The organism is Pseudomonas sp. EA_65y_Pfl2_P78, from assembly GCF_963970495.1.
In the GTDB taxonomy this organism is placed as follows: Bacteria; Pseudomonadota; Gammaproteobacteria; order Pseudomonadales; family Pseudomonadaceae; genus Aquipseudomonas; species Aquipseudomonas baetica_A.
In genome coordinates this window covers 1-56,921 of the sequence record NZ_CAXAON010000012.1, presented here as the reverse complement: position 1 = coordinate 56,921, position 56,921 = coordinate 1, and the positions used below count along the sequence as shown (strand labels likewise).

The window sequence follows — 56,921 nt, the reverse complement described above, 5'->3', positions numbered from 1 at the left end:
CAAGACCAAATAGGGTCCCAAGGCGTGGCCCGCGCTGGGACCGGGTAGGTTGCTAAAGATGTCCAGTGATGGCCATCGTAGACGAATGACTGTTCAAGACAGAACCCGGCTTACAGATCGACTCTCCACCTTTTTCTTTCCCTGCTTGAATCAATGGCATCAGGGCTGTGTATTATCAGCAGGCCCTGGCTGAACGTTCGGCAGCGGCAAATGCAGTAATAGCCATTTCCCACCTTGCTTCAATCAACAGCAGAAGCGCATTTGTAATACCGAAAAAATCTTACTCTTAACAAATTACTTTAACTTTCGATCGCAGCTTTCAGTGCGGCTTCAAGTTATGGGTCAAAAGTAGTCGCCAGATTCTCGTTGCACCTCCTTTTATGCTCCTAAATCTCCGTTCTGTAAGGGTTTTCCTTTAATCCGCGCCTTGACGGTGTGGTGGGCGCATTCCTATAGTGTGCGCAAGTGGCGGAAAGTGGCATGAAGTGGGTTTTTTGAGCTCAAAACGATAAAAATTGGAGAAACGCAGACGTGTTTCGCGGAGCTAACGCTATCAGTCTCGACGCAAAGGGCCGTCTCGCTATGCCGAGCCGGTACCGTGACGAGCTCGAATCGCGTAGTTCCGGCCAGTTGATTGTCACGATCGATGCCGTTGATCCATGTCTGTGTGTTTACCCGCTCGATGAGTGGGAAATCATTGAAACCAAGTTGCGCGCGCTCCCTTCGCTTCGCGAAGAGAACCGTCGCCTGCAGCGTTTATTGATTGGTAATGCCGTCGACCTCGAGCTCGATGGCAGTGGTCGTTTTCTGGTTCCGCCGCGTCTGCGCGAATACGCCAAATTGGATAAGCGCGCAATGCTGGTAGGCCAACTGAACAAGTTCCAATTGTGGGACGAGGATGCATGGAACGCGGTATCTGCCGCCGACCTTGCTGCCATTCAACAACCGGGCGCGATGCCTGATGAACTGCGTGATTTGATCCTGTGACTATTGATAGCGGCTTTAACCACATCACCGTACTGCTTGACGAAGCCGTCGAGGCTCTCGCCGTACGTCCTGATGGCTGCTATCTGGACGGCACGTTCGGGCGCGGCGGGCACAGTCGGTTGATCCTCAGTCAGCTCGGGCGGGACGGTCGACTCATCGGGTTCGACAAGGATCCCCAAGCGATTGCCACCGGGCAAGCGCTAGCGGCCGAAGACGGCCGCTTTGTCGTTGTGCAGCGCAGCTTTGCCGAGCTCGGTTCAGTCGTCGCCGAACGGGGGCTGGACGGTAAGGTCAGCGGTATTCTGCTCGATCTGGGCGTGTCGTCGCCGCAACTCGACGACGCAGAACGCGGCTTCAGCTTTCTCAATGACGGCCCGCTGGACATGCGCATGGATCCGTCCCGAGGCATCAGCGCCGCCGAGTTCGTCAATACCGCACCGGTTGAAGAAATCGCCCGAGTGTTCAAGGAGTACGGCGAAGAGCGTTTCTCCGGGCGCATGGCCCGTGCCGTCGCCGAGCGTCGCGATATCAAACCGTTCGAGCGCACCGCTGATCTGGCCGAAGTGTTGAAAGTCGCCAACCCGGCATGGGAGAAGGGCAAGAACCCGGCTACCCGTGCATTCCAGGGTTTGCGCATTCACGTCAACAACGAATTGGGTGACCTGGAAGCTGGCCTCGAAGCGGCACTGCAAGCTCTGGAAGTGGGCGGCCGTCTGGTCGTGATCAGTTTTCATTCGCTCGAAGACCGTATCGTCAAGCTGTTCATGCGCAAACTGGTGAAAGGCGAAGCCGACAACCTGCCGCGCAACCTGCCGGTTCGCCACGTTGCGTTCGAACCGAAAATCAAAATCCATGGCAAAGCGCAGACGGCCTCCGACGCCGAACTCAAAGCCAACCCTCGTTCCCGTAGCGCCGTCATGCGTGTCGCGGAGAAGTTGCGGTGAGCAAGCTTTTCGCCAAGCCACTGCCTGGCGGCAGCTTTTTCATGCTGCTGCTGTTTGTCGGCGTGCTCGTGTCGGCCATCGGCGTGTCTTACAGCGCGCACTGGAACCGTCAGTTGCTCAACAACCTTTATAGCGAGCTGAGCGTGCGCGACAAGGCGCAAGCCGAATGGGGTCGTCTGATTCTCGAGCAAAGCACCTGGACCGCACACAGCCGGATCGAAGTGCTGGCCACTGAACAACTGAAAATGCACATCCCGGGCGCGGCTGACGTGCAGATGGTGGCGCCATGATGAAGCTTGAAGGCGCACTCTTTCCGTGGCGCTTCCGCCTGATGCTGGCGCTCCTCGGCGTGATGGTCGCAGCGATCTGCTGGCGCATTATCGACCTGCAAGTAGTTGACCGTGACTTCCTCAAAGGTCAGGGCGATGCCCGCAGTCTTCGTCACATTCCGATTCCTGCACACCGTGGTTTGATCACCGACCGCAACGGCGAACCTTTGGCGGTCAGTACCCCGGTGACCACCCTGTGGGCCAACCCCAAGGAAATGCAATCGGCCAAAGAGAAGTGGCCTGCATTGGCGACAGCGCTGGGGCAGGATCCGAAAGCACTGACCGAGCGCCTGGAAGCCCAGGCCAACAAAGAATTCATTTATCTGGTGCGCGGGCTGACTCCCGAGCAGGGTCAGGCTGTGCTCGACCTTAAAGTGCCGGGCGTCTATGGCATCGAAGAATTCCGGCGTTTCTATCCGGCCGGTGAAGTGACGGCGCACATGGTCGGATTCACCGACATCGATGACCACGGTCGTGAGGGTATCGAACTGGCTTATGACGAATGGCTGGCCGGGGTGCCGGGCAAACGACAGGTCATCAAGGATCGGCGCGGGCGGCTGATCAAGGATGTCCAGGTCACCAAAAACGCCAAGGCCGGTAAGCCCTTGGCGTTGTCCATTGACCTGCGTCTGCAATATCTGGCTAACCGCGAACTGCGTAACGCGATCATCGAGAACGGCGCCAAGGCCGGCAGCCTGGTGATCATGGATGTGAAGACCGGCGAGATCCTTGCCATGGTCAACCAGCCGACCTACAACCCGAACAACCGCCGCAACCTGCAGCCGGCGATGATGCGTAACCGCGCGATGATCGACGTGTTCGAGCCCGGCTCGACCATGAAAGCGATCTCGATGAGTGCTGCGATCGAATCCGGCCGGTGGAAACCGACCGACACCGTCGAGGTGTATCCGGGAACCTTGCAGATTGGTAAATACACCATCAAGGACGTCTCCCGAAGCGAAGGCCCGGTGCTGGATATGACCGGCATTCTGATCAATTCCAGTAACGTCGGCATGAGTAAGGTCGCCTTCGATATTGGTGGTGAAACCATTTACCGTCTCGCGCAGAAAGTCGGCCTGGGCCAGGACACCGGCCTCGGTTTCCCGGGGGAGCGCGTTGGCAACCTGCCTAACTACCGTGAATGGCGCAAGGCCGAAACTGCGACACTGTCCTACGGCTACGGTATTTCCGTGACCGCGATCCAGTTGGTCCACGCCTTTTCGGCGCTGGCCAACAACGGTCGTCTGGCACCGCTGACGCTGATCAAAACCGACAAGCCGCCGCAAACCACGCAAGTGCTGCCTGAAGCCGTCGCGAAAACCATGCAAGGCATGCTGCAGCAAGTGATCGAGGCGCCTCGTGGCGTGTTCCGTGCGAAGGTGCCGGCGTATCACGTGGCTGGCAAGTCGGGGACGGCGCGCAAGACATCGACGGGCACCAAGGGCTACGCCGAAAATTCCTACCGCTCGCTGTTCGCCGGTTTCGGCCCGATGAGCGACCCGCGTTACGCAATCGTTGTGGTGATCGATGAGCCGTCCAAGGCCGGTTACTTCGGTGGCCTGGTATCGGCGCCGGTGTTCAGCCGTGTGATGTCCGGCACCCTGCGTCTGATGAACGTAACCCCGGACAACCTGCCGACGACACAACAGGCCAACTCCACCCCGGTTATTCCGCTGAAAGCCAATGGAGGGCGCGGCTGATGTCTCTGAGTCTGAACAAGATATTCCCTCACGCCGGCCACGATCTGTTGATCCGTGAACTGGCGCTGGATAGCCGCAACGTGCGCGCGGGTGACCTGTTCCTCGCGGTGCCTGGCGGCAAGTTCGATGGCCGTGCGCACATTGCCGATGCGCTCGCGCGCGGCGCAGCAGCGGTGGCTTATGAGGTGGAAGGCGCCACGGTGCTGCCGATCACTGATGTTCCGCTGATCCCGGTCAAGGGTCTGGCCGCACAGTTGTCGGACATCGCCGGGCGCTTTTACGGTGAGCCAAGCCACCATCTGAAGCTGATCGGTGTGACCGGCACTAACGGCAAAACCAGCGTGACCCAATTGGTGGCGCAAGCGCTGGATCTGCTCGGACAGCATTGCGGCATCGTCGGCACGCTGGGTTCCGGCTTCTATGGCGCACTGCAAAGCGGCCTGCACACCACGCCCAATCCAATTGCCGTGCAAGCGACTTTGGGCGACCTGAAAAAGGCCGGCGCCAAAGCTGTCGCCATGGAGGTGTCGTCCCACGGTCTGGATCAGGGGCGGGTGACCGCATTGGCATTTGACGTGGCGGTGATGACCAATTTGTCCCGCGACCATCTGGACTACCACGGCACGATGCAAGCTTACGCCGAGGCCAAGGCCAAGCTGTTCGCCTGGAGCGATCTGAAGTGCCGTGTGGTCAATCTCGACGATGATTTCGGCCGGCAACTGGCGGCCGAAAAACGCGATTCGCGTCTGATTACCTACAGCCTGCTCGACAGCAGTGCCTATCTGTATTGCCGCGAAGCCCAGTTCGATGACCACGGCGTGCTCGCCACCCTGGTGACGCCGCAAGGCGAACATCATTTGCGCAGCACGTTGTTGGGGCGTTTCAACCTGAGCAATATACTGGCCGCGGTCGGTGCCTTGCTGGGGCTGGATTACGCACTGGACGAAATTCTTAAAGTACTGCCAAAACTCGAAGGCCCGGCCGGTCGCATGCAGCGTCTGGGCGGTGGCACGCAACCGTTGGTGGTGGTCGATTACGCCCATACGCCGGATGCCCTGGAAAAAGTGCTGACGGCATTGCGCCCCCACGTCAAAGGCCGGTTGCTGTGTCTGTTTGGCTGCGGCGGTGATCGTGATCGCGGCAAGCGTCCGTTGATGGCCGAAGTGGTCGAGCGTCTGGCCGATCAAGTGCTGGTCACTGACGACAACCCGCGCACCGAAGACCCGGCAGTGATTTTCGATGACATCCGCGCCGGTTTCACCGCTGTGGATAAAGTCACGTTCGTTGCCGGCCGTGGTCAGGCAATTGCCCAACTGATCGCCGGCGCTTCGGCGGATGACGTGATCGTGCTGGCGGGTAAAGGTCACGAGGACTATCAGGAAATCAACGGCGAGCGCCATGCCTTCTCTGATCTGGTCGAGGCCGATCACGCCCTGACCGCGTGGGAGGTGGCCCATGCTTAAGGCCCTCACGCTCAGCGAATTGACCAACGCGCTCGACGCACGCCTGATCAGCGCCGATGCCAGCTTCGACGGCGTCAGCATCGACAGCCGCGCGATCCAGCCCGGCCAACTGTTTATTGCCCTGACCGGCCCGCGTTTCGATGGTCATGACTATTTGAACGACGTCGCCGCCAAAGGCGCCGTTGCCGCGCTGGTCGAGCGTGAAGTCGCCGACAGCACGCTGGCGCAACTGCTGGTCAAAGACACCCGCCAGGCCTTGGGCCAGTTGGGTGCCTTGAACCGTGCCGCCTTCACTCAGCCAGTCGCTGCCATCACTGGCTCCAGCGGCAAAACCACCGTCAAGGAAATGCTCGCGAGCATCCTGCGTACTCGCGGTCCGGTATTGGCCACCCGTGGCAACCTGAACAACGACCTCGGCGCGCCACTGACCCTGCTCGAACTGGCACCGGAACACACGTCGGCCGTGATCGAACTGGGCGCTTCGCGTCTGGGTGAAATTGCTTACACCGTTGGGCTGACCAAGCCCCATGTGGCGATCTTGAACAATGCGGGCACCGCTCACGTCGGCGAATTCGGCGGGCCGGAAAAAATCGTCGAAGCCAAAGGCGAGATCATCGACGGTCTGGCAGCGGATGGCGTTGCCGTGCTCAATCTCGACGACAAGGCCTTCGGTATCTGGAAGACCCGCGCTGCCGGGCGCAAAGTGCTGACCTTCGCCCTCAGCAATTCGCAGGCTGACTTCTATGCCAGCGACTTGAGCACCGATGCGCGTGGCTGCCCGGCCTTCAATCTGCACACGCCTGAAGGTGTCGAGTACGTTCAACTGAACCTGCTCGGCACGCATAACGTCGCCAATGCCATGGCCGCCGCCGCCGCCGCACACGCCTTGGGTGTGTCGCTCTTCGGCATCGCCACCGGGCTTGGCGCGGTGCAACCGGTCAAGGGTCGCACCGTTGCGCAACTGGCGAAGAACGGCATGCGCGTGATCGATGACACTTACAACGCAAACCCCACCTCAATGTGCGCGGCCGTTGATATACTCGCCGGCTTTTCCGGCCGCACCGTCCTGGTGCTCGGAGACATCGGCGAGTTGGGCGATTGGGCGGAGCAGGGGCACCGCGACGTGGGCGAGTACGCCCGGGGCAAGGTTTGCGCGCTTTATGCCGTTGGGCCGAACATGGTCCACGCCGTAACCGCTTTCGGTGAACAGGCGCATCACTTCGGCACGCAAGCCGAACTGATCCAGGCCCTCGACGCCGAGCAGGACACAAACACCACCATTTTGATCAAGGGTTCGCGCAGTGCAGCGATGGAAAACATCGTGGCGGCTCTGTGCGGGTCCAGTCTGGAGAAACATTAATGCTGCTGCTGCTAGCGGAGTATCTGCAACAGTTCTACAAAGGCTTCGCGGTCTTCCAGTACCTGACCCTGCGCGGGATTCTCGGTGTGCTGACCGCGCTGGTTTTGTCGCTGTGCTATGGCCCGTGGATGATCCGCACTTTGCAGAACCGTCAGATCGGTCAATCCGTTCGTAACGACGGCCCGCAATCGCACCTGTCCAAGTCGGGCACACCGACCATGGGCGGCGCCTTGATTCTGTCCTCGATTGGCGTCAGCACCCTGCTGTGGGCTGACCTGAGCAATCGTTATGTCTGGACCGTGCTGCTGGTGACCCTGTTGTTCGGCGCCATCGGCTGGGTCGACGACTACCGCAAAGTCATCGAGAAAAACTCCCGTGGCCTGCCGAGCCGCTGGAAGTATTTCTGGCAGTCGGTGTTCGGCCTGGGCGCAGCGATCTTCCTTTATATGACCGCTTCCACGCCGGTGGAAACTACGCTGATCCTGCCGATGCTCAAGGATTACAGCATCCCGCTGGGCGCCGGTTTCATCGTGCTGACCTACTTTGTGATCGTCGGTTCGAGCAACGCGGTCAACCTGACTGACGGCCTCGACGGTCTGGCGATCATGCCAACCGTGATGGTCGGCGGCGGCCTCGGTATTTTCTGCTACCTGTCGGGTAACGTGAAATTCGCCGAATACCTGCTGATCCCATATGTGCCCGGCGCGGGGGAACTGATCGTGTTCTGCGGTGCGCTGATCGGTGCCGGTCTGGGCTTCCTCTGGTTCAACACCTATCCGGCGCAAGTGTTCATGGGTGACGTCGGCGCACTGGCGCTGGGCGCAGCCCTGGGCACCATCGCGGTGATCGTCCGTCAGGAAATCGTCCTGTTCATCATGGGCGGCGTGTTCGTGATGGAAACCCTGTCAGTCGTCATTCAGGTGGCGTCCTTCAAGCTGACCGGTCGCCGTGTATTCCGCATGGCACCGATACACCACCACTTTGAACTCAAAGGCTGGCCCGAGCCACGCGTGATCGTCCGTTTCTGGATCATCACCGTGATTCTCGTGCTGATCGGCCTTGCCACCCTGAAGCTGAGGTAGAACGAGTGTCTCTGATCGCTTCTGACCACTTCCGCATCGTTGTCGGCCTCGGCAAGAGCGGCATGTCCCTGGTTCGCTTCCTGGCGAGCCGGGGCACGTCGTTTGCCGTCGCCGATACGCGGGACAATCCACCGGAACTGGCCACGCTCAAGCGTGACTATCCGCACGTGGAAGTGCGTTGTGGCGAGCTGGACGTCGAATTCCTGTGCCGTGCCGACGAGCTCTACGTGAGCCCCGGCCTGGCGCTGGCGACCCCGGCCCTGCAAGCCGCTGCCGCCCGTGGCGTGAAACTGTCCGGCGACATCGAGTTGTTCGCGCGTAACGCACAGGCGCCAATCGTGGCCATCAGCGGTTCCAACGCGAAAAGCACGGTCACCACCCTGGTTGGCGAGATGGCGGCTGCGGCCGGCAAACGCGTCGCGGTGGGCGGCAACCTCGGGACGCCGGCGCTGGACTTGCTCAGCGACGACATCGAGCTGTACGTGATGGAACTGTCGAGTTTCCAGCTGGAAACCACCGACCAGCTCAACGCCGAAGTGGCGACCGTACTCAACATCAGCGAAGACCACATGGACCGCTACAGCGGTCTGCCGGCCTATCACCTGGCCAAGCACCGGATCTTCCGTGGTGCCAGGCAATTTGTGGTCAACCGTCAGGATGCACTGACGCGGCCATTGATCGGCGAGGGCCAGCCGTGCTGGACCTTCGGTCTGAGCAAACCGGATTTCAAGGCGTTCGGTATCCGGGAAGAAGACGGCGAGAAATACCTGGCCTTTGAATTCCAGAACCTGATGCCGGTGCGCGAGCTGAAAGTTCGCGGCGCACACAACCAGTCCAACGCTCTGGCGGCCCTGGCGCTCGGGCATGCGGTCGGTCTGCCGTTCGACGCCATGCTCGCAGCGCTGCGCAACTTCGCCGGCCTCGAACACCGCTGCCAGTGGGTGCGCGATCTGGACGGCGTTGCTTATTACAACGACTCCAAAGCCACCAACGTTGGCGCCGCGCTGGCGGCCATTGAGGGCTTGGGTGCGGACATCGACGGCAAGATCGTGCTGATCGCCGGTGGCGATGGCAAGGGGGCCGAATTCAACGATCTGCGTGATCCGGTCGCCGCCCACTGCCGTGCCGTGATTCTGATGGGCCGCGACAGCGACAAGATCGGCGCCGCCCTCGGCGACGCCGTTCCACTGATCCGCGTAACGTCATTGGTTGAGGCCGTCGAGCAATGCCGCGCCGCTGCCCAACCGGGCGATGTCGTGCTGCTGTCGCCAGCCTGCGCCAGTTTCGACATGTTCAAGCATTACGAAGACCGTGGTCACCAGTTCGTCCGCGCCGTGGAGGAACTGACATGAGCCTGAGAAACATCATCAAACCGTATCCGTCGCCGATCATCACCGGGCGCGGGATCGACCTCGATTTCCCGATGCTCGCCGGGTGCCTGGCGCTGCTCGGTCTCGGCCTGGTCATGATCGCGTCGGCGTCCACCGAAGTGGCCGCCGCGCAGTCGGGCAGTGCGCTGTACTACATGATTCGCCACCTGATCTATGTGGCGCTGGGCCTTGGCGCCTGCATCATCACCATGATGATTCCAATTGCCACCTGGCAACGGTTGGGCTGGCTGATGCTGCTCGGTGCGTTCGGTCTACTGGTGATGGTGATCATTCCGGGCATCGGCCGGGAAGTGAACGGTTCGATGCGCTGGATCGGTTTCAGCTTCTTCAACGTTCAGCCATCCGAAATCGCCAAAGTGTTCGTGGTGATCTACCTCGCGGGTTACCTGGTGCGGCGCCAGAAAGAAGTGCGCGAGAGCTGGATGGGCTTTTTCAAGCCGTTCATCGTGCTGCTGCCGATGGCGGGGCTGTTGCTGATGGAACCGGACTTCGGCGCCACCGTCGTGATGATGGGCGCGGCCGCGGCCATGCTGTTCCTTGGCGGAGTCGGCTTGTTCCGCTTTTCGCTGATGGTGGTGCTGGCGGTCGGGGCCGTGGTTTTGCTGATTCAGATGCAGCCGTACCGGATGGCACGTCTGACCAACTTCGCCGACCCGTGGGCCGACCAGTTCGGCGCCGGTTATCAATTGTCGCAAGCCTTGATCGCGTTCGGTCGTGGCGAATGGCTGGGCGTTGGCCTGGGCAACAGCGTGCAGAAGCAGTTCTACCTGCCGGAAGCGCACACCGACTTCGTGTTCTCCGTACTGGCTGAGGAGCTGGGCGCGGTGGGTTCGCTGTGCACCGTGGCGCTGTTCGTATTCGTGTGTATCCGTGGCATGTACATCGGTCTGTGGGCCGAGAAGGCCAAACAGTACTTCGCCGCTTACGTGGCTTACGGTCTGTCGTTCCTGTGGATTGGTCAGTTCCTGATCAACATCGGTGTGAACGTCGGCCTGCTGCCAACCAAGGGCCTGACCTTGCCGTTCCTCAGTTATGGCGGCAGTTCGTTGGTGATCTGCTGTGCCTGCCTGGGTTTGTTGTTGAGGATCGAGTGGGAGAGTCGAACCCACCTGGGCAGCGAAGAGATGGAATTCCATGAGAGCGACTTCGCCGAGGAGCCGAATCATGGGCGCTAACGTATTGATCATGGCCGGCGGAACCGGCGGCCACGTGTTCCCGGCGCTGGCCTGTGCCCGCGAGTTTCAGGCACGCGGCTACACCGTGCACTGGCTCGGCACGCCACGCGGGATCGAGAACGAACTGGTCCCGGCGTCCGGGCTGGAACTGCATCGGATCAACGCCACTGGCCTGCGCGGCAAGGGCAAGCTGTCGCTGCTCAAGGCGCCGTTCATGCTGCTCAAGTCGGTCTGGCAGGCGCGGGCGATCATTCGCAAGCTGCGTCCGGTGTGCGTGGTCGGCTTCGGTGGTTATGTGACTGGCCCCGGTGGTCTTGCCGCGAAGCTGGCCGGCGTGCCGGTGATCGTTCACGAACAAAACGCCGTGGCCGGCACCGCCAATCGGTTGCTGGTGCCGTTCGCCGCCCGGGTGTGTGAAGCCTTCCCCGACACCTTTACTCTGTCGGACACCCGCCGTACCACCGGAAACCCGGTGCGCAGCGAGCTGTTCCTCGAAACCCCGCGACCTGCTCTGGCGGGTCGCAAAGCGCGTTTGCTGATCCTGGGCGGAAGCCTTGGTGCAGAGCCGTTGAATAAATTGCTGCCTGAAGCCCTGGCCCAAGTTGCTGCCGATTTGCGCCCGGAAGTGTTTCATCAGGCCGGCAAAAACCACGATGAAGTGACTGCAGAGCGCTACCGCGCTGCCGGCGTGGATGCGCAGGTGCAGCCGTTCATCAAAGACATGGCCCAAGCCTATGGCTGGGCCGACCTGGTGGTGTGCCGCGCAGGCGCGTTGACCATCAGTGAGCTGGCTGCCGCCGGTCTGCCCTCGATGCTGGTGCCTTTGCCCCACGCGATCGACGATCACCAGACCCGCAACGCCGAATATTTGGCCCGTGAAGGCGCAGCCTTCCTGATGCCGCAAAGAACGACTGGTGCCGCGGACCTTGCCGCGCGCCTGACAGAGGTCTTGATGCAACCGCAACGACTTGAAGAAATGGCCCAAGCGGCCCGCCGTCTGGCGAAACCCGATGCCACCCGTAGTGTGGTCGATTCCTGTCTGGAGGTGTCCCATGGTTGAGAATCAGAAAGCCATGCCACAACCGGAAATGCGCCGCATCCGTCGCATCCACTTCGTCGGTATCGGCGGCGTGGGCATGTGCGGCATTGCCGAAGTGTTGTTGAACCTGGGCTATGAAGTGTCCGGTTCCGACCTGAAAGCCTCGCCGGTCACCGAGCGTCTGGAATCGTTCGGCGCCCACATTTTTATCGGCCACCGTGCCGAGAATGCCGCTGCCGCCGACGTGCTGGTGGTGTCGAGCGCCGTCAACACCTCCAACCCGGAAGTGGCGACCGCGCTGGAACGCCGCATCCCGGTGGTGCCGCGTGCCGAAATGCTCGCCGAGCTGATGCGCTACCGCCACGGCATCGCCGTGGCCGGCACCCATGGCAAAACCACCACCACCAGCCTGATCGCTTCGGTGTTCGCCGCCGGTGGCCTGGACCCGACGTTCGTCATCGGTGGTCGTCTGAATGCCGCGGGCACCAATGCCCAGCTCGGCACCAGCCGTTACCTGATCGCCGAAGCGGATGAAAGCGATGCCAGCTTCCTGCACCTGCAACCGCTGGTGGCTGTGGTCACCAACATCGACGCCGACCACATGGCGACCTACGACGGTGACTTCAACAAACTGAAGAAAACCTTCGTTGAGTTCCTGCACAACCTGCCGTTCTACGGTTTGGCGGTGATGTGCCTGGACGATCCGGTGGTGCGCGAAATTCTGCCGCAGGTCAAACGTCCGACCGTGACCTACGGCTTCAGCGAAGACGCCGACGTGCGCGCGATCAATGTGCGCCAGCAAGGCATGCAAACCTTCTTCACCGTGCTGCGTCCAGACCGTGAGCCGCTGGAAGTGTCGGTCAACATGCCGGGCAATCACAACGTGCTGAACTCGCTGGCGACCATCTGCATCGCCACCGACGAAGGCGTCAGCGATGAAGCCATCGTCCAGGGCCTGTCGGGCTTCCAGGGTGTCGGTCGACGCTTCCAGGTCTACGGCGAACTGCCCGTGGACGGCGGCAATGTGATGCTGGTCGACGACTACGGTCACCACCCGACCGAAGTCGCCGCGGTTATTAAAGCCGTACGCGGTGGCTGGCCGGAGCGCCGCCTGGTGATGGTCTATCAGCCGCACCGCTACAGCCGCACCCGTGACCTGTACGACGATTTCGTCAATGTACTGGCCGACGCCAACGTGCTGCTGCTGATGGAAGTCTATCCGGCCGGTGAAGAGCCGATCCCGGGCGCTGACAGCCGCAAGCTGTGCAACAGCATCCGCCAGCGCGGTCAGCTCGACCCGATCTACATCGAACGCGGTGTTGACCTCGCGCCGCTGGTCAAGCCGTTGCTGCGTGCCGGCGACATTCTGCTGTGCCAGGGCGCCGGCGATATCGGCGGTCTTGCACCCAAACTGTTGAAAAGTGAGTTGTTCGCTGGCGCCGTGGCGGCGTCGGTCGAGGGGAAGTTGAAATGACTGCTGCCTACGCCAAGCTGTTCTCTACTATTGCGCCGAAAGACTTCGGCCGCGTCGCCGTGCTCTTCGGTGGCTTGAGTGCCGAGCGTGAGGTTTCGCTGAAATCGGGTAATGCCGTGCTTGAGGCGCTGCAAAGCGCGGGTGTGGACGCGTTCGGGATCGACGTCGGCGAAGACTTTCTGCAGCGTCTGCTGAGCGAAAAAATCGACCGTGCCTTCATCATTCTTCACGGCCGTGGCGGTGAAGACGGCAGCATGCAGGGCTTGCTCGAATGCGCCGGCATTCCGTACACCGGCAGCGGCATTCTGGCCTCGGCACTGGCAATGGACAAACTGCGCACCAAGCAGGTCTGGCACAGCCTCGGGATTCCGACGCCGCGTCACGCCGTGCTGTGCAGCGAAGCCGATTGTATTTCTGCTGCGACGGAACTGGGCTTGCCTTTGATCGTCAAACCGGCCCATGAAGGTTCAAGTATCGGGATGGCCAAAGTGAGTTCTGCGTCCGAGTTGATCGACGCATGGAAAGCGGCCAGTACCTACGATTCGCAAGTGTTGGTTGAGCAATGGATTCAAGGTCCGGAGTTCACCATCGCCACCCTGCGTGACCAGGTGTTGCCTCCTATCGCCCTGGGTACACCGCACACGTTCTACGACTACGACGCCAAGTACATCGCCAACGATACCCAGTACCGTATTCCGTGCGGGCTGGATGCCGCCAAGGAACAGGAACTCATGGAACTCACGGCCAAGGCCTGTGAGGCGCTGGGTATTGCCGGTTGGGGCAGGGCGGACGTGATGCAGGACGCCGACGGGCAATTCTGGTTTCTGGAAGTGAACACCGCACCGGGCATGACCGATCACAGTCTGGTGCCGATGGCAGCCCGTGCTGCCGGTCTGGATTTCCAGCAACTGGTTCTGGCCATTCTGGCCGCCAGTGTTGAAGACGCTCGAGGTTAAGACGATGCAAGGCGCTCAGCTCAGACATCAGCCACCCGCACCCGGTCGCAAGCCGGTGCCGCGGGGTGCCAGCCGAATGGTGGCCAAAGAGCCGATGTCCGCGCGCCTGCCAAAAGCCAATTTCGGCTTTCTGAGAAGTCTGTTCTGGCCGGTGCTGCTGTTGGTGCTCGGTTTCGGTACTTACGAAGGCGCCCAGCGTCTGCTGCCTTACGCCGACCGGCCGATCAGCAAGATCGCTGTCCAGGGCGACCTGAGTTACATCAGTCAGCAAGCGGTGCAGCAGCGAATCGCTCCGTATGTGGCGGCGAGCTTCTTCACCATCGACCTGGAGGGCATGCGCAAAGAACTGGAGCAAATGCCCTGGATCGCCCACGCCGAAGTGCGCCGCGTGTGGCCGGATCAAGTGGTGATCCGCCTCGAAGAGCAACTGCCGGTGGCCCGTTGGGGCGACGAGTCGTTGCTCAACAACCAGGGCCAGGCGTTTACGCCCAGAGAGCTGGCGAACTACGAACACTTGCCACAGCTGTTCGGTCCTCAACGGGCTCAACAGCAAGTGATGCAGCAATACCAGGTGCTGAGCCAGATGCTGCGACCGATGGGCTTCTCGATTGCCCGCCTGGAATTGCGTGAGCGCGGTAGCTGGTTCCTGACCACCGGCGCCGGCAGTTCAGGCCCCGGCATCGAGTTGCTGCTGGGACGCGGCAACCTGGTGGAAAAGATGCGCCGCTTCATCGCCATCTATGACAAGACGCTTAAAGACCAGATTACGAACATTGCGCGCATCGATCTGCGCTACGCCAACGGCCTTGCTGTTGGCTGGCGGGAACCTGTAGCGCCGACGACAGCCCAACCGGCTGTCGCGAAGAATTAAGAAGAGGCAGGACCCATGGCAAACGTGCAAAGCGGCAAAATGATCGTCGGTCTGGATATCGGCACCTCCAAGGTGGTGGCGCTGGTAGGCGAGGTCTCGGACGACGGCACGCTGGAAATCGTCGGTATCGGTACGCACCCGTCCCGCGGCCTGAAAAAAGGCGTGGTGGTGAACATCGAGTCCACCGTGCAATCGATCCAGCGTGCGATCGAAGAAGCCCAATTGATGGCGGGCTGCCGCATTCACTCGGCGTTCGTAGGCGTGGCCGGCAATCACATCCGCAGCCTGAACTCCCACGGCATCGTCGCGATTCGTGACCGTGAGGTGAGCTCTGCTGACCTTGAGCGTGTCCTGGACGCTGCGCAGGCCGTGGCGATCCCGGCTGACCAGCGCGTGCTGCACACCCTGCCGCAAGATTACGTGATCGATAACCAGGAAGGTGTCCGCGAGCCTTTGGGCATGTCCGGCGTGCGTCTGGAAGCCAAGGTTCACGTCGTCACCTGCGCCGTCAACGCCGCACAGAACATTGAAAAATGCGTGCGCCGTTGTGGCCTGGAAATCGACGACATCATTCTCGAACAACTGGCTTCGGCCTATTCGGTCCTGACCGACGACGAAAAAGAGCTGGGCGTGTGCCTGGTCGACATCGGCGGCGGCACCACCGACATCGCGATCTTCACCGAAGGTGCGATTCGCCACACGGCGGTGATCCCGATTGCCGGTGACCAGGTGACCAACGACATCGCCATGGCGTTGCGCACCCCGACCCAGTACGCCGAAGAAATCAAGATCCGTTACGCCTGCGCCCTGGCCAAACTGGCCGGTGCCGGCGAAACCATCAAAGTGCCGAGCGTCGGCGACCGTCCCCCGCGCGAGCTGTCGCGTCAGGCCCTGGCCGAAGTGGTCGAGCCGCGTTACGACGAACTGTTCACCCTGATCCAGGCCGAGTTGCGTCGCAGCGGCTATGAGGACCTGATCCCGGCCGGCATCGTCCTGACCGGCGGTACTTCGAAGATGGAAGGCGCCACCGAACTGGCCGAAGAAATCTTCCACATGCCGGTTCGTCTGGGCGTGCCGCATGGCGTCAAAGGTCTGGATGACGTGGTGCGCAATCCGATTTATTCCACGGGCGTTGGCTTGTTGATGTACGGCCTGCAAAAGCAGTCCGACGGGGTTTCGTTCTCCGGCATCGGCAGCCGCGACAGCTACAGCAGCGAGGAGCCACAGGCGCCGTTGCTCGATCGATTGAAGAAGTGGGTTCAAGGCAACTTCTAAAGCTTTACCGCAACACCGCAACAAAATGCAGTAGGCGAAAAAACTAGAGAACGTAAGGAGAGGGAAAATGTTCGAACTCGTAGACAACATCCCCGCAAGCCCGGTAATTAAAGTTATCGGTGTTGGCGGTGGCGGCGGCAACGCTGTCAATCACATGGTCAAGAGCAACATCGAAGGCGTCGAATTCATCTGCGCCAACACTGATGCTCAAGCGCTGAAAAACATCGGCGCGCGTACCATCCTGCAACTGGGCACAGGTGTCACCAAAGGCCTGGGCGCCGGCGCGAATCCGGAAGTCGGCCGTCAGGCTGCTCTGGAAGACCGCGAGCGCATTGCTGAAGTGCTGGCCGGCACCAACATGGTGTTCATCACCACGGGCATGGGCGGTGGTACCGGTACCGGTGCTGCGCCGATCATTGCCGAAGTGGCCAAGGAAATGGGCATCCTGACCGTTGCGGTCGTGACCCGTCCGTTCCCGTTCGAAGGCCGCAAGCGTATGCAGATCGCCGACGAAGGCATCCGCATGCTGTCCGAAAGCGTCGACTCGTTGATCACCATTCCTAACGAGAAGCTGCTGACCATCCTCGGTAAAGACGCAAGCCTCCTGTCGGCTTTTGCCAAGGCTGACGATGTTCTGGCCGGTGCCGTTCGCGGTATTTCCGACATCATCAAGCGTCCGGGCATGATCAACGTCGACTTTGCCGACGTGCGTACCGTGATGAGCGAAATGGGCATGGCGATGATGGGCACTGGCTGCGCCAGCGGTCCGAACCGTGCACGTGAAGCCACTGAAGCGGCCATTCGCAACCCGCTGCTGGAAGACGTGAACCTGCAAGGCGCACGCGGCATTCTGGTGAACATCACCGCCGGTCCTGACCTGTCTCTGGGTGAGTACTCCGACGTGGGTAGCATCATCGAAGCCTTCGCTTCCGAGCACGCCATGGTCAAGGTCGGTACCGTTATCGATCCGGACATGCGCGACGAACTGCACGTCACCGTGGTTGCCACCGGTCTGGGCGCGAAGATCGAGAAGCCTGTGAAGGTTATCGACAATACCGTTCACACCTCGATGGCGGCTTCTCAGGTGCAGCAACCGGCTCCGGCCCGTCAGGAAGCGCCAGCGGTGAACTACCGTGATCTGGACCGTCCGACCGTCATGCGCAACCAGGCTCAGGCCGGTGCTGCGGCTGCCGCGAAGATGAATCCGCAAGATGACCTGGACTACCTGGATATCCCGGCATTCCTGCGTCGTCAGGCCGATTGATGGAATGTATCAGGCCTATGAAGGTGATTGGTGTTCAGCAAAGGTTCGGTCTGCTATCATCGCCAGCCTTTGTTGATACCAGTTCGCAATTTGCGCTGAAGCGGCCCAAGCCATGATTAAACAACGCACACTGAAAAATATTATCCGTGCCACAGGTGTAGGCCTGCATTCCGGGGAGAAGGTCTACCTGACCCTCAAGCCTGCGCCTGTCGACACTGGCATTGTGTTTTGTCGCGCTGACCTCGACCCTGTGGTGCAGATTCCTGCCCGCGCGGAAAACGTCGGTGAAACCACTATGTCGACGACGCTGATAAACGGCGACGTCAAAGTGGACACGGTAGAGCACTTGCTCTCGGCCATGGCTGGCCTGGGCATCGATAACGCCTACGTCGAGCTCTCCGCGTCCGAAGTCCCGATCATGGATGGCAGCGCTGGACCCTTCGTATTCCTGATTCAATCGGCTGGCCTGGAAGAACAGGACGCCGCCAAGAAATTCATCCGCATCCTGCGTGAAGTGACAGTGGAAGACGGCGACAAGCGCGCCACTTTCGTTCCTTTCGAAGGGTTCAAGGTGAGCTTCGAGATCGATTTCGATCACCCGGTTTTCCGGGACCGCACCCAAAGTGCAAGCGTGGATTTTTCCAGCACTTCGTTCGTAAAAGAAGTCAGCCGCGCCCGTACCTTTGGTTTCATGAGTGACATCGAGTACCTGCGCAAGCACAACCTCGCACTCGGCGGCAGCGTTGAAAACGCAATCGTGGTCGATGCCGATGGCGTACTGAACGAAGACGGCCTTCGCTATGAAGACGAATTCGTGAAGCACAAGATCCTCGATGCCATTGGCGATCTGTACCTGCTGGGCAATAGCCTGATTGGTGAGTTCAAAGGCTTCAAGTCCGGTCATGCACTGAACAACCAGTTGCTGCGCAAGTTGATTGAGCAGACAGATGCTTGGGAAGTGGTGACGTTCGAAGACGCCAGCACCGCACCCATCTCTTACATGCGCCCTGTTGCGGCGGTGTAAGTAAAAAACCTCTCTAGTTTTTTGAAGGCCACCTTTGGGTGGCCTTTTTTTATTGTTTGAAACAGAACTCAGCCCGCCAGCACTCGGTTGCGTCCACCTTCCTTGGCCTGATACAACGCCTTGTCCGCCGCAAACAGCAACTGCTCCAGCGTCATCTCGCTCGCTGCCGTCCAGGTGCTGATACCGATACTCACCGTCATCGGCACCTGTGCCCCGTCGACCAGCGGCAATTGTTCCACCGCCTCACGAATATGTTCGGCAATCTGCTGCGCGCCATGACTGTCGGTCTCGGCAAGAATCACCGAAAACTCCTCGCCGCCATAACGCGCCACCAAGTCTGCCGGGCGCCGCACGTTCGCCGTGATGACTTTGGCCAGCTCGCGTAATGCCTGGTCACCCGCCTGGTGCCCATGCCGGTCGTTAAAGGCCTTGAAGTGATCGGCATCGATCATCATTACCGACAATGGTTTGCCCGCACGCTGGGCGCGGAACCACTCGTGGCGCAGCGATTGATCGAGCATCCGCCGATTGGCCAGACCGGTCAGTGCGTCCGTGGCAGCCAGTTGCGCCAGATCCCGTTCGGCCCGTTGGCGCAGGCGCAGTTCGCGGGCGAGCAGCCAGGTCAGCCACAACAACCCCAGACACAACACCCCCGTGGCGCCGCTGATCAGCATCGCCGTACGCCGCCAAGTGGCGAAGACTTCATCGCCGGACAGCGCAACGATGACCACCAGGGGCAAATTGCCGACCCGCGAATAGGTGTAGAGCCGCTGCTGTTGATCCATGCTCGATGTGCTGCTGAAACTCCCACTGCCGTCCCTGTCGCGCAGTATGCGCAGCACGTTGGGCCGGTTGCCGAAGCTTTTGCCGATAGAGTCGCTTTGCAGGTAAGGTTTCTGCGCCAGCAACACGCCATCGTTATTGATGATGTTGAGTGTGCTGTCGTTGCCGATATTCAGGCTGTTGAACAACTGCTCGAAGTAATCGAGCTTCATCGACGCCACAGCCACGCCGATGAACTCACCAGTGTCCGAAGACACCCGCCGACTGAAGCTGATCCGCCATTGGTTGGCCTCATCGCAATCACAACGGGTCTTGAACGGACGGCTGATAAACATGCCGACGTCGCGGTTGAACGCATGGGCCAGGAAGTAATCACGGTCGGCGAAATTGCCGGGTTTAGGTTCGACTCTTGAAGAGTCGGCGATCACATCGCCGTGTTTGTCGAGCAACAGAATGTCGCCCTTGAAGCGTGCAGTGGTCGAGCGGTCGAACAGCGCCAGATGGCGGATTTGAGGCGAGACCGCTTGCAAGTCGTCGCGCTGTGCAGCGGCAATCAGACCTTGCAGCGTCAGGTCGTACAGCTCGACGGTACGCAGCACGTCGGCGTCGATCAACTGGGCAATGGTCGTGGCACTGCGGGTGGCCGTTTCCTGAGCGTTGGCGTGCTCACGGATCAGTAGAAAAGTGACGATGCACAAAATCGCGAACACGGTCAGCGAACTGCCGCAGATCAGCAGCAGCTCGGGGCGTCCGGTCTTGCCCGCAACAGGTGGGGTAAGGCTCGCGATCATGATGCGCTTTCGGTTGAGAGGTCCTTTGAGCGTAGCGCCGATCCTAGAAGACGTTGATCGGGTAGTCGAAGATTACGCGGTATTCATCAGTGTCTGTATCAATCGCGCCGTAACCGTTGCTGCCACGGTGGGTTGCCCATTGCAGACGCACGGCCAGATCTTTGGCCTGACCGCTTTGCACCACGTACTTTAGATCGATGTCGCGTTCCCAGTGCTTGGCGTTTCGCCCTTCGGCGCTGTACCAATTGGAGTAACCCTGACTGTCCGGGTCCACTTTGCTCAGATCAAGCGTTCCGCGCGAGTAGGACACCGCCCAATTCAGGCCCGGCACACCGACACCCGCGAAGTCATAGGCGTATTTGAGCTTCCACGAGCGTTCGTTCGGGCCGTTGAAGTCCGAGTATTGCTGCGAGTTGTCCAGGTAAACGCTGTCGCCCTGACTGATGTAATCGAACGGCGTGTTGCCGTTGACCCGCTGATACGCGGCGGTGACGCTGTGGCCGCCGACACCGACCGTGACGTGCAAGCTGTAGGTGTTGTTGTCGATGTTGCCCAGCAGCGCATCGCCCGTGTCTTGGGTGTGATAGACGTGCAGGCCCGGATTGAGGCTGATCACATCGTTCAATTGCCAGGTGTAGTCGAGGTCGTAGTAGTACTGGTTCCAGATGTCTTTGAGTTCGGAGGCGTAAAGGCTGCTGGTCAGGCCCTCGACACCGCTCCAGGCCACGCCCGCCCAGTTCAGGTGACGGCTGTCATCGCCATCGGCCAGGGCGCCATAGGAGGTGCCGATGCGTGTGTGGCCGCTCTGGTTGTAAGGCTTGGTGAAACTGGCCTGACCGCCTTCGATCAACCAGCCGTCGAAGCTGTGGTTGGTCAGGCTGACGCCTCGGAACGTCTGCGGCAGCATACGGCTGTCACCACCAGCAATCACCGGGTTGGTGAGAAACAGATCGCCGGCCTTCAGCTCGGTATCGAACGCGCGCATTTTCAAGGTGCCGCCGGCCGTCGAGAATGCGCCCGGCGCTTTGCCGTGGCCATCACTGATCGGCAGGATGCTGGAGCCATCCGTACCGCCACCGCCGTCGAGTTTCAGCCCGAGCATGGCGTGTGCATCAACGCCAAAGCCGACCGTGCCTTCGGTATAGCCGGACTGAAAGATGCCGAGAAAGCCCTGGCCCCACTCGATGTTGTCGTCTGTGCGCTGGAGACGATTGCGATTGATGTAGTAATTGCGGGCGTTGAGGTTGAGGTTCGAGCCCTCGGCGAAACCTTCTTTGGCCGGCTCGTCGGCGTGGGCGGAGGATGCCATCGTTGCGGCAACTGCAATGAACAACGGAGTAAAACGGACTGGGTAACGCACGTACAGGGGGGCTCCTTGGGGTCGATTGGCACTTCAATGTATCGAGGTGCTCAACGTTTCTTATTGGGGAAGACGCACCAAACGGCTTTCAGCCCACAACGAAAAAAGGCCGCTGAAAGGCAGCGGCCTGCAATGACGACGGTTGAACGGGAAGAGCCAAACAACCGCGTCGAGGGAAGCGGAACAGGGCGTGACTCAGCTGTCTTTCTCTGGCGATTGAGCCGCGCCGGCGGCGGCCTGTGGGGCTTGCGTGGCGTCTTTGGCCTTGGCCACCATTTCAGCCTGGTGCTGATCGTACGCTTGGGCTCGTGCAATTTTTTGCGCCACGAACGCTTGGGATTCTTCAGCCATCGCCATCGGCGACAGGATCAATGAGGACAAAACGAAAGCGCTGGCAATACCCATACTGTTGGACATTCTGAAAACCTTCTTGCTTGGCAAGTGCTGTTTGGTGCGGGCAAAGATAAGGTCGCTTTGCGCCTGGAAACAGCGTGATTTTCATAAATGACTGTTACAGCAACAGCAAATATCGGCGGGCCCTGGTGTATTGATCTTCCGGTCTATTGAAGACAGCGCTGAGAGCCGACCCGCCGCTGCGCGCTTAAAGATCCGCTCTCGCCAGCGGATACACCTTATATAGCCCAAGCATTAACGGCGTGGGTCTCTACGGGAGTGTCCTGTCATGAAACCCAGAACCGTCATTTCGAGTGTGTTGGTTTTGCTTGCGCTCACGGTCTCTGCTGCCCCGCAAGCCACTACCGGGGAGATCCGTTTCACCGGTCAAATCGTCGATTCCGGCTGTGAAGTCGGGCGAGCGGGAACATTGGCTTTCAGTGAATCGCGCCAGGTCGAGCTCAAGCCCGGCATGCGCTTCGATGTCGATACCTACCGCAACGCGTGCAGCCATGAGACGTTGCCGTTTGCCATGACCTATGAGTCGCTGAAGACCTCGGCCGACAAAGGCATTGTGACCATCACTTACCTGTAAACCGTTCGGCGTGCGCCGCAAATCTTCAGGTGCTGACCCACGGCGCACAGGTATACTGCGCGCCTTTGTGGCTCACTGATCGGGCCCGATTTTTTGCTTTGCGGAGCTTTTATGACTTCCCCGACCCTACCGCCGGTTGACGACGCCGTGAGCGATGTCCCGGCTGACCTGGCCGACGCCAACGAAACCAAAACCGAGATCCCGGCTTTCAAATTCCCGTTCAAACCGGGCGAGTTGGCGGGCGCCAAAGGTTCGAACCAGCCGTGGTACAAGAACGGCGCCAAGAATGGCCACACCAAGACCCCGGGCATGGCGCCGCCGGGCACCCGTCGTTCGATGGGCAAGCGCTGAGTTTCATTCCCCTCTCAGGCCTGGCTGTGATGTTCGATCACGGTCAGGTCATCAGCCTCAGCGAAAATGCTGGATCATGCCGCCCGTAGCGAGATGAACGCATACGTCTGCGCCGGCTCAGTCACCACCTGCCCTCCGGCCGCCAGCACTTGCCCGGCAATGTCATCCCCGGACACATGAAACAGCCATTCACTCAGGGCTTCGTTCGGCGGTTGCGCGCTCACTTGGTCTATCACGGTGGCAAACGCCGCCATATTCGGCAAATACGCGGTAAAGCCATCGCCCTTGAGCGCCGTGGTGCGAATGCCGAGCCTGGCGCAAATCGCCTCTTTGATCTGGATGTCATCGCGATCCGCCTGACGTGAACGCTGTATCAGCTCCACCAATTGCTGATCAACCAGTTCACCGCCGACGATCAGCGCCGGGCCCTGTTCCCAAGACTCCGGCGGGCAATCCTTGGCGGCAGGATTGAGCGGAATATGCGGGTTGATTTCCGCTGGATAAATCCGGCACACCAGGGGGCGACGTTCATAAATCCGACAGCGCTTGTCTTCGTCAAGATTCCGGCAGGGGCCGACGTTGTATGCGGCAAAGGTGATGGCTACGTGGGCATCGGCCATACCGCTGCGCACCACCACCGACCGCCGTTCAGCGTGCTCGCGCTGCTGCGCCGGTAAGCCCAGGCCGTTGCCGAGGAATGCTTCGACCAGCACGATCACCTGGCCGCCATCCGCTGCCCACATGCGGGCCTCGGAGAGGGTCAGGGGGACATGGTGGTCAGTGCAGCATTTGCCGCAACCTACGCAGGAAAACGTCGTATTCATTGAACGATCAATCTTCAATCAGGGTGTGAAACGGCGACGTAAAGTCGCCGTGCAGGCTCCTGTCGAAGCAAGTTGTGCGCCATTTACTGCGCTTTGGCGGTGGGGCGGATCGAGTCCCATTCGGTGACGAAGGCGCTTTTTGACTTTTTGTTGAACAGGCACAGCTCTGTACCTTGCTGGCCCTTCATGTGTTTTTGCGGGTATTGACCTTGCAGCAGAACGGCGGTGTAACCGACTCGGCGATCGAATTGCGCGGGGTTGCCAACCGGTTTGACGTTTTTCAGGCCACTGGCCTTGGTGCAACTGGCGAGTACGCTTTTGTCGTAGGCCGCCCAGGCTTCGGGGCTGGAGGCGTGGGCCAGGGAGGTGAGCGCGGTGAGGCAGAGCAGGCTTAAGGTGAGGGTCTTCATGGTGGGCATCCTTGTTATGGCCAAGGTTGGAGTATGCCTGAGTGTGAGACGTTGTCTGTGCCGACGTCGTCGCGGGGAAGCAGTGGATCAGTGCGGGACGATTTCCCGGCGAACCACATACATCCCGGCACTCTCATACAACCGCTGCGCCCGAACGTTATCTTCCAGCACCTTCAAATCGACGAACCCCTCGCGCCGATGCTGAAACACCTTGAATGCATTGAGCAGCAACGCCCGACCGAGACCTCGGCCTCGAGCACGCGGATGTACCACCAGATTCTTGATGTAGGCACTGGTCCAGCATTGCGCTACACCGACGACGCCCTCGGTATCGTGGGCAATAAAACACAGGGTCGGATCGTATTCGGGATCGGTTTCAAACCGTTGCTGCCATTGCTCCAGCGCTGGCACCCGGCCGCCACCGTCGCGATAGCCCAGTTGCATCAGGTGGTGCACGGTCGGGGCCAGTTCGGCGTTATAAAGGCTGACCTCGATACCCTGCGGCCAGACAATTGGCGGCGCGTCCGCGCGCAGATCGCGGCGCATCAGCAAGCAGTGCGTCTGGCCCAAGGCTCAGTGTCCGCTGGCGGCAACGTGTTTGGCCGCTTCGATCAGGCGTTGGGTCAACTCCGGCGAGGAGAACTTGGTCAGCACCGCGTTGGCCCCGGCCAGACGGGCTTTTTCGCTGTTCATCGCGCTGTCGAGCGAGGTGTGCAGCAGCACGTAGAGGTGAGCGAAGTCCGGGGTCTCGCGCAGGGTCCGGGTGAAGGCGTAGCCGTCCATCTCGGACATTTCGATGTCCGAGACGATCAGGTTGATCTGCCGCGCCGTGCCCTGCAGGTCGAGCAGGCAGTCGATGGCTTCCTTGGCGCTGCGGGCGGTGTGGCATTGCAGGCCGAGGTTACGCAGGGTATGCACCGATTGCTGCAGCGCTACCTGGCTGTCGTCGACCACCAGAATCCTTGCGTTGCCGAGGACTTCGGCGTCTTCCATGGTCAGGTCGGTGGGGGCCATTTCAATCTGCGCCGGGGCGATGCTGTGGATAACTTTTTCGATGTCCAGCACTTGCACCAGCGTGCCTTCGACCGAGGTCACGCCGGTAATGTAGGCGCGCACACCGCCGGAGCCGAACGGCGGCGGTTTGATGTCGGTGGTCAGGCAATGGATGATTTTGCTCACGGCCTGTACATGCAGGCCTTGTTTCGAGCGGCTGACGTCAGTGACGATCAGGCAGCCGCCGTTCGGGTCTTCCAGCGGTCGCTCGCCGATGGCGCGGCTCAGGTCGATCACCGACAGCGAGGCGCCGCGCAGGGTGGCGATGCCTTTGACGTGCGGGTGCGACTCCGGCAGCTTGGTCAGCGGCGGGCAGGGGATGATTTCACTGACTTTCAGCAGGTTGATCGCCATCAGCTTGCCGCTGCGCAAGGTAAACAGCAGAAGCGAAAGTGAATCTGCGCGGGCTTTGTTGGAGGACATAAAAACCTTCTGTGGAAAAAGGTGATGGGCGAAGGTGGAATCGCCAAAAACGATCGATGCCGGGTTATCGGCGTTTAAAGGATGGGCTTTAGGTCAGTTGTCAGGTGAGGGGCTTCTCAAGCTTTTCAGTTTTTCATGCCGAGGCGCTTGGCCATCCGCCCCAGATTTGCCCGATCCAACCCTAACTCGCGCGCCGCACTTGCCCAGTTATCCTGATTGCGCGCCAGCGCCGCACTGATCAACTGGCGCTGATACGCCTCGGTCGCCGCGCGCAAGTCCCCGCTGATGAGCGATACAGGCGCCACAACAGCGGCCGCCGGCAAAGGCGAGTTATCCACAACCTCATGCGGTAAATCCAGGTCCGCGGCACTCAGGCTGAGTATTTTCGGCCTTACTTTGCTGTTGCCCAGCGCTTTGAGGGCACTGCGACCGATCAGGTGTTCAAGCTCTCGCACGTTACCCGGCCAAGTGTAGGCGAGCAGGGCCTCTTGGGCGTCGCTGTTGAGCCGCAGGCTGTTGAGGCCCATGCGCGAACGGTTCTGTTCGAGGAAGAATCCGCTGAGCAGCAGCACGTCACGCCCGCGATCACGCAACGCCGGCACCCGCAGCGGGTACACGCTCAGGCGGTGGTAGAAGTCGGCGCGATAACGGCCGCTGCGCACTTCTTCGGCCAGGTCGCGGTTGGTCGCGGCGATCAAGCGCACATCGACCTGATGCTCCTTGTCCGAGCCCAGGCGCTGCAATTGGCCGCTCTGCAGAACCCGTAGCAACTTGGCCTGCACCGTTAGCGACAACTCGCCGACCTCGTCGAGAAACAGCGTGCCGTCATTGGCCAGCTCGAATTTGCCGCGCCGGTCACTGGTGGCGCCGGTAAACGCGCCGCGTACATGGCCGAACAACTCGCTTTCCACCAGCGTGTCGGGCAGGGCGGCGCAGTTGAGGCTGATGATCGGTTTATCAGCGCGAGGGGAGGCGGCGTGAATGGCTTGGGCGACCAGTTCTTTGCCGACCCCGGTTTCGCCGGTGATCAACACGGTCAGATCACTGCCACCCACCAGATTGATTTCTTCTACCAGCCGTTTAAGGGCTTTGCTCTGGCCGATCATTTCGCGGTGCTGCTGGCCGCTGGCCTGGCGGTAGACCTCCGCGCGCTGATGTTCGTCTTCGGCGCGAGTCGCCAGACGTTCGATGCGCTCGGCGGCGTTGACCGTGGCCGAGGCGAGGCTGGCGAAGGCTTGCAGCGCATCCAGTTCGATCGGTTCGAAACGCTCGGGATCCAGGGCGTCGAGGGTGATCAGGCCCCAAAGCTTTTCATCGACGAACAACGGGCAACCGAGGCAGTCGTGGACTTGGAGATGATCGTCCAGGCCCTCGACCAAGCCGTCGTAAGGATCGGGCAAGTCACTGTCAGCAGCGAATCGGGTCGGCCCTTTGCCTGCCAGCAACACTCCGAAGCGCGGATGCTCGCTGACTTTGAAACGTCGGCCGAGGGTGTCGGTGCTCAAGCCGTCCACCGCCAGCGGCACCAGCGCTTCGCCGTCCAGGCGCAGTAGTGCGGCAGCGTCACAGGGCAGCAGGGCGCGCATGGCCTCGAGCAGGCGTCGGTAACGCTCGCCCTCGGGCAGTTCACGGGAGAGGTCGGAGACCAGAGGCAGCAGGGCGGTGAGCAGGGATTTGGCGGACATGGTTTTGTAGTCAAAGAGACAAGATGTAGTCGTGTTGACTATAAATAGCTTGGTGTCGATATGACTACTTAAATTTTAAGTGATTGTTTTTTATAGGAAATAAAGTTGGCACGGAAGCTGATAAGCCTAAGGTAACTTTCAAGAAAACGCAGGAGTCACCCTTATGCTTAGCGTCCAGGATCGTGCCATCGTCAAATCCACCGTGCCTCTGCTGGAAAGCGGCGGTGAAGCGCTGATCACCCACTTCTATCGCATGATGCTCTCTGAATACCCGCAAGTGCGTCCGTTGTTCAACCAGGCCCACCAGGCCAGCGGCGATCAACCGCGGGCCCTGGCCAACGGCGTGCTGATGTATGCGCGGCACATCGATCAACTCGACCAGTTGGGCGACCTGGTGGCGAAGATCATCAACAAACACGTCGCCCTGCAGATTCTGCCGGAACATTACCCGATCGTCGGTACATGCCTGCTGCGCGCCATCTCTGAAGTGCTCGGCGAAGAGATCGCTACGCCTGAGGTGATGAGTGCCTGGGGCGCGGCCTATGGGCAACTGGCCGACATTCTGATCGGCGCCGAAACCGCCATCTATGATCAGAAAGAACACGCCGTCGGCGGCTGGCGCGGCGCGCGCGAGTTCATTGTGGCGGCCAAGGTCGAGGAGAGCGCGGAAATCATTTCGTTCTACTTTGAACCTGCGGACAAAGGCCCGATTCTCGCGGCCGAGCCGGGTCAGTACATCGGAATGAAGCTGATCCTCGATGGCGAAGAAATCCGTCGCAACTACTCGCTGTCGGCGTTGGCGAACAAAGGCCAGTACCGCATCAGCGTCAAGCGCGAGCCGGGTGGCCGTGCGTCCAATCATCTGCACGATCAATTGCAGGTGGGGGCGAGCATTCTGCTGTTTCCGCCATCGGGTGAGTTCACCCTGACGGCCAGCGACAAACCGCTGGTACTGATCAGCGGTGGCGTCGGGATCACGCCGACCCTGGCGATGCTTGAAGCGGCGCTGCAGACCAAGCGCCCGGTGCACTTTATCCACTGCGCACGCAACGGCGGCGTCCATGCGTTCCGCGACTGGATCGATGGTTTGGCTGAGCGTCATCCGCAACTCAAGCGTTTCTATTGCTACGCCGAAGATGACGGTGTGAGCCCGGCGGCGGACAACGTCGGGATGTTGAACCAGCAATTGCTCGGCGAATGGCTGCCGGCGCAGCGTGATGTCGATGCTTATTTCTTGGGGCCGAAAGGTTTCATGGCGGCGATCAAGCGCCATCTCAAAGCGCTGGGCGTGCCGGAGAAGCAGAGCCGGTATGAGTTCTTTGGCCCGGCGTCCGCTTTGGAATAATCCTTCGGACCGAGTCGTTTGCATCGCGGGCTTGCCCGCGATGGCATCACTACGGTCTCGATTCTTAAAAAGTGTTTAAAGGTTAATCGTTTCTTAACCGGTTTATCGTTTATTCCCCGATGCTGATGATAGGCGCTCGTTCGTTTACCTGATCAGGATCGCTCCCATGTCGCACATCATCTTCTCCCCTCGTTTCAGCCTCGCTGCGCTGAGCCTGTCGGCTTCGCTGTTGGCCAGCCCATTTGCTTGTGCCGAATCGGCCTTGATCACACCGCAGACCCTGATCGTCGATCAGAGCCTGCCCAAGGCACAGGTTGAGGCCATGGAACTGGCAGCGCGGCGTTATGGCAGTTTCTGGAATTCGGGTGAGGAGGCATTGGCCATCGCCGCCTTGTCGCCGCAGTTTGTCGACAAGACTCCGCCTGAAGGTCGGGTGCAAGGGCCGACCGGGCCATTGCTGGCGTCGAAGTTCTTTCGCACAGCGGTGCCGGACCTGCGTTGCGACATTGAGCAAATGATCGTCGCCGGTGATCGCGTGGTGGTGCATCTGCACTTTCACGGGCACTTCAGCGGCACGTTCAAGGCTCTCAAAGGGCAGGGCCAGCGTGTAGACTTCCGGGCAACCGATATCTATCAGATCGACAACGGTCGCATCGCGGCCAATTGGCATATCGAAGACAACATCAGCCTGATGGCGCAACTGCACGCGCAGCCGCCAGCCAGCTGAACCATGGACATACAAGGGAAACGCGATGAGCGAGGAAACGATTCGATTGGGACGTGAGCGGCGCTTTCTGGTGCTGCTGGGCATCATCTGCCTGGCGCTGATCGGTGGGGCGCTGTACATGCAGATCGTACTGGGCGAGGCGCCATGCCCGCTGTGCATCTTGCAGCGTTATGCGTTGTTGCTGATTGCGCTGTTCGCGTTCATTGGCGCAGGCATGCGCACCCGGCGCAGCATCACGGTGTTTGAAGTGCTGGTGGTGATTTGCGCGATTGCTGGCGCAGGTGTGGCCGGGCATCACGTTTACACGCAGTTCTATCCGGCGGTGAGCTGCGGCATCGATGTGCTGCAGCCGATTGTCGATGACCTGCCGCTGGCGAAGATCTTCCCGCTGGGCTTCCAGGTCGACGGTTTCTGCTCGACGCCGTACCCGCCGATCCTCGGTCTGTCGCTGGCCCAATGGGCGCTGGTGGCGTTCGTGCTGGTGGTGATTCTGGTGCCACTGCTGACCTCGCGTAACCGGAAAGCACTGCGCTGAGTCAACTTTTCAACGCTTTGGCCGATACAGAAAGCGCCCCGATTTGCGGATCAGCAAATCGGGGCGTTTTGCATTTCAGAGTGTTTGTCAGATCACCGTGACGAACGGCAATGGAGCGTGCGACAGGTGTGCGACATGTTGTCACACGAGCGGCGTCGCCAGCGGTTTCACAGACACGGATTGGTGTGCTGTTACAAAAAAGGATTGGTCTGTTTCGGCGTTTTTCGTGTTTTGAACGCGAGTGCCAGATCAGGCATTTTTAACAAGCGTCGGGATATGGCCAAAAGCCTTTGAATATCAGGCTTTGCGCAGTTCTGGTCTTCGGAAAAAGCCTTCAGAGCTGTCTGAACTGACGCGGATACACCTACTATTTTTGGTGTTTTTGTTGAGAATCGATTTCGATAACATGCGGCACTTTTGCAAAAATGGCGATGGATTGTTGCTCGAACGGATAAAAATTATTTCGGGATAAGACATGGTGTATAGGGCGCTACCTATCTACAATCGCCCGCAATGAATTTCCGGCACTGTTCAGCCTTTATTAAGGAACTGAGCAGGAAGTCGGGTGTCGAGCAGGCCGGATGGCTGGCGAGACACCCAGGTGTCGGTGCCTTCCAACTTTCCGCACCAAATGGAATTGGTCTGTAACAAGGCCTTTGACCACGAATTCGAATAAGAACTTAACGCTGCTCCGGGATTTGTCGAGCGTCTGACGCGCGACGGGCGGCCCTTATTCAATCCAAAGAAAATGCCAACCCTTGGCAGGGTGAAGTGTTGGCGATCAAAACCCAACTGCATTGCGCAAGCTGCTTTAGAGGTCGTGAGATGAGTAAAAACAGGTACCCCAGATTACTAGGCCTAGTGCCGCTGCTCGGCACGTTGTTGCTGGGAGGCTGCAACATGACCTTGCTCAATCCAACGGGCCAGATCGGCCTGGAACAGCGCAACCTGATCATCACCGCGACCTTGCTGATGCTGTTGGTCGTGGTGCCGGTTATCGTCATGACCTTCCTGTTTGCCTGGAAGTACCGCGCGTCCAACAAGAACGCCGTCTACACCCCGAAGTGGTCGCACTCGACCAAAATCGAAGTGGCGGTCTGGACCATCCCGGTGCTGATCATTATTGCCCTGGGTTACATCACCTACATTTCGACCCACGAATTGGACCCGTATCGTCCGATTGAATCCGACGTCAAGCCTGTGACCATCGAAGTGGTCGCGCTGGACTGGAAGTGGCTGTTCATCTACCCGGAACAAGGCATTGCCACGGTCAACAAGATCGTGTTCCCGGCGCACACGCCCATCAACTTCAAGATCACCTCCGACGCTGTGATGAACTCGTTCTTCATCCCGGGTCTGGGCGGCCAGATCTACGCGATGGCGGGCATGCAGACCAAGCTGCACCTGATCGCTGACCGCAACGCTGAAATGGACGGTATCTCCGCCAACTACAGCGGCGCGGGTTTCACCGGCATGAAGTTCAAAGCCATCTCGACGACTCAGGAAGATTTCGACGCCTGGGTAAGCGAAGTCAAGAAGTCACCTAAACAGCTTGATCAAGCTGAATACGCAGCCCTTGCCAAACCGAGCCAGAACAACCCAGTCGAGCTCTACTCGTCGGTCACGCCCAACCAGTTCCAGATCATCGTCGACAAGTACGAAGGTATGAAGCCGGGCAAGCCGCTGAAGCACGAGAAGAAAGAGAAAGAAGTGGCGGCCACGGATATTGACTCGAGTTCGCATTCAGCTGCCGGGGCAGAGGAGTAAACGATGTTTGGTAAATTAAGTTGGGAAGCAGTCCCATTCCACGAGCCGATCGTGATGGTGACCATCGCCATGATCGCCCTCGGTGGTCTGGCGCTGTTCGCTGCAATCACCTACTTCAAGAAGTGGACGTACTTGTGGACCGAGTGGCTGACGTCGGTCGACCACAAGAAAATCGGCGTGATGTACATCGTCGTTGCCATGGTCATGCTGCTGCGCGGCTTTGCCGACGCGATCATGATGCGTACCCAGTTGGCCATGGCCACCGAGGGTTCGCCTGGCTACCTGCCGCCTGAACACTATGACCAGATCTTCACCGCTCACGGTGTGATCATGATCATCTTCATGGCGATGCCATTCTTCACCGGCCTGATGAACCTTGCAGTGCCGCTGCAGATCGGCGCGCGTGACGTTGCCTTCCCGTTCCTGAACTCCCTGAGCTTCTGGCTGCTGGTATCGGGCGTTGTGTTGATCAACCTGTCCCTGGGCGTCGGCGAATTCGCCAAGACCGGTTGGGTTGCCTATCCGCCGCTGTCGGGCTTGCAATACAGTCCTGGCGTGGGGATGGACTACTACATCTGGGCGCTACAGTTATCCGGGTTGGGTACGACGCTAACGGGGGTCAACTTCCTGGCCACCGTGCTGAAAATGCGTACCCCTGGCATGAAACTGATGGACATGCCGATCTTCACCTGGACCTGCACCTGGGCAAACGTTCTGATCGTGGCTTCGTTCCCGATCCTGACCGCTACGCTGGCACTGCTGACACTTGACCGTTACATGGATTTCCACATTTTCACCAATGAACTTGGTGGCAATCCAATGATGTACGTCAACCTGTTCTGGGCGTGGGGCCACCCTGAGGTATACATCCTGATCCTGCCGGCATTCGGCATCTTCTCGGAAGTGATCTCGGCGTTCACCGGCAAGAAACTGTTCGGCCACCACTCGATGATCTACGCCTCGGGCGCGATCTCGGTACTGGGCTTCATGGTTTGGCTGCACCACTTCTTCACCATGGGTTCGGGTGCGAGCGTCAACGCCTTCTTCGGTCTGGCGACGATGCTGATTTCCATCCCGACGGGTGTGAAGCTATTCAACTGGCTGTTTACCATCTACCAGGGCCGTCTGCGCTTCACCAGCCAGGTTCTGTGGACCCTGGGCTTCATGGTGACCTTCGCCATCGGCGGCATGACCGGCGTACTGCTGGCCATCCCGGGTGCTGACTTCGTTCTGCACAACAGCCTGTTCGTGATCGCGCACTTCCACAACGTGATCATCGGCGGTGCGGTATTCGGTTACATCGCCGGTTTCGGCTTCTACTTCCCGAAAGCGTTCGGCTTCAAGCTGCACGAAGGCTGGGGTAAAGCAGCGTTCTGGTTCTGGATCTCGGGCTTCTTCGTCGCGTTCATGCCGCTCTATGCACTGGGCTTCATGGGCATGACCCGTCGTCTGAACGCCACCACCAACCCTGAGTGGGTGCCGTACCTGTACGTTGCCATGTTCGGCGCGGTGATGATCGCTGTCGGTATCGCCTGTCAACTGATCCAGCTGTACGTCAGTGTGCGTGACCGTAACAAGCCAGAGAACGTGTGCGATCACGGTGACCCGTGGAATGGCCACACGCTGGAATGGTCGACCTCGTCGCCACCGCCGTTCTACAACTTCGCTGTGCTGCCTAAGGCTGACTGCATCGACCCGTTCACCGAAGCCAAGGAAAACGGTACCGCGTACCAGGCTCCGGCCAAGTACGAGCCGATCCACATGCCGAACAACACCGCCACTGGCGTGGTGATGGGCGCACTGCTGACCGTGTTCGGTTTCGCGATGATCTGGCACATCTGGTGGCTGGCGATCGCAAGTCTGGTCGGCACTGTCGTGTACTTCGTGATCCACGCTGCGCGTGACGACCAGGGCTATATGGTTCCGGTTGCAACGATCGAGCGCATCGAAGCCGAGCAGCACAAGCGTCTGGTTGCGGCAGGGAAAATCCCGGCTTCCGCCACCCGTGTTGAAACCTCGTTGGAACAGGCTTAAACCATGTCGAATTTAGTGACCAATGCTGGACACGCCCATGGTGACCATGGGCACGATGACCATCACCACGATTCGGGCGAGATGACCGTATACGGTTTCTGGCTCTACCTGATGACCGACTGCATTCTGTTTGCGTCGATCTTCGCGGTGTACGCGGTACTGGTAAACAACGTTGCAGGTGGCCCAGCCGGCCACGACATCTTCGAGCTGCCCTACGTGCTGGGCGAAACCGCTCTGCTGTTGTTCAGTTCGATCACCTACGGCTTCGCCATGCTGGCGTTGTACAAAGGTAAAAAGCAGCAGGTTCTGGGTTGGCTGTTCATGACCTTCCTGCTCGGCGCTGGCTTTATCGCCATGGAGATCAACGAGTTCCACCTGCTGATCTCCGAGGGCTTCGGTCCTAGCCGTTCGGGCTTCCTGTCCGCGTTCTTCACCCTGGTCGGTACTCACGGTCTGCACGTTTCCGCGGGTCTGATCTGGATGGGCATCATGATGTACCAGGTCAACAAGCACGGCCTGACGGCGACCAACAAGACCCGTCTGAGCTGCCTGAGCCTGTTCTGGCACTTCCTGGACGTGGTGTGGATCTGCGTATTCACCGTTGTTTACCTGATGGGGACCCTGTAATGGCTAACGCACACTCCCATGACAGCCACGACGACAGCCACGGCAGCGTCAAGTCCTACGCAATCGGCTTTATCCTGTCGGTGATCCTGACGGCGATTCCGTTTGCGCTGGTGATGTACCCGTCGCTGCCGAAGTCGATCACGCTGATGATCGTTCTGGCTTTCGCCGTGATTCAAGTGGTTGTCCACCTCGTGTACTTCCTGCACCTGGATCGTTCGGCTGCGCAACGTAACAACGTGATTGCCTTCGTGTTCGCCGCGATCGTGATCGTGCTGCTGGTTGGCCTGTCGCTGTGGATCATGTTCAGCATCCACACCTACATGATGGCGAAGTGAGGTAAGACCCGATGTCGCTCAAGCACTTTATCCAAATCACCAAACCGGGGATCATTTTCGGTAACGTGCTTTCTGTGGCAGGCGGGTTCTTCCTGGCCTCGAAAGGGCATGTAGATCTGGCGGTGTTTCTGGCCGCCATGATCGGCACTTCCCTGGTTGTCGCCTCCGGTTGCGTGTTCAACAACTGCATCGACCGCGACATCGACCTGAAGATGGAACGCACCAAGAACCGGGTGCTGGTCCAGGGCTTGATCTCCCTGAAACTGGCCCTTGTCTACGCGACCATCCTGGGTGTTCTCGGCGTTGCATTGTTGTACAAGGTGGCCAACCCGTTGGCCGCTTTGTTCGCGGTCATCGGCTTCGTGATCTACGTCGGCTTCTACAGCCTGTACCTCAAGCGCAAGTCGGTTCACGGCACGCTGGTGGGCAGTCTGTCGGGCGCGATGCCGCCGGTGATTGGCTATGTTGCTGTGACCAACAGCTTCGACATGGCCGCACTGACGCTGCTGGTGATGTTCAGCCTGTGGCAGATGCCGCATTCCTACGCCATCGCGATCTTCCGCTTCAACGATTACCTGGCCGCATCGATTCCGGTGTTGCCGGTCAAACGCGGGATTCAAGTGGCCAAGAAGCACATCCTGCTCTACATCCTGGCGTTCCTCGTGGCGACCTTGATGCTGACCTTCAGCGGCTATGCCGGCATGAGCTACCTCGCCGTTGCCGCGGCCATGGGCATGTACTGGTTGTACATGGCCTGGACCGGCTACAAAGCGGTGGATGACACGGTCTGGGCACGCAAGCTGTTTGTGTTCTCGATCTTCACCATCACCGCGTTGAGCGTCATGATGTCCCTGGACTTCAAGGTGCCGAGCGAGCTGTTGCTGACGTACGCGCCGTAAGGTTTACAGGTTGTACAAGAAACCCCGCCATCGAGAGATGTGCGGGGTTTTTTGTTGCTCGTCGTAAGGTCCCCTCACCCAACCCATTACTTCCGGGAGAGAGTGAGGGTTGCGACTGGAGTCCAAAACCCCTAGATTTGGATCCAACCATGACAGTGATAGCGCCAGGCCATTGCGCAGGTCTTCGACTGTTATTCACGCATCAATCAAAAGGCTGGGCGAAATGACCGAGAGGATGACCTGCGACGAACGCTTCATTGGCCTGGCACAAGCGCTCAACTACGACATCTACGGCGAGAACACTGCCGGCGGCAATTACGCGCCGCTGATCCGTCATCATGATGAGCTGTACATCAGCGGCATGGTGCCGCGCACTAACGGCAAGATTCAGTACCCCGGTCGGGTTGGCCTGGAGTTGACGCTCGAGGATGCGCAGGCCGCCGCGAGCATCAGTGCGATGCGTTGCCTGGCACTGATCGTCGATGCGGTTGGGTCGCTGGACAAGATCAAGGCGTTGTTGCGGGTCACGGTGTACGTGAAGTCCACGGCGGACTTTGTTGACCTGAGCGAAGTGGCCAACGGTGCATCCGATGTGTTCAGTCACGTGCTCGGTGATGCCGGCCGGCATACACGCACCACGGTCGGTGTCTATCAGTTGCCCAAGAACGCGGCGATTGAGGTCGACATGATTGCCGCGCTGCACTCGGACGCATAACCTGCGCGGCGGACAACAAAAAGCCCCGCCTGAATCTCAGTGCGGGGCTTTTTCGCAAGCGTTGCCGTATTACTGCGCGGCGATGCTGTAGCCATCGAACGCGGTCTGCTGTTGCAGAGCGGTGATGATGTTCTTGCGGTTGACGGCGTGTTCGGTGCCGGCGTTGTCGACGAAGGTTTCGCCATCGAGTTCGGCTTCTTCACCTTCACCGACGAAGGTGAAACCCAGGAACTCCAGCGCTTCACGGTCAACGTTCAGGCGCGAGCGCGGTGTGCGCAGCGGCAGGGTCACACTGATGCCGTCCTTGCTGATGGTGAAGATTTCGACTTCTTTCCTGGCGCGCGCGGCTTTGCTCTTGCCGCCACTCGGGTTGCTGATGGCCTGATGCGTCTGGTTCAGCACTTTGAGGGCGAGGCCGTAGACGATTTCCTGAAACGCCGGATCGTCCTTGAAGCTGGACAGGATGCGGCTGATCGAAAACTGGCTGCTCAGGTCTTCGAGGGCGGCGATGTCGGCGGCCTCGGCGTCCTTCAGACGCTTGAGTTCGCCCATCAGCTCGTAGGCCTTGTCGTCATCGAAGCTGTCGTGAGCCTGACGGATCGCGGTGCGCAGCTCGCGGATCTGGTCGCTCTCGCGGCTCGACTGAAACGCGTCCAGCACCATCTCGCTGATGATTTTGGCTTGTGGAAGGTGTTGTGAAAGATTGATGGAGTTTTCGTATTCCGCTTTGGACGATTCGGTGACTACGGATTCAGCGGTGTTGAAATCGGACATTGAAATTTCACTACTTTTTAACTTGAGTTGAGATGAGAAAGCGCGAGGTCTTTTTCAGGCCGCCTAATTTAGGGGAGCAGGGCGGCGTTGTCACGGAGCAACGGGCCGATGGTCTCAACTATTTGTCCGCGTGGTTACGATTCATCGACTGCGCCAGCCATTGCTCGGCGGTTTGCTGATCGACCGGCAAGGAAAAGTGGAACGTCGCACCGCGTCCGGTGACATCCACCAACTGAATCTGGCGGCCATGCAGTTGCAGGATGCGGTGCACGATGCGCAGTCCCAAGCCACCGTCGCGTCGTGAGCCGCCGATATTGAACGGGCGCAGGAACAAACCTTCGCGCAGTTCGGGCGCGATGCCGGGGCCGGTGTCGCTCACGGTCACGTCGACGCCTGAGCCCTGGAACTTCAGGTCGAGTTCGATCTCGCCACCCTGAGGGGTATGGCGCAAAGCGTTGTCCACCAGATTGGTCAGCACCCGTTCGATCAGTCCCAGGTCAGCCCAGACGGTGGGCAGGTTCGGTACGAAACCGGCCTTGAGTTCGACCTGCCGCGCTTCGGCGCTGAGTTCGAATTTCTGGAAGATGTCCTGCACCAGATCGATCAGGGAAAAGCGCTCCAGCACCGGCTGCACAAAACCGTGTTCCAGGCGCACCAGTTCCAGCAGCGATTGCGCCAGCCCGCCGACCTTGCGGCTTTGATCGAGGGCGATGCCCAGGTAACGCCGCCGATCTTCGGGGGACAGCGTGGTGTCCTTGAGCGACAGGGTTTCCAGATAGCCATGCAGCGAGGCCAATGGCGTGCGCAGGTCGTGGGAAATATTGGCCACCAGTTCGCGGCGCTCCTGATCCTGACGAGTCAATGAACGCCACTGCTCACCGAGACGGTTTTGCATGTGCCGGAAGGTGGCATCGAGTATGGCGATCTCATCCGCATCAGTGCTTTTGTCCACCGGTGTCGACGTGGCGGGCAAGGGGGGCGGCGCACCGTCGATGTCGAAGCGGCTGACGGTATCGGTCAACCGTCGCAGTGGCCGGGTGATCAGGTTGAACGCGGTGAGACCGGCAATCAGGCACAGCAACGCGACCACGGCGATGGACAGCAACGCCGTGTTCAGCGCGGCGCTGGTGGCGCCGCGTTCGGCGTAACGGTCGTGTTCTTCGCTGAGCAACACCACGTACAGATAGCCGGCGGCTTTACCATTGACCTGCAATGGCGCGGCGCTGAAGACCTTGCGCCCATCGACGCTGCGCGGGTCATCGCCGAGGATTGGCAGTGGCTGGCCGTTGAGCAGTTGGCGGATCGGCGCGAGGTCGACGTTGTCTCGCCGCATCCGGCCCTCGGGCGCCGCGTTACCGACAATGCGTCCCTGGGTATCGAGCAGATACACCTCGACACTCGGGTTGACCAGCATCAGTTGGCTGAACAGTTCCCGCACGGCGCCAGGCATCAAACCGTTGCTGTCCATCAGTACCGTGTCATGGGCGATGTGTCGCGCCAGATCCCGCGACAGCCCTTGCACCACCTCCAGCTCATGCATCTGGCTGGAACGCACTTGCAGCCATGCCGATGTACCACCGCACACCAGCAACAACACGGCGAATACCAGCGAGAGGCGCTGCGTCAGGGTCAGTTTCATGGCTGCTCGATACCGAATTTATAGCCGCGGCCCCACACGGTGAGGATGCGCGAGGGTTGCGCCGGGTCTTTTTCGATCTTCGCCCGCAGGCGATTGATGTGGGTGTTGACGGTGTGTTCGTAACCTTCGTGGCTGTAACCCCACACGGCGTTGAGCAGGTCCATGCGCGAAAACACTTTGCCCGGTTGCCGGGCGAAGAAATACAGCAAATCGAACTCCCGTGGCGTGAGGTCCAGTCGCTGAGCATCGAGGGTGACTTCGCGGGTGATCGGGTCGATGCTCAGGCCGTCGAGGCTCAGGCGACCGGCATCCATTTTCAGGTTGCGCGCCATGGCATCGACCCGGCGCAGCAGGGCTTTGACCCGCGCGACCAGCTCCAGCATCGAGAACGGTTTGGCGAGGTAGTCGTCGGCGCCCAGTTCCAGGCCAAGAATGCGGTGCAATTCGCTGGAGCGGGCGCTGGTGATGATGATCGGTGTGTAGCGCGCCATGGCACGGGCGCGGCGGCAGATTTCCAGACCGTCGACGCCCGGCAGCATCAGGTCGAGGACCAGCGCATCCCAGTGCCCTCGCTCCAGCAGGCGCATGCCCTCATCGCCGTCGGCGCTGTGTACAACGTCGTATTGCTCATCGCGCAGATGCAGGCAGATCAGGTCGGCGATGTGTTGGTCATCCTCGACCACCAGGATGCGTTTGGTTTGTTCCATGGAGCTCAATCCTTCGGCGCAATGAGCGCATTGTGCGGGTTTTCCTCAAGGCGAGTTATCACGAATTCGTTAACTTCCCGTGAGGATTTGGCGATCAACCCAAGCCTAGGCTGTGTTCCAAGACAGGTACCTGAAATTTTGGAGACGGCCATGTTTTCACGGCGGCAGATTCTCGTAGCGGGCGGCGGGCTGGGGCTTGCAGCCCTGGTAATCGGTGTATTGCCAAAATTGTCGACTGACGTACCGCTGATCAGCGAGGCACAGGCTGATGAAGCCTTTGAAGTGACTCACAGCGACAGCGAATGGCACTCGATCCTGACTGACGAGCAGTACCGGATCCTGCGTGAAGAAGGTACCGAACGCGCCTACTCCAGCCCTCTGAACAATGAACATCGCGCGGGCACCTTTGCCTGTGCCGGGTGCGATCTGGCGCTGTTTTCATCCGCGACCAAGTTCGACAGCCACACCGGTTGGCCCAGTTTCTGGGCACCGCTTGAACAGGCCGTGGCCACGCGCCAGGACCGCTCCTTCGGGATGGCTCGCGAAGAGGTTCACTGTCGACGCTGTGGCGGTCATTTGGGACATGTTTTCGATGACGGGCCGCAACCCACCGGGCTGCGTTACTGCATGAATGGCCTGGCGATGACCTTCAACGCTGTGGCGGCCTGAGCCATGGCACGTTTGCGCTCTTCACTTCAAACAGGACGACACTATGTGGCTCTTGGTTCTCGCTTATCTCGGTGGTGTGCTGACGATCGTCAGCCCTTGCATCCTGCCGGTTCTGCCTTTTGTCTTCGCTCGCACCGGGCAGCCGTTTATCAAGAGTGGCTTGCCGCTGCTGGCGGGGATGGCGGTCACCTTTGCGCTCGTCGCCTCGTTGGCGGCGGTGGGCGGCGGTTGGGTGGTGCAAGTCAATCAGTACGGTCGCTGGCTCGCGTTGCTGTTCGTTGCACTGTTCGGGCTGACGTTGCTGCTGCCGCGAGTGGCCGAACGTCTGACCCGTCCGCTGGTTTCGGCCGGCAGTCGTCTGTCAGAGGCTGCCGGCCAGGACAATCGCCCGCGTCCCGGCGCTTCGTTTCTGATCGGCGTTGCCACGGGGCTGCTCTGGGCACCCTGCGCAGGCCCCATTCTGGGGCTGATTCTGACCGGCGCCGCGCTGCAAGGGGCAAGCATCGCCACCACGCTGTTGTTGCTCGCCTACGCGGCGGGGGCCGCCACCTCGCTGGCGGCCGCTCTCCTGCTGGGCGCTAAGGTGTTTGCGCTGATGAAGCGCTCGATCGGCACCGGTGAGTGGATCCGTCGAGGCCTGGGCGCGCTGATGCTGGCCGGCGTGGCGGCGATTGCGCTGGGGCTGGATACCGGAATTCTCGCGCGGCTTTCAACGGCATCCACTGGCGGATTGGAACAGGCTTTGGTCGGCAAACTGTCGGGCAAACCTGCAAGCCCGAACGGCACGATGATGGCGCAGATTCCGGCGCAAGATGACGCGGCCAACGGCAGCATGATGGCCACCGGTGGCGCGATGAAAATGGCCGCAAAGGCCCCGGCAACCTTGCCGGTCGAAGGCCGGTTGCCGCCGCTCGATGGCGCAGTGCAATGGCTCAACTCGCCGCCCTTGGACGCTCAGGCATTGAAGGGCAAAGTGGTGCTGGTGGATTTCTGGACCTACTCCTGCATCAACTGCCTGCGCACGCTGCCCTACGTCAAAGCCTGGGCTGAAAAGTATCGCGATCAAGGCTTGGTGGTCATCGGCGTACACGCGCCGGAATTCGCCTTCGAGCGCGATGTCGGCAATGTCACCAAAGCCATGAAGGAACTGGGCATCAACTACCCGGTGGCCATCGATAACGACTACAAGATCTGGCGCGCCTTCAATAACGAATACTGGCCCGCACATTACTTTGCTGACGCTCAGGGACGGATTCGTTACCACCACTTTGGCGAAGGGGCTTACGCCGAGTCGGAACGCGTCATTCAGCAACTGTTGCGTGAAGCCGGTTCGAAAACCGTCGCCGATGGTTTGATCAATGCCGACGCCAAAGGCGTGCAACAGGCGCCGGACATGAACGAAGTGCAATCGCCGGAAACGTATATCGGCTACCAGCGTGCAGAACATTTCGTGCCGCAACTCAGCGTTGTTCCAGACAAAGTTTCGGCCTACACCCCACCGCCCCATCTGGCCCTGAATGACTGGAGTCTCGGCGGCCAATGGAACGTCGGTGCCGAACGCGCCACTGCCGGTGCAACGGCCAGCCGCATCGTTTACCGCTTCCATGCCCGCGACCTGCATCTGGTGCTCGGGCCGGGTGCGGATGGCAAACCGGTGCGTTTCAAAGTGTCGATTGATGGTCAGGCACCGGGTCAAGCGCACGGCGTCGATGTCTCCCCGGATGGCTCTGGCCAGGTCACTGAACAGCGCTTGTATCAGTTGGTGCGCCAGTCCGGCGGCGTGAAGGATCGAACTTTCAGCATCGAATTTCTCGACCCCGGCGTGTCGGCCTACGCCTTTACCTTCGGTTGATCAGGAGTCACGGACATGAAAAATCAAATGAGCTGGCGTCGAGTGTTGTTGGGTGTCGCGGTGGCCGGGGTGATCGGCCAATGTTCAGCCTTCTCCTTTGGCGGCGAAGACGCGGTGGTCATTCCACCGCCCACCCTCGACGAAGTCACACAGGCTCACAGTGAAACCGCTGTATTCGCGGGCGGTTGTTTCTGGGGCGTTCAGGGTGTTTTTCAGCATGTAAAAGGCGTGCAGAAAGCGGTTTCGGGATACGCCGGTGGCGCGGCCAATACCGCTGAATACGAGCGAGTCAGCGGCGGCGATACCGGCCACGCAGAATCGGTGCAAGTCACCTTCGACCCGACGCAGGTCAGCTATGGCAATCTGTTGCAGATCTACTTCTCGGTGGCGCACAACCCGACCGAACTCAATCGCCAAGGCCCGGACAGCGGCACTCAATACCGTTCGGCACTGTTCCCGGTCAACGCTGATCAGCAAAAGGTCGCGCAGGCCTACATCACTCAACTCGACGCGGCCCATGTCTTCAGCAAACCCATCGTCACCAGGCTGGAAAGCTACAACGGCTTCTACCCGGCGGAGGACTATCACCAGGACTTCCTGACCGAGCACCCGAGCTACCCGTACATCGTGATCAACGACATGCCGAAAGTGGCGCAGTTGAAGCAGTTGTTCGGGGAGCGTTATCAGGAGAAACCGGTGTTGGTAAAGAGCGGTTCCTGAATCATTGAGCGCCCAAAGACGGGCGTTGTGCCTGAAGCGTTCGCAGCAGCCAATAGAACTTCAGCGAGCGGGTGCTGATCAGTCCGCAGACAAAACCGGACGCTGCGGCCTTGAGCAACAACATGTCCGCAGCCGTGCTGTGTTCCGGGTGCACGTCATCCTGATAGCCGAAGTAGTAGTTCACCGCAAAAAACAGCAGCAGCAATATCAACGCTTTCCAGGTGCCCGGCACAACCAATCCGGTTTCCGGGTCGTCGAGCTTCACGCCCTCGCGGGAAAAAATCAGCCATGCCGACAGGGCGCCGAGGGTCAAAGCGATAAACCAGCCGCCCAGCGTAAAACCGGGATCAACTGACAGGTTCAGCGAAAACAGCGACCAGACCAGCAGCGCCAATGGAGTCGACAGTAGAGATAACCGGCTCTCGTGCTGAGGCTTGCGAGCCTTCAGGCCGTAATACATCAGGATCACAAAAACCACGTAAACCCACAGCGGGGTGTTTTGCAAAATGGCGAGCATCGCGCAGCGTCCGTGCAGGAAAAAGGAGGATCATAGCCGTTGTCATCGTGCTTGACGGTTATTTCAATCGCGGGCGCTCCATGACAATCAGCGACGTTTCAAACCCCAAACTGTCGGTAATGCCTCGCGCGAAGCCGATGATCTGCCCGTAGTACAGCGCGACAGCGGTGCATTGAGAGTTTTCGATCAGCTGCGCAAAGGACCCGCGGGAACCTGTTTGATGGTGCCGGGAGTCAGGGTCTGCCCCATGCCCGCATCGCGAATTCGACGAAGCGCCGCAGCTTGGGCAGGCGATAGCGATCCGGGGCATACAGCAGATGTAACGGGCGGCTGGGCGGTTGGTAGTCGGGGATTACCGTGATCAGTCTGCCATCGCGCAGATCCTGCTCCACCAACGCATCGGGCAGCATCACGATGCCCATGCCGTTGCGCGCCGCCTGATGCAGGCCGGCGGAGCTGTTGATCAGCATCGGCCCGCTGACGTCGACCATGATTTCGCCGTCCGGGCCGCTGAGGCGCCAACGTTTTTCCACCGATTGCCAGTCATCGCCGGCGGGGTAGGCGAACGACAGGCAGTCGTGTTGCTGCAAATCTTCAGGGGTTTTCGGCATGCCGCGTCGGGCAACATAGTCCGCTGAAGCGCACACGGTCAGGGTGTAATCGATCAAGGGGCGGGCGATCAGGTTCGATTGCTCGAAATGGCCCAGACGAAAGGCCACATCGAGGCCACTCTCCAGTAGATCCGGACGGCTGTTGGTCAGCACCACGTCCATTTTGACCTGCGGGTATTGCAGGGAAAACTCGCTGAGCGCAGGCGCCAGTCGTTCGACGCCGAACGTCAAGGGTGCAGTGATGCGCAGCAAGCCTCGGGGTTCATCAAGGGCTTGTTCGGCGAGACGCTCAGAGTCCGCCACCAGCCCCAACACATCCAGGCAACGCTGGTAGTAAACGCTGCCGAACTCGGTCAGTCGCTGGCGCCGGGTGGTGCGTTGCAGCAGTTGTACGCCGAGCCGTTGCTCCAGTGCTCGCAGATGATTGCCGACCATCGTCGTCGACATGTCGCACTGCAACGCGGCTGCCGTCATGCTCCCCGCTTCGACGACTTTGACGTAGACGCTCATCGACTGGAACAGATCCATTATCAAGCTCTGCTTTTAAATGATTTAAGTTTTACCGAGTTTATCCAGTTCTGGTGGCTAACCATACTGCAAACACACCGACCTTCACTGGAGTTTGAAGTCATGACCGCCGCCCTGATGAACACCTACCAACCACTGGCCCTGAGTTTCACTAAAGGACTGGGCACCCGACTGTGGGATCAGGCCGGCCGCGAGTATCTGGATGCGGTCGCTGGTGTGGCGGTGACCAATGTCGGCCACTCGCATCCACGGATCGTTTCGGCGATCAGCGAGCAGGCCGGTCTGCTGCTGCACACCTCCAACCTGTACAGCATCGACTGGCAGCAACAGCTTGCAAAACGGCTGACGGAGCTGTCGGGAATGGAGCGGGCGTTCTTCAATAACTCTGGCGCCGAGGCCAACGAGACGGCGTTGAAACTCGCGCGGTTGTATGGCTGGCGCAAAGGTATCGAGCAGCCGCTGGTGGTGGTGATGGCCAACGCTTTCCATGGCCGCACTCTCGGCACGTTGTCCGCCAGCGATGGCCCGGCAGTGCGCCTGGGCTTCAATGAATTGCCGGGGGACTTCGTCAAAGTGCCGTTCGGTGATCTGGCGGCACTGGAGCACATTCAGCGCAAGCACGGCGAGCGGATCGTGGCGATTCTGGTCGAGCCGATTCAAGGCGAAAGCGGCGTACAACTCGCGCCACCCGGTTACCTCAAGGCCCTGCGCGAAATCTGTAATAACCACGCCTGGCTGCTGATGCTCGATGAGATTCAGACAGGCATCGGCCGCACTGGCCAGTGGTTTGCTTTTCAGCATGAGGGCATCGTTCCGGACGTCATGACGCTGGCAAAAGGCTTGGGCAATGGCGTGCCGATTGGCGCTTGCCTGGCCCGGGGCCGGGCGGCAGATCTGTTCACCCCGGGCAGCCATGGCAGCACGTTTGGCGGTAATCCGTTGGCTTGCCGTGTTGCTTGCACAGTGCTGGATATCATCGAAGAACAGGGGTTACTGGAGAACGCCCGTATTCAGGGCGAGCGGCTGCTGACTCGGTTACGCGCAGAGCTGGCGGACAACCCCAATGTGCTGGCCATTCGAGGGCAGGGCTTGATGATCGGTATCGAACTGAAACAGCCGATTCGCGATCTGACATTGATCGCTGCGCGCGATCACGGGCTGCTGATCAACGTCACGCGCGGCAAGACCATACGGCTGCTGCCGCCGCTAACGATTGATGAGCGGGAGGTGGATATGATTGTCAGAGGTGTGGGGCAGGCGGTGGGGCTTGATTCTTAGTAGTGATATCTGCACATGACGATACAAATTTGGCCTTCCGCGATTGTATACCGCTCTCGGTCAACGGCTTGTTTTCAGACACTGCATTTCCTTTAGAACTGAGCTGCTTGCGCCAGTTGGACAAAGACATTTCGCTGACCCCTTCGCGCCGGGAAACCTCGGCCATCGACAGGTTCAGCGGGGGAAGCAGCATCTTAAGTAATGCGGCTCTGCGTTCAGGTGAATAGTACGGCACGACCAGTCTCTTTCCGCCCCCGATATGCTTTTTTTGGAGAAACCGGAGAGGCGAAAACTATCCTGACACCGGGGGAGAGTGGTCCCTTGCGGCTGCGGGGTATGGCTGATGTCATGCCTTATCCTTGGCTTTCAAATAGCTGGATTTCTTGCTTTCGGGTCATGCGGATTGTGGTTTGTTCTCCAGTTCCTCCTCACGCTTGGCGATAGCTGCTGCCAACTCAGGAGAGCGTTTGGCCCACTGCTCAGCCGGCAGTGGTTTCGACCATTCTTTTATAGCCGGGGCGTTCAAGTCAGGTGGCGGAACCAGCTTGCGTTCTTGCAAATAAAACCCCAAAGGAGCACCTAAAAAGACAGTGAAGAAAACATCTTTAATTGCAGATTTAAAGTCTCCCTTGGCTGCGGATTTCAATGCGTCGAACAAAATACTAATGGTCCAGCCGATCAAGCCTTTTTGGCTGTTCTCACCCTCAAAATTGCACTTCGGAACGGCTTCCGGCCCAACCTCCATGTAGCTGCGCATGCACTCCCACAGACACATGGCCGTTTCGCCGCCACCGCAACTGAATCCCAAGCTGAAGTCTCGTTCTTTTTCGGGTGCATCGGGATCGGGATTGCGAAAGCCCACCACCAATAGACCTTGAGTTGTTTTGCCGTGTTGGCCGACAGAGTCCATTGCTATTGCTTGGGCGGTGACCTGTTCCCAGGGGACGATCCAGTAACGGCCGTCATCGAATGGCACGCAGACCTCTCGGCGCTGGCGGTTGAAGCGTACAGGTAGCGGCACGGGCTTAGTCAGCCCATGTAAAAGGATCAATATCGGAATACCAACTAGCACCAACGACAAGAGGGCTGTTCCCACCAGCCTCTCGCCATTTCGCTCTATGTAGATCATGAGTAAACAGAGCATTACCACCGGCCACAGCACCATTACAGCAGAGCCTATGCTGTAGGAGCCAATATCAAGACATACCTCGTTCTTGCGCCAGATAGTATTGAGTACATCCTTGGGTGTTTGTCCAGTTGGGACGGCAAGTGGTGCTAGGTAGTCCTCCCGCGAGAGCCCTCCCCTGCGGCTGTTGGGCGAAGGTGAATTCATACCTTTTCCTTGGGTGTCAAATAGCTTGAGTTCTGCTGAGGGCCTAATCGATGAACGATGGCCCGATCCAATTCAGGAGTCGGCTCGCCGGAATGTAAAGTGATGATTTCGCCGTCAGGACTCAGCAGACCGCCATTTGGCGATAGTGTATAGGCTAGGCCTTTGGCGCCGCCGATGGTAGCACCAACACCCGCGAGCAGCGCCACAGGACTGAGGTAACACAGGCGTAACGATAGTCGTGTGAGAGGTTGTGGGAAGCTTCCGCTCAGGCGCAGACCTTGACCCGCTTCTACCGGAATCCAGCTGCATTGAGTGGCATTCAGCCAAGTGGCTCCGAGGTCTGTCGGGGTTCCCCGGGTGCCAGCGCCAAAACCGGCGGAAACAGGGGTTATGTTGCCATTCATGGCCAAGTCGATTTGTGCTGCGCCGGGGGCTGCACCGGGTAGATCAATTGTCAGTTGGTAGATTCCATCTTGTGTAATCGTGTCTCCCAGTGAACCACCGATACGCACTTCGCGCGTCTCCATAGCTAGACGGGGCTGGTAGAGCAGAATCATCAACTCGTTGATTTCGTCTTGTTGGGCCTGAGGTGCGATCCCCTTGTTAGTTTTGGCCCGGCGATGTGACCAGCAGCAGTTGGTGAGGTAGTTTTGCAATGGGCTGGCTTGGCGGAACCAAGCGAACAGGTAAAGCCCCCCGAGCGCCAATAGCAAAAGATTTAAGGGGCCCATGCCCAAGCGGAAGCGGCGTATCGCTACTGGAGTGCTGATTGTATTGGCTAGGCGCAGGCTGGTATGGCTAAGGCCTAGTAGTCCCTGCGCGAAGTACACTGCAACTTGGCCGGTCACAGCCACTTGCTTGAGTCTGAGCCAAGGGTCGACATTTTCTTGAGCACTTTCGATCTGACTGTTCAATGAGCTCCATTCGTTGTACGCGGCAAATCCTGACAAGCCTCCCACAATCGCCCCGAATAGAGTTAGCGTCGGTGCAGTAAAGGAGAGCTGGCCTTTAGCTAAGCTAACCTCGTTCATCCCCTTCCCCAAAATCACCCAATTCTGAATCACCGCCCCCAACGCAGCCCCTGCGTACAAATACGCTGACATGCTATCCGCCTGCCGTTGCGCATCGCTGCCTTCCAGCGCCGCTGCCTGTCCGGCATAGGTGCCGGCGTTGAGAATGTTGACCACCAGCGCCGCCAGCGGCAGTAGGCCACCCGAGGCTTTGATCGAGGGTGCGTTGACGATGCCGTTGACGCGACCGAGGCTGATGGCCTGGGCGGTGCTTCGGGTCCATTGGCTGAGGGCTTCAGCGTTCTGGCCGACCAAGCGCCAGACCCTGATACCGTTCTCTACGCCCTGCACAAGACGGGTGTTATCGCCGAGGCGGATGACCAGGAATAATCCCATTGCCATCGCCGTGCCTTTGCTTGCATGAATCAAAGAGGCGCCGAGGCGGGTCATGGTCGCCGTCCAGGCACCTTCCAGATTGCTCGCTAACCGCTCGATATTGCGCAGGGTGTCCGCGTCCAGAATCTTGAGTGCGGCTGCGCGGGAGTCGGCAAGGTTTTCCAGACTGAGCGCCGTGACCAGTTCGTTGAGGCGTGAAGTGTTGTTCACCGCCGCTTCCAGGCTCGGACTCCACGCCTGGAACACCAGACGCAGCAAGCCGGGGTCATCGCTGCTCACGTAATCGGCAAACTGTTTGGCGCCTTCACTACGGCTGCACTGAGCGCTGAGGCAGGCAACCGTCAAACTTTCAAGCCAGGTGAGGTGTTCTTCGCTGCTCTGGTCGACAAACCAAGTACCACTGTCGTTGCGTGGCAGGTAGGTTTTGCGATCGGCGTACAGCAACTGATGGCGTTTTTCGACCTGTTTGAAGTGCTGCGGCGCTTCCTGATCCAGCCAATGGTCCATGCTCGCCAAGTCGATGTATTCACCAACCTTGGTTCCGCCGCCACCTTCCAGATTGCTGACTTTTTCCTGGCGATAATCCCGCACGACCTGTTGCGCTTCCTGATGCAATTCGCTTGGGATGAAGCTGCGCACCTTGTTCAGTACGGCTTCTTCACGGGATCGAACCTGAGCCAACAGGCCATCTGCTTGGGCATGCCCATACTGTCGGCCGCGTTGTTGGTTGATGCGTGTTTCTTCCAGCATCAAGGTGTTCAGCTGCTTCTGACTGTCGATCAGGGTGTCGCCCTGTTCCGGTGTCAGTTGCAGGTTATGTTCGCGATACCGGTAGTTGAGCAGGTTGGCAACTTCGCCACCGTCTTCGGTGACCATGCTGCGGATAAAGCTGCCGATGGTCTGGCGCAAGCTATTGTCGGCTACCCACTCTTCGTGTTCTGCCTCGACCTTGTTCTGTTCGTGGTCGATATCCCGCAACACTCCCAGATCATCATCCAGCGCAGCAAACACCGCATATAGCGGAGCCGACTCGCTCTTGGCTTTGTCCAGCCAGGCTTGCGTAGGTGCCAGTTCCCAAGGGCTAGCGCTCCAAGTCCCGGGCTCGACCACCGGCTCGCCCGGTGGTTGCGCGCCGGCCGCCTGTTCGCGTTCGCGCAGAGATTCCGAGCTGGCGGAGTAGGCTTTGATATTGTCTTGAGTAGGCGAGGCTTGCGCCGTTTTGCGTTGTTCTTTCACGCTTTCGCGGTCAGTTGCGCCGTTCTTCTGATGTTCATGCGCAAGGGTTTTTTCGCGTACTTTCGGCATGAGTTCGGCCACCAGTGTCGGGTTTTTTTCGAGCGGTGGGCAGTGTTTGGCCGATAGGCGTTTGGCTATGTCGGTAAGGGCGATCTGACGCATGCGCTTGCGTCGTTCACCGTTCTTTTTCAGGCGCTCGCAGGCGTCTTTGCCCAATGGCACTTCGCTGTAGAGCATCCACGCGTCGGTGCTTTTGTTCAACGCGATTCCGGCGTTTTCACCGGTCGTCAGAGCAGAGTGGGGTTGCGTCAGCGGTTGTTCAACCAGCAAACCATCAGATGCCTTTTGTATCGTTCCCTTTAGTGTCCTTTAGTAACTATTCTGGGGGGCGTAAACAATGAAAAGCGACGCGGGTAGATTTTTTCTGAGAGAAGGTTATTCAGTCCATTATGTTCTAATTTAAGATATCGACTTTCTCTGTTGTACAAGTGGTGTCGGTTAGTAAATTGGATTTAATGATATCAATTGCTTCTTCTCTTTGTGAGTCAAAAAAACATAGAGGCTTCCTAATGCTAGGTGTTTTGAGTTTTTTTGTGGTACGCCATACTCAATTTCCACCATGTTTCTGTCCGTTGAAATTATTAGTTTTTTAATTCTTTCCATTGTAAAAAATGGTGGTGATACTCGGTGTGCAAATTTTGATAACTTTTAGAGTTTGCCATCGATAGGTACATCAATCCCATGCCTCCAGGGCCCACCAACGCTCCGATCAAAAAAACTGGATCAATCGTCGCCAAGAAGATGAAAATAATCGCAGTTACACCGGCGAACCACTTAACGAACGTCAATGTCCATCTGGCGGGGGATTTCCACTCGCAATACTCAATTCCGGACTTGGTAAAACGATAAGCAAAACTCACCCGTTGGTGAGTCATGCACGAAATTGTAAATAATATGAAAAAGAAGAAGAATACACAGGATAAGGTTCGCAATGGCTGGCTCATTCCTTCATAGAGCGAATACATAATGAAAGAACCGCCGAGCGTGAACGCAGCCATAAATGCAAACATGCAATTAGCCACGAATGTATTGTAGTTTCTTGCACGAATGGTCCGCGTTAATATTTCTGGTTCGTCGATATGGCGCCATCGGAGTTGCGATGGTAGATTTAGAGACTTGCTGGAACTTACTGTCATTGATAATTTACATTGATGTTAAAATTGATAAAAATTGGTAGGTTTGTCAGTCAGTGCTCAATGGAACGTTGACCTTGGGTTTTATAAAAGGAGTTTTAGAGGGTAGGTGTGGTTTGATGAAATTAGCTACGTTTTCTTTCTGGTGTTTTTTGCAGAAAATATTAAGGCTCCATTTTACAGTTCGCCCAAGTCGCTCATCAAATTTTATGAATTTTAGATCCACTACTTCTCGATTGGTTGCAATCGCCAGTTGAGTAAAGTCTTTCCATTCAAACTCCAAATGGTGATGCTGAGTATGCATGGCCTGATATTTCTTTGAGTTGGCAAGTAAGATATATGTTAGCGCCATGCCACCCGGTCCAATCAGCGCTCCTATCAAAAATCCAGGGTCAGTCATTGATAAAGCTATAACGATGATGGCCGTGATTCCGGTTAACCATTTCAAAATTGTCAGTGGCCATTTCGAAGGGTTTTTCCACTCGCAGTACTCTACACCGGAATCTGTGAAGCGATAGGCGAAATTCATTTTTTGATGAGTCATGCAGGAAATCGTGAATAAAATAAATGCGAAAAAAAACATGCAGGATAAAGTGCGCCAAGGTTGTTCCATTCCTTCATAGACTGAATACATAAAGAAGGTGGCGGCGAGTATCATTGCAGCCATAAATACGAACATGCAATTTGCAATAACTATGTTGTAGTTTCGTGCTCTAATTGCCCAGATTAATAGCTCTGGCTCGTTTGAATGCTTCCACTGAAGTTGCGGTGGAAGAGTGGGTGGTTTCTTAAAACTTAGCATTGTTCGACTCTTTAGGTGTAGTTTGGAATCGAAGATTCTAAAGGTTGAGCGATTTTTTGAATCGAAATTATGTCATGCTTTTTAAATTGCCGATTTAGATCTCCATTGCCAGCATTAGGCAGGGAGGATATTATTCTGTACTCATGGGTACATTGACTTTTGTCTTCTTAAAAGGCACGCCTGAAGATAGGCGGGGGCAATAAAGTTTGCGACTAATTCTTTTTGATTTTTTTTGCAGAATACATTTAAATTCCATTCTGTTCTGTGTTCGTGTCCATCTTGGAGTACGCTGTATTGTAAGTCTACAACCTCTCTGTTTGTGGCAATGGCTGACTGAGTAATTTCTTCCCATTTATACGCGTAATGATGGAGTTCAGTGTGCAACTCCCGATAGTTTTTGAATTCAACACAAAAAAATACATCAGTGCCATGCTGCCGGGTCCTAATAGGGCCCCGACTAGAAAAGCAGGATATATAGTGGCTAAAAAAAGAAAAATAAGAGCGGTGACAACTGAGACCCATTTGATAGATGTTAAGCCGAATTTAGATAGATCCTTCCATTTGCAGTACTCTATCCCGGATTTTGTAAGGCGGAAGGCGAAACTCATTTTCTGATGAGTCATGCATGAAATTATGGATAATATGAAGGTGAAGAAAAATACACATGATAAAGTTCGCCAAGGTTGGCTCATGCCCTCGTATACTGAGTACATGATAATTGATGCTAAAAGTGTAATCGCGGCCATGAAAGCAAACATGCTGTTAGCTGCGAAAGTATTATAATTTCGAGCTCGAATCGTCCAGGCCATTAGTTCGGGCTCATTCGCATAATGCCACTGGAGTCGGGACGGTGGATCAACCGGGCTTCGGAAATTAAACATCAGAGGGCCCCTTGTTCATAAGTTGTGTAAGGCAAATTTAAAAAACTGGGTGCTTTTATTTATGGGAAATGATATCTGTCCTTAAGCTTTTCGTTGAATAAATTATTTTCACGGTCACCCAATCATTCACAGAATATTACTATTCTGGCTATCCGAGTTGCAGTCGGGGCGAGGTGAAAAAAAGCGCTCGTAGCCATGGTATCAGGAGTGGAGATTACCTACGCACATTCGAATCATTTGCCAACCAAAGCTAGTTTCCACCAAATGATCGCCGCATGAATCAGACTGTGCTCATCGGAACATTTACCTTGGCCCTGATAAAAGGTATATCTGGAGATAAATAGGGCTTTATGAAGTTGGCGATTTTCTCCTTCTGTTTTGGCTCGCAGAAAATGTTGATGCTGTAACTTATGATTTTTCCGAGGCGCTGGTTGTAGTGAGTGAACTTCAAGTCCACTACCTCTCGATTCGTTGCGATGGCTAGTTGAGTGAAGTCTTTCCATTCGTATATAAGGTGATGGTACTGGGTGTGCATTTCACGGTAGCTCTTCGAATTAGCCATTGAGAGATAAATTAGTCCCATACCACCAGGTCCAATTAACGCCCCAATCAAAAAAGTGGGGTCGATTGTGGCGAGAATGATGAAAGTGATCGCTGTGATCCCAGTAAACCATTTTAAGAAAGTTAACGTCCATTCGGGGATGTTTTTCCATTCGCAGCACTCTAATCCGGATTGAGTGAAGCGATAGGCGAAGTTCATTTTTTGATGAGTCATGCAGGAGATTGTAAATAGAATAAATGAGAAGAAAAACACGCAGGATGCGATGCGCCAAGGTTGATCCATGTCTTCATAAACTGAATACATAAAGAAGGTGGCGGCTAGTATTATTATGGCCATGAATAGAAACATGCAGTTTGCAATAACTGTGTTATAGTTTCGAGCTCTAATTGCCCAGCTCAATAGTTCTGGTTCGTCTGCATGCTTCCACTGAAGTTGTGGTGGTAATATGGGCTGTTTGTTGATCTTAAGCATTCTTCGACTCTTTAAGTGTGTAGTTTGGAATCGAAAGCTTTAAAGGCTCAGCGCTTTTTGAACTCGGAATCATGTCATCCTTTTCCTTTAGTTCACCGCTGAACTTTTCATTGATTCGATTTGCTTCACTTGCGGCCCACTCCAGCGCAATCCTGAATAAATAGGCGTTTCCACTTTTGTGCTGGAATGTTCCAGGAGGATACTTGACTCCCATTTCTAGCACTGGATTGGCCTTGGGCGTATCAATCCACACTTGCCACAGGCAATGCTGTTCGTCTTCCGTATAAATGAAGTCTGACGGGCGGCTTTTTAACCCAGCTCCGCTTGGTAGCTCTCCGAATAATTTTGGATCTATCCAGTTTCCACTGAGGAATTGTTCGTAGAAATTCTTGCTTGTGATTTGTATCTCGTCGCTCGATAAGTAGTTTTTTTCGATCATCACTGGTTGTAGCATCACCTCTTTTCCCGCGAGTGCTTTAGGAAACAGGATTTGTACCCAGAAACCCAAGCATTTCTTAGGTGTACTACCACCGCCAAAATACAAAGCCCTTCCTCCTAGGCTTGGTCGTTGTAGCGTTTCCAGTAGGTCTTGCATTTGCTTTGAATGACCCTCATCGCCGAGCCACTCAGGAGTGGCTCCACGACCCCAGTTGCAACGGTATAGCCAAAGTCGCAAACCTTCGCGCTTGTATCGATTGGCTGCCATTGTGATCATCAAATAAGCGATTCCGAGAATGGCCAGAATGATGGTAACCGGATTGGACATTACCCACGCAAATCCAAACCAATAGCCAAGACTAGCTCCCACCAATTGACCAGATGCGACGAGAGACATCCCCAAAACTACGCCGAATTTCGACCACAACAGCAACTTTTCTTCTTGGCTGCTGGCATCGCCGACATCTTCAGAAATTTGGAATGCCTCAACTCCAGTCGCAACTGCTCCAAAAAAAGCCCATGTCACTGTTCGAAAAATCAGACCTTTTGAATATGTTGCCATCTTGTTGGCGGCGGTCGCCTCTGCGCTTCCAATACCGCTTGTCTTGATTACCGTTTTGGCTTCATCTATCCATTGAAGGTAACTGGCTTGTGCTAATTTTAGTGTTTTTTCACCCACTTCAAGGGACATCGCACCGGCCCGGCTCCAAGCCGGACCAACCCACAATGCAGCAATTGCATTGGCCGCGTACGCAGCGGCGGAGCCAAAATTGCGCCATTCAGCTTTCGTAAAATCGCCGTCGTTTTGTGCCTGTTTGGCGATGGTGTAGACGTTCCACACGTTCAATCCGACGAGCAAGGCCGGTAAGGCATTGCCTAAGTTCTGGCCCATCCAGTTTTTCGTACTTGTCACATATTCCATGGTCCCTGCAGTTCTGAGTTGTGAAGCCAACTCTGAGCGCCCAAGGTCGGCTAGCCAATTGTTGATTTTCGGCACGCCTGCGCTCAGGCGAGTGCTACCCGATGCTTTTGCGACGAGTTGATTGGGGCGCGCCAAAAACAAATTTTTAAGTTCTTCTTCAAAAGCTTGCATGGAAATTCGCGCCGAGCGCTGATCGTGAGCTGCACCGGGGGGGCGATCGCACTTTCCAGTTTTTGTTGATGCAGACTCTCAAACTGCCCCTGTTCCATGAGCCTGCCAGCAAGGTTCATGGTCAAGTCATCAACCATTCCCAGCGGGTCATCCAGTGCAATAAACAGGGCAGTGTCCTGTTCAGGCACCTTGCCGCGTACCAATGCCTCTTCGAATGCGGGCTTGAATTCGCCACCTTTCTCAGGCGCTTGAGTGGGCAGCAGGGTGCTTAAGAAAGTGGGGGCGCTCTCGCCCGCGGCGAGGATGTCCGCGACACTTTTACCCAGTTCGGTGATCGGGCCGCCATGGCCTGCTTTGCCACTGCTGCAAAAGCCATCCAGATTGACTTTACGCATCCATTGGGTCTGTTGAGTCGCACTGCTGCGCATGAGTTCGCACATACGCCAGGTCCACTGGACGGGCGAGTAAGCGATACGCAACTGATTGCGACGGGGATAGAGCAGGTATGTGTGCGTTTCACCGGGGTTGTTGCGCACATCCTTATTCAGTTGACCATCAGCCCATTTGTGGCGCGTGAACTGGTGACCTTTGACTTCGTATTCATGGAAAGTCTTGGCGACGCTGTCCCACACATATAGCCAGCCATCGCGCAGTTGGCGAAGGGTGTAACTGCGGGTTTTCAGTTCAGTCGGCTTGCCTGTCCAGTCTTTGGGAAGAGGGTTAGGACCCTGATTTGTGCCTTTTTTCGGTGATTCGTCCACCGCATAACGCACAGGAAATATGGCGACTTCACCGGCCATCAATGAGCACTGCCCCGAGCCCATTTGTGCATTGGTAAATGCCTGGTTTCGGTTGGCCTGTTTCAGTTGAGCTTCGGTCGCGGGCTGAGTCATCACACTTCCTTGTTTATTTCGATGTCCAGGCAATCGTTATCCATCTGCTGGATACGTATTTCCGGTGCGAGTCTGGGGGCCTCGGGGGTACGGGCCAACCAATCCTGATAAGGCCCTTTAGGGCTTTCGCTGAATCCTGCGCCCCACCGCAGGCTGTATTCGACCCAGATAGCGAGACTACGTTCGCTCGATAGTCCCCAGGCTTGAGCTTCGTCCAACCGTCGAGAAAACCACGCGGTACGAATGCTTTTGTCCAGAGTTGATAGAGGTCGAGGATGGTACTGCTCAAAATTATCGTGCAGTCGCTCGATGAATTGCCAGCGTGCGGCCTGAGCGAGGGCGTCCAATTGTGGCTGACCCAATAGGGCGTACTTATCCTTCCACGATGTCGGAGATTTACGCTGAAAGCTTACCCATTGAGCGGAGGTGGTTGCCTCCCAGGAATGCAGCTCTTCGGGCATTGACCACGACTCAATCGGGCCGAGTATCGCATCAAGGTGTTCGCCCTGATAACTGCCGAGCCAATGCCGTGTGACCAGCGGGTCTGCGAAGCGCAGCATGCCGTTGCCCCCCAGTACATCGGATGGAGCGATGAACTGTCTCAAATGATCAGCGACGATACTAATGGGCGCGCGGCTGAAGAGCAGACTGGCGTCTATCTGCTGGTCAGTATTTTGGTATGTCCGGGTCAGTAGGCTTGTTGAACCCGAGGGCTTGACCAGTATCGGCCCCAGATCCTTCAATTCCGCCCACCGCGTTCCCAGGTACAACGGCTCGATCTCCAGCGGTTCGCCGAGCTGGTACAGACTTGGGATCGCATCGGGACGGAGAACTCCGTCGATCAGCAAAAAGTTGGCGTTCGACGGGTAGCTCATTTGGCGGCGTCCTTCGCGGCTTGCGCGGCAGCTTTCTCGCAAATTTCACAGCGCGGTGTACGACGCATCAACGCCTGCCGCTACGCCGGCACCAGCAACTGCCCAGCCTTATCCGCATCCGCCTGCTTCAACGGCCCCGGCAACAACGGCGCAGCGCCCGTGCCGCTACCCGGACCACCGCCTGAGTTCATATTGATCACCGGCCCACTCATGGTCACGCCGCCGCCATCGATCTTGATGAAGCTCCCACCGCCCACCAGCGTCAGTTCGGCGCCGGCCTCCATCACGACTTTCATGCCGCTGCTGAGGTGGATTTCCTGCCCCGCATCAATGAACTGCCCAGTCCCAATCTTGATGTGCTGGTTCACGCCCACGGTCAGGTGATCGTTGGCCCGAGCTTCAACTTTTCGGTCTTCGTAAACGATGTGATGTTCTTCGGCCTTGAATTCCGTGTAGC

52 protein-coding genes, 1 other RNA gene and 2 pseudogenes (1 of these 55 running past the window's edge) are annotated in these 56,921 nt (G+C 57.9%); 32 read left to right on the top strand and 23 right to left on the bottom strand.

The window, feature by feature from the left end; all coding sequences use genetic code 11:
• The 17 genes from rnpB to lpxC form a co-directional block, all read left to right on the top strand.
• An RNA gene (gene rnpB, locus AACY02_RS12290) (RNase P RNA component class A) lies at positions 1-129 on the top strand; it begins 225 nt to the left of the window's first position.
• A 402-nt stretch (positions 130-531) separates the two neighbouring features.
• Entirely contained in the window at positions 532-987 is a 456-nt protein-coding gene (gene mraZ, locus AACY02_RS12285) for a division/cell wall cluster transcriptional repressor MraZ (RefSeq protein WP_221731512.1), read from the top strand.
• Positions 984-1,931, top strand: coding sequence for a 16S rRNA (cytosine(1402)-N(4))-methyltransferase RsmH (gene rsmH / locus AACY02_RS12280; protein WP_401162420.1), 948 nt, complete (start codon positions 984-986; stop codon positions 1,929-1,931). The genes mraZ and rsmH overlap by 4 nt, the downstream gene beginning before the upstream one ends.
• The gene (gene ftsL / locus AACY02_RS12275; protein WP_339432158.1) at positions 1,928-2,221 is read left to right on the top strand and encodes a cell division protein FtsL; all 294 of its coding nucleotides are present in this window, start codon (positions 1,928-1,930) and stop codon (positions 2,219-2,221) included. The genes rsmH and ftsL overlap by 4 nt, the downstream gene beginning before the upstream one ends.
• Positions 2,221-3,960 (top strand): peptidoglycan D,D-transpeptidase FtsI family protein, encoded by a 1,740-nt coding sequence (locus AACY02_RS12270; protein WP_339432215.1) that lies wholly within the window; start codon positions 2,221-2,223, stop codon positions 3,958-3,960. The genes ftsL and AACY02_RS12270 overlap by 1 nt, the downstream gene beginning before the upstream one ends.
• A complete protein-coding gene (locus AACY02_RS12265; protein WP_339432157.1) occupies positions 3,960-5,423 on the top strand; it encodes a UDP-N-acetylmuramoyl-L-alanyl-D-glutamate--2,6-diaminopimelate ligase in 1,464 nt (487 codons plus the stop codon). Before AACY02_RS12270 ends, AACY02_RS12265 begins: the two co-directional genes overlap by 1 nt.
• Positions 5,416-6,783: a UDP-N-acetylmuramoyl-tripeptide--D-alanyl-D-alanine ligase gene (locus tag AACY02_RS12260; RefSeq protein WP_339432156.1), complete on the top strand. Its 1,368-nt coding sequence runs from the start codon at positions 5,416-5,418 to the stop codon at positions 6,781-6,783. The genes AACY02_RS12265 and AACY02_RS12260 overlap by 8 nt, the downstream gene beginning before the upstream one ends.
• Positions 6,783-7,865: a phospho-N-acetylmuramoyl-pentapeptide-transferase gene (gene mraY, locus AACY02_RS12255; protein WP_103306215.1), complete on the top strand. Its 1,083-nt coding sequence runs from the start codon at positions 6,783-6,785 to the stop codon at positions 7,863-7,865. Before AACY02_RS12260 ends, mraY begins: the two co-directional genes overlap by 1 nt.
• Positions 7,866-7,870: 5 nt before the next feature.
• Positions 7,871-9,217 carry a UDP-N-acetylmuramoyl-L-alanine--D-glutamate ligase gene (murD, locus tag AACY02_RS12250; protein ID WP_339432155.1) on the top strand — a complete coding sequence of 449 codons (1,347 nt, stop codon included), beginning with the start codon at positions 7,871-7,873 and terminating at the stop codon, positions 9,215-9,217.
• Complete coding sequence (gene ftsW, locus AACY02_RS12245; protein ID WP_401162174.1) at positions 9,214-10,431, top strand: putative lipid II flippase FtsW; 1,218 nt, start codon at positions 9,214-9,216, stop codon at positions 10,429-10,431. The genes murD and ftsW overlap by 4 nt, the downstream gene beginning before the upstream one ends.
• Complete coding sequence (murG, locus tag AACY02_RS12240) at positions 10,421-11,491, top strand: undecaprenyldiphospho-muramoylpentapeptide beta-N-acetylglucosaminyltransferase (RefSeq protein WP_339432154.1); 1,071 nt, start codon at positions 10,421-10,423, stop codon at positions 11,489-11,491. Before ftsW ends, murG begins: the two co-directional genes overlap by 11 nt.
• Positions 11,484-12,944: a UDP-N-acetylmuramate--L-alanine ligase gene (murC, locus tag AACY02_RS12235; RefSeq protein ID WP_339432153.1), complete on the top strand. Its 1,461-nt coding sequence runs from the start codon at positions 11,484-11,486 to the stop codon at positions 12,942-12,944. The genes murG and murC overlap by 8 nt, the downstream gene beginning before the upstream one ends.
• Complete coding sequence (locus tag AACY02_RS12230; RefSeq protein ID WP_339432152.1) at positions 12,941-13,900, top strand: D-alanine--D-alanine ligase; 960 nt, start codon at positions 12,941-12,943, stop codon at positions 13,898-13,900. Before murC ends, AACY02_RS12230 begins: the two co-directional genes overlap by 4 nt.
• Positions 13,901-13,904: 4 nt before the next feature.
• Complete coding sequence (locus AACY02_RS12225; RefSeq protein ID WP_339432151.1) at positions 13,905-14,771, top strand: cell division protein FtsQ/DivIB; 867 nt, start codon at positions 13,905-13,907, stop codon at positions 14,769-14,771.
• Between the two features lie 15 nt (positions 14,772-14,786).
• A complete protein-coding gene (gene ftsA, locus AACY02_RS12220; protein WP_047303071.1) occupies positions 14,787-16,046 on the top strand; it encodes a cell division protein FtsA in 1,260 nt (419 codons plus the stop codon).
• A gap of 67 nt (positions 16,047-16,113) precedes the next feature.
• The gene (ftsZ, locus tag AACY02_RS12215) at positions 16,114-17,310 is read left to right on the top strand and encodes a cell division protein FtsZ (RefSeq protein ID WP_221731503.1); all 1,197 of its coding nucleotides are present in this window, start codon (positions 16,114-16,116) and stop codon (positions 17,308-17,310) included.
• A gap of 112 nt (positions 17,311-17,422) precedes the next feature.
• Positions 17,423-18,334: a UDP-3-O-acyl-N-acetylglucosamine deacetylase gene (lpxC, locus tag AACY02_RS12210; RefSeq protein ID WP_007916984.1), complete on the top strand. Its 912-nt coding sequence runs from the start codon at positions 17,423-17,425 to the stop codon at positions 18,332-18,334.
• 68 nt (positions 18,335-18,402) lie between these two features.
• Here the strand turns inward: lpxC and AACY02_RS12205 are convergent, their stop codons facing one another.
• From AACY02_RS12205 to AACY02_RS12195, 3 genes are all read right to left on the bottom strand, one after another.
• A complete protein-coding gene (locus AACY02_RS12205; RefSeq protein WP_339432150.1) occupies positions 18,403-19,908 on the bottom strand; it encodes a sensor domain-containing diguanylate cyclase in 1,506 nt (501 codons plus the stop codon).
• 43 nt (positions 19,909-19,951) lie between these two features.
• Positions 19,952-21,268: an OprD family porin gene (locus tag AACY02_RS12200; RefSeq protein ID WP_339432149.1), complete on the bottom strand. Its 1,317-nt coding sequence runs from the start codon at positions 21,266-21,268 to the stop codon at positions 19,952-19,954.
• 195 nt (positions 21,269-21,463) lie between these two features.
• Positions 21,464-21,685 (bottom strand): hypothetical protein, encoded by a 222-nt coding sequence (locus AACY02_RS12195; protein WP_339432148.1) that lies wholly within the window; start codon positions 21,683-21,685, stop codon positions 21,464-21,466.
• Between the two features lie 265 nt (positions 21,686-21,950).
• On the opposite strand from AACY02_RS12195, the gene AACY02_RS12190 reads away from it, so the two are divergent.
• Together AACY02_RS12190 and AACY02_RS12185 are read left to right on the top strand one after the other, a co-directional pair.
• Entirely contained in the window at positions 21,951-22,256 is a 306-nt protein-coding gene (locus AACY02_RS12190; RefSeq protein WP_339432147.1) for a type 1 fimbrial protein, read from the top strand.
• 111 nt (positions 22,257-22,367) lie between these two features.
• The gene (locus AACY02_RS12185) at positions 22,368-22,607 is read left to right on the top strand and encodes a hypothetical protein (RefSeq protein WP_339432146.1); all 240 of its coding nucleotides are present in this window, start codon (positions 22,368-22,370) and stop codon (positions 22,605-22,607) included.
• Between the two features lie 74 nt (positions 22,608-22,681).
• On the opposite strand, the gene AACY02_RS12180 is transcribed toward AACY02_RS12185, so the two are convergent.
• The 5 genes from AACY02_RS12180 to norR form a co-directional block, all read right to left on the bottom strand.
• Complete coding sequence (locus tag AACY02_RS12180; protein ID WP_339432145.1) at positions 22,682-23,431, bottom strand: YkgJ family cysteine cluster protein; 750 nt, start codon at positions 23,429-23,431, stop codon at positions 22,682-22,684.
• Between the two features lie 83 nt (positions 23,432-23,514).
• Positions 23,515-23,841 carry a hypothetical protein gene (locus tag AACY02_RS12175; protein ID WP_339432144.1) on the bottom strand — a complete coding sequence of 109 codons (327 nt, stop codon included), beginning with the start codon at positions 23,839-23,841 and terminating at the stop codon, positions 23,515-23,517.
• 87 nt (positions 23,842-23,928) lie between these two features.
• Positions 23,929-24,387 (bottom strand): GNAT family N-acetyltransferase, encoded by a 459-nt coding sequence (locus AACY02_RS12170; protein WP_339432213.1) that lies wholly within the window; start codon positions 24,385-24,387, stop codon positions 23,929-23,931.
• 27 nt (positions 24,388-24,414) lie between these two features.
• Positions 24,415-25,317, bottom strand: a complete 903-nt coding sequence (locus AACY02_RS12165) for a chemotaxis protein CheV (RefSeq protein ID WP_221731499.1) — start codon at positions 25,315-25,317, stop codon at positions 24,415-24,417.
• Between the two features lie 125 nt (positions 25,318-25,442).
• Entirely contained in the window at positions 25,443-27,002 is a 1,560-nt protein-coding gene (norR, locus tag AACY02_RS12160) for a nitric oxide reductase transcriptional regulator NorR (RefSeq protein ID WP_339432143.1), read from the bottom strand.
• A 163-nt stretch (positions 27,003-27,165) separates the two neighbouring features.
• On the opposite strand from norR, the gene hmpA reads away from it, so the two are divergent.
• The 9 genes from hmpA to AACY02_RS12115 all read left to right on the top strand — a co-directional run bounded on the left by hmpA (position 27,166) and on the right by AACY02_RS12115 (position 35,986).
• Positions 27,166-28,347 (top strand): NO-inducible flavohemoprotein, encoded by a 1,182-nt coding sequence (gene hmpA, locus AACY02_RS12155; protein WP_339432142.1) that lies wholly within the window; start codon positions 27,166-27,168, stop codon positions 28,345-28,347.
• 166 nt (positions 28,348-28,513) lie between these two features.
• Positions 28,514-29,074: an ester cyclase gene (locus tag AACY02_RS12150; protein ID WP_221731496.1), complete on the top strand. Its 561-nt coding sequence runs from the start codon at positions 28,514-28,516 to the stop codon at positions 29,072-29,074.
• A gap of 25 nt (positions 29,075-29,099) precedes the next feature.
• Positions 29,100-29,609 carry a disulfide bond formation protein B gene (locus tag AACY02_RS12145; protein WP_277759198.1) on the top strand — a complete coding sequence of 170 codons (510 nt, stop codon included), beginning with the start codon at positions 29,100-29,102 and terminating at the stop codon, positions 29,607-29,609.
• A gap of 825 nt (positions 29,610-30,434) precedes the next feature.
• Entirely contained in the window at positions 30,435-31,376 is a 942-nt protein-coding gene (gene cyoA, locus AACY02_RS12140) for a ubiquinol oxidase subunit II (protein WP_339432141.1), read from the top strand.
• A 3-nt stretch (positions 31,377-31,379) separates the two neighbouring features.
• Positions 31,380-33,410 carry a cytochrome o ubiquinol oxidase subunit I gene (gene cyoB / locus AACY02_RS12135; RefSeq protein ID WP_339432140.1) on the top strand — a complete coding sequence of 677 codons (2,031 nt, stop codon included), beginning with the start codon at positions 31,380-31,382 and terminating at the stop codon, positions 33,408-33,410.
• Between the two features lie 3 nt (positions 33,411-33,413).
• Complete coding sequence (gene cyoC, locus AACY02_RS12130; protein ID WP_221731492.1) at positions 33,414-34,037, top strand: cytochrome o ubiquinol oxidase subunit III; 624 nt, start codon at positions 33,414-33,416, stop codon at positions 34,035-34,037.
• Positions 34,037-34,372 (top strand): cytochrome o ubiquinol oxidase subunit IV, encoded by a 336-nt coding sequence (gene cyoD, locus AACY02_RS12125; RefSeq protein ID WP_221731491.1) that lies wholly within the window; start codon positions 34,037-34,039, stop codon positions 34,370-34,372. Before cyoC ends, cyoD begins: the two co-directional genes overlap by 1 nt.
• A gap of 11 nt (positions 34,373-34,383) precedes the next feature.
• Positions 34,384-35,271, top strand: coding sequence for a heme o synthase (cyoE, locus tag AACY02_RS12120; RefSeq protein WP_332766113.1), 888 nt, complete (start codon positions 34,384-34,386; stop codon positions 35,269-35,271).
• 223 nt (positions 35,272-35,494) lie between these two features.
• A complete protein-coding gene (locus AACY02_RS12115; protein ID WP_339432139.1) occupies positions 35,495-35,986 on the top strand; it encodes a RidA family protein in 492 nt (163 codons plus the stop codon).
• 69 nt (positions 35,987-36,055) lie between these two features.
• Here the strand turns inward: AACY02_RS12115 and AACY02_RS12110 are convergent, their stop codons facing one another.
• From AACY02_RS12110 to AACY02_RS12100, 3 genes are all read right to left on the bottom strand, one after another.
• Positions 36,056-36,760: a hypothetical protein gene (locus tag AACY02_RS12110; protein ID WP_339432138.1), complete on the bottom strand. Its 705-nt coding sequence runs from the start codon at positions 36,758-36,760 to the stop codon at positions 36,056-36,058.
• Positions 36,761-36,878: 118 nt separating this feature from the next.
• Complete coding sequence (locus AACY02_RS12105) at positions 36,879-38,399, bottom strand: sensor histidine kinase (protein ID WP_339432137.1); 1,521 nt, start codon at positions 38,397-38,399, stop codon at positions 36,879-36,881.
• On the bottom strand, positions 38,396-39,106 hold the full coding sequence (locus AACY02_RS12100; RefSeq protein WP_339432136.1) for a response regulator transcription factor: 711 nt from the start codon (positions 39,104-39,106) through the stop codon (positions 38,396-38,398). The genes AACY02_RS12105 and AACY02_RS12100 overlap by 4 nt, the downstream gene beginning before the upstream one ends.
• Before the next feature lie 150 nt (positions 39,107-39,256).
• Between AACY02_RS12100 and msrB the strand changes: the two genes are divergently transcribed.
• The 3 genes from msrB to msrA are packed head-to-tail and all read left to right on the top strand — an operon-like array spanning position 39,257 to position 42,347.
• A complete protein-coding gene (gene msrB / locus AACY02_RS12095; protein WP_339432135.1) occupies positions 39,257-39,775 on the top strand; it encodes a peptide-methionine (R)-S-oxide reductase MsrB in 519 nt (172 codons plus the stop codon).
• A gap of 43 nt (positions 39,776-39,818) precedes the next feature.
• Positions 39,819-41,627, top strand: a complete 1,809-nt coding sequence (locus tag AACY02_RS12090; protein ID WP_339432134.1) for a cytochrome c biogenesis protein DipZ — start codon at positions 39,819-39,821, stop codon at positions 41,625-41,627.
• 15 nt (positions 41,628-41,642) lie between these two features.
• Entirely contained in the window at positions 41,643-42,347 is a 705-nt protein-coding gene (gene msrA / locus AACY02_RS12085; RefSeq protein ID WP_339432133.1) for a peptide-methionine (S)-S-oxide reductase MsrA, read from the top strand.
• 1 nt (position 42,348) lies between these two features.
• Here the strand turns inward: msrA and AACY02_RS12080 are convergent, their stop codons facing one another.
• A complete protein-coding gene (locus AACY02_RS12080) occupies positions 42,349-42,864 on the bottom strand; it encodes a hypothetical protein (RefSeq protein WP_339432132.1) in 516 nt (171 codons plus the stop codon).
• Positions 42,865-43,097: 233 nt separating this feature from the next.
• Positions 43,098-44,003 (bottom strand): LysR family transcriptional regulator, encoded by a 906-nt coding sequence (locus AACY02_RS12070; protein WP_339432131.1) that lies wholly within the window; start codon positions 44,001-44,003, stop codon positions 43,098-43,100.
• A 102-nt stretch (positions 44,004-44,105) separates the two neighbouring features.
• Between AACY02_RS12070 and AACY02_RS12065 the strand changes: the two genes are divergently transcribed.
• Entirely contained in the window at positions 44,106-45,281 is a 1,176-nt protein-coding gene (locus tag AACY02_RS12065) for an aspartate aminotransferase family protein (protein ID WP_339432130.1), read from the top strand.
• A 25-nt stretch (positions 45,282-45,306) separates the two neighbouring features.
• Here AACY02_RS12065 and AACY02_RS12060 read toward each other — a convergent pair.
• The 10 genes and pseudogenes from AACY02_RS12060 to AACY02_RS12015 all read right to left on the bottom strand — a co-directional run.
• Positions 45,307-45,516, bottom strand: a pseudogene (locus AACY02_RS12060) (transposase); the annotation flags it as partial.
• A gap of 159 nt (positions 45,517-45,675) precedes the next feature.
• A complete protein-coding gene (locus AACY02_RS12055) occupies positions 45,676-46,614 on the bottom strand; it encodes a DUF6708 domain-containing protein (RefSeq protein ID WP_339432129.1) in 939 nt (312 codons plus the stop codon).
• Positions 46,611-49,472, bottom strand: a complete 2,862-nt coding sequence (locus AACY02_RS12050) for a hypothetical protein (protein WP_339432128.1) — start codon at positions 49,470-49,472, stop codon at positions 46,611-46,613. The genes AACY02_RS12055 and AACY02_RS12050 overlap by 4 nt, the downstream gene beginning before the upstream one ends.
• Before the next feature lie 425 nt (positions 49,473-49,897).
• Entirely contained in the window at positions 49,898-50,314 is a 417-nt protein-coding gene (locus AACY02_RS12045; protein WP_339432127.1) for a hypothetical protein, read from the bottom strand.
• Between the two features lie 184 nt (positions 50,315-50,498).
• Positions 50,499-51,251, bottom strand: a complete 753-nt coding sequence (locus tag AACY02_RS12040) for a hypothetical protein (RefSeq protein ID WP_339432126.1) — start codon at positions 51,249-51,251, stop codon at positions 50,499-50,501.
• 1,161 nt (positions 51,252-52,412) lie between these two features.
• Positions 52,413-53,165 (bottom strand): hypothetical protein, encoded by a 753-nt coding sequence (locus AACY02_RS12035; RefSeq protein WP_339432125.1) that lies wholly within the window; start codon positions 53,163-53,165, stop codon positions 52,413-52,415.
• Positions 53,158-54,696, bottom strand: a complete 1,539-nt coding sequence (locus AACY02_RS12030) for a hypothetical protein (RefSeq protein WP_339432124.1) — start codon at positions 54,694-54,696, stop codon at positions 53,158-53,160. Before AACY02_RS12030 ends, AACY02_RS12035 begins: the two co-directional genes overlap by 8 nt.
• Positions 54,609-55,589, bottom strand: coding sequence for a toxin VasX (locus tag AACY02_RS12025; RefSeq protein WP_339432123.1), 981 nt, complete (start codon positions 55,587-55,589; stop codon positions 54,609-54,611). Before AACY02_RS12025 ends, AACY02_RS12030 begins: the two co-directional genes overlap by 88 nt.
• Positions 55,589-56,464 (bottom strand): DUF4123 domain-containing protein, encoded by an 876-nt coding sequence (locus AACY02_RS12020; RefSeq protein ID WP_339432122.1) that lies wholly within the window; start codon positions 56,462-56,464, stop codon positions 55,589-55,591. The genes AACY02_RS12025 and AACY02_RS12020 overlap by 1 nt, the downstream gene beginning before the upstream one ends.
• An 83-nt stretch (positions 56,465-56,547) precedes the next feature.
• Positions 56,548-56,921 (bottom strand): annotated as a pseudogene (locus AACY02_RS12015) (type VI secretion system tip protein VgrG); the annotation flags it as partial.

Excerpts from the sequence above, each read along its gene's own strand:
- AACY02_RS12150 (WP_221731496.1), top strand. The coding sequence starts at position 28,514 with ATGTCGCACATCATCTTCTCCCCTCGTTTCAGCCTCGCTGCGCTGAGC.
- cyoB (WP_339432140.1), top strand. The coding sequence starts at position 31,380 with ATGTTTGGTAAATTAAGTTGGGAAGCAGTCCCATTCCACGAGCCGATC.
- AACY02_RS12035 (WP_339432125.1), bottom strand. The coding sequence starts at position 53,165 with ATGCTTAAGATCAACAAACAGCCCATATTACCACCACAACTTCAGTGG.
- murC (WP_339432153.1), top strand. The coding sequence starts at position 11,484 with ATGGTTGAGAATCAGAAAGCCATGCCACAACCGGAAATGCGCCGCATC.
- cyoC (WP_221731492.1), top strand. The coding sequence starts at position 33,414 with ATGTCGAATTTAGTGACCAATGCTGGACACGCCCATGGTGACCATGGG.
- AACY02_RS12145 (WP_277759198.1), top strand. The coding sequence starts at position 29,100 with ATGAGCGAGGAAACGATTCGATTGGGACGTGAGCGGCGCTTTCTGGTG.
- AACY02_RS12260 (WP_339432156.1), top strand. The coding sequence starts at position 5,416 with ATGCTTAAGGCCCTCACGCTCAGCGAATTGACCAACGCGCTCGACGCA.
- msrB (WP_339432135.1), top strand. The coding sequence starts at position 39,257 with ATGTTTTCACGGCGGCAGATTCTCGTAGCGGGCGGCGGGCTGGGGCTT.
- AACY02_RS12055 (WP_339432129.1), bottom strand. The coding sequence starts at position 46,614 with ATGAATTCACCTTCGCCCAACAGCCGCAGGGGAGGGCTCTCGCGGGAG.
- msrA (WP_339432133.1), top strand. The coding sequence starts at position 41,643 with ATGAAAAATCAAATGAGCTGGCGTCGAGTGTTGTTGGGTGTCGCGGTG.
- AACY02_RS12170 (WP_339432213.1), bottom strand. The coding sequence starts at position 24,387 with ATGCGCCGCGATCTGCGCGCGGACGCGCCGCCAATTGTCTGGCCGCAG.
- cyoA (WP_339432141.1), top strand. The coding sequence starts at position 30,435 with ATGAGTAAAAACAGGTACCCCAGATTACTAGGCCTAGTGCCGCTGCTC.
- AACY02_RS12020 (WP_339432122.1), bottom strand. The coding sequence starts at position 56,464 with ATGAGCTACCCGTCGAACGCCAACTTTTTGCTGATCGACGGAGTTCTC.
- AACY02_RS12025 (WP_339432123.1), bottom strand. The coding sequence starts at position 55,589 with ATGACTCAGCCCGCGACCGAAGCTCAACTGAAACAGGCCAACCGAAAC.
- AACY02_RS12185 (WP_339432146.1), top strand. The coding sequence starts at position 22,368 with ATGACTTCCCCGACCCTACCGCCGGTTGACGACGCCGTGAGCGATGTC.
- AACY02_RS12040 (WP_339432126.1), bottom strand. The coding sequence starts at position 51,251 with ATGCTAAGTTTTAAGAAACCACCCACTCTTCCACCGCAACTTCAGTGG.
- ftsW (WP_401162174.1), top strand. The coding sequence starts at position 9,214 with ATGAGCCTGAGAAACATCATCAAACCGTATCCGTCGCCGATCATCACC.
- AACY02_RS12100 (WP_339432136.1), bottom strand. The coding sequence starts at position 39,106 with ATGGAACAAACCAAACGCATCCTGGTGGTCGAGGATGACCAACACATC.
- ftsZ (WP_221731503.1), top strand. The coding sequence starts at position 16,114 with ATGTTCGAACTCGTAGACAACATCCCCGCAAGCCCGGTAATTAAAGTT.
- norR (WP_339432143.1), bottom strand. The coding sequence starts at position 27,002 with ATGTCCGCCAAATCCCTGCTCACCGCCCTGCTGCCTCTGGTCTCCGAC.
- AACY02_RS12190 (WP_339432147.1), top strand. The coding sequence starts at position 21,951 with ATGAAACCCAGAACCGTCATTTCGAGTGTGTTGGTTTTGCTTGCGCTC.
- AACY02_RS12175 (WP_339432144.1), bottom strand. The coding sequence starts at position 23,841 with ATGAAGACCCTCACCTTAAGCCTGCTCTGCCTCACCGCGCTCACCTCC.
- AACY02_RS12230 (WP_339432152.1), top strand. The coding sequence starts at position 12,941 with ATGACTGCTGCCTACGCCAAGCTGTTCTCTACTATTGCGCCGAAAGAC.
- AACY02_RS12165 (WP_221731499.1), bottom strand. The coding sequence starts at position 25,317 with ATGTCCTCCAACAAAGCCCGCGCAGATTCACTTTCGCTTCTGCTGTTT.
- hmpA (WP_339432142.1), top strand. The coding sequence starts at position 27,166 with ATGCTTAGCGTCCAGGATCGTGCCATCGTCAAATCCACCGTGCCTCTG.
- murG (WP_339432154.1), top strand. The coding sequence starts at position 10,421 with ATGGGCGCTAACGTATTGATCATGGCCGGCGGAACCGGCGGCCACGTG.
- AACY02_RS12045 (WP_339432127.1), bottom strand. The coding sequence starts at position 50,314 with ATGGCTGCGTTCACGCTCGGCGGTTCTTTCATTATGTATTCGCTCTAT.
- lpxC (WP_007916984.1), top strand. The coding sequence starts at position 17,423 with ATGATTAAACAACGCACACTGAAAAATATTATCCGTGCCACAGGTGTA.
- AACY02_RS12080 (WP_339432132.1), bottom strand. The coding sequence starts at position 42,864 with ATGCTCGCCATTTTGCAAAACACCCCGCTGTGGGTTTACGTGGTTTTT.
- AACY02_RS12205 (WP_339432150.1), bottom strand. The coding sequence starts at position 19,908 with ATGATCGCGAGCCTTACCCCACCTGTTGCGGGCAAGACCGGACGCCCC.
- AACY02_RS12115 (WP_339432139.1), top strand. The coding sequence starts at position 35,495 with ATGACCGAGAGGATGACCTGCGACGAACGCTTCATTGGCCTGGCACAA.
- AACY02_RS12110 (WP_339432138.1), bottom strand. The coding sequence starts at position 36,760 with ATGTCCGATTTCAACACCGCTGAATCCGTAGTCACCGAATCGTCCAAA.
- AACY02_RS12070 (WP_339432131.1), bottom strand. The coding sequence starts at position 44,003 with ATGGATCTGTTCCAGTCGATGAGCGTCTACGTCAAAGTCGTCGAAGCG.
- AACY02_RS12105 (WP_339432137.1), bottom strand. The coding sequence starts at position 38,399 with ATGAAACTGACCCTGACGCAGCGCCTCTCGCTGGTATTCGCCGTGTTG.
- AACY02_RS12065 (WP_339432130.1), top strand. The coding sequence starts at position 44,106 with ATGACCGCCGCCCTGATGAACACCTACCAACCACTGGCCCTGAGTTTC.
- AACY02_RS12195 (WP_339432148.1), bottom strand. The coding sequence starts at position 21,685 with ATGTCCAACAGTATGGGTATTGCCAGCGCTTTCGTTTTGTCCTCATTG.
- ftsA (WP_047303071.1), top strand. The coding sequence starts at position 14,787 with ATGGCAAACGTGCAAAGCGGCAAAATGATCGTCGGTCTGGATATCGGC.
- mraY (WP_103306215.1), top strand. The coding sequence starts at position 6,783 with ATGCTGCTGCTGCTAGCGGAGTATCTGCAACAGTTCTACAAAGGCTTC.
- AACY02_RS12180 (WP_339432145.1), bottom strand. The coding sequence starts at position 23,431 with ATGAATACGACGTTTTCCTGCGTAGGTTGCGGCAAATGCTGCACTGAC.
- AACY02_RS12030 (WP_339432124.1), bottom strand. The coding sequence starts at position 54,696 with ATGCAAGCTTTTGAAGAAGAACTTAAAAATTTGTTTTTGGCGCGCCCC.
- cyoE (WP_332766113.1), top strand. The coding sequence starts at position 34,384 with ATGTCGCTCAAGCACTTTATCCAAATCACCAAACCGGGGATCATTTTC.
- AACY02_RS12225 (WP_339432151.1), top strand. The coding sequence starts at position 13,905 with ATGCAAGGCGCTCAGCTCAGACATCAGCCACCCGCACCCGGTCGCAAG.
- cyoD (WP_221731491.1), top strand. The coding sequence starts at position 34,037 with ATGGCTAACGCACACTCCCATGACAGCCACGACGACAGCCACGGCAGC.
- AACY02_RS12265 (WP_339432157.1), top strand. The coding sequence starts at position 3,960 with ATGTCTCTGAGTCTGAACAAGATATTCCCTCACGCCGGCCACGATCTG.
- AACY02_RS12270 (WP_339432215.1), top strand. The coding sequence starts at position 2,221 with ATGAAGCTTGAAGGCGCACTCTTTCCGTGGCGCTTCCGCCTGATGCTG.
- AACY02_RS12090 (WP_339432134.1), top strand. The coding sequence starts at position 39,819 with ATGTGGCTCTTGGTTCTCGCTTATCTCGGTGGTGTGCTGACGATCGTC.